Here is a 45,452-nt window from a genome sequence, read left to right on the forward strand (position 1 = left end):
ACCGTGGTGGCCGTGCCCGACCCGAACCCGCCGATCACGGCCCCGGCGACGACGGCCGGGACGGCGGTGGTGAGCGCGGCCCCGCCGTAGCCGACGGCGGCGAGGACGAGGCCCAGCCGGGCGAGGGTCCGGGCCCCGGTCCGCTCGACGCGGGAGGCCAGCAGGAACCCGGCCGTGGCCGAGCTGAGCAGCAGCAGACTGCCGACGGCCCCCGCCTGGGTGGCCGAGAGATCCAGGCCGCGTTCCAGCCGGCCGACGGTGGTCGGCAGCAGATACGGGGCGAGGTACCCGGCCGTGAAAAGGGCGACGAGGGGCCAGGGGGTGGTGCGAGGGGCGTACACGGGCGTTCCCAGGGCGTGCGAAGGGGACGGTGCGACATGCGAGAAAGGAGATGTGGGGGGGCGACGGCCGTCGACGGACGAGAACGCGCGGGCAATTTGTATCAAGCGGGGGCAGCGCAACGGGAGTGAGATCGATGTGATCTAAGTCACTCTTGTGTTTGGGGGTTTCAGGCGTTGGGTAGCAGGGCGATTTTTGCCTGTGCGGGGCCGCCGCGTCCCCGCCCCGGCGCCGTCGAACGGCCGCCCGTCGCACCGTTGACGCCCCTGATCCACCCCTCTAGCCTTCGTTCCCATACATGGATGCCGTCCATATACGGAGATGAGCAACCCGCCCGTCCGCCCGTGACCTCGCCGTCCTCAGGACCCCGCTCGCCGCCGGACCCGACCTCGTAGGAGCTGCCCCGTGACCGCATCCGCCTCCGGCCTGACCGTGACCGAGGTCCGTCTCACCCCGGTCCTGGTCGCCGACCCGCCTCTGCTCAACACGCAGGGCGTGCACCAGCCGTACACCCCCCGGCTGATCGTGGAGGTGGTGACCGCCGACGGGATCACCGGGCTCGGCGAGACGTACGGCGACACCAAGTACCTGGACCTGGCCCGCCCGCTCGCCGACCGGCTGGTCGGCCACCGGGTCGACGACCTGAACCGGCTGTTCGCCGAGGCGGACCAGGTCGCCGTCGACGCCGCCCGGGTCCGCGGGCAGGTGGACGCCGGCGGACTGCGCGGCGTGCAGACCGCCGGCAAGCTGCGGCTGTCCGTGCTCTCCGCCCTCGAGGTCGCCTCCCTCGACGCCCTCGGCAGGAGCCTCGGCCTGCCCGTGCACGCCCTGCTCGGCGGCAAGGTGCGCGACGCCGTCGCGTACAGCGCGTACCTGTTCTACAAGTGGGCCGAGCACCCGGAGGGCGTGGCGGCGGAGAAGGACGACTGGGGCGCGGCCGTCGACCCGGCGGGCGTGGTCGAGCAGGCCCGGCGGTTCAAGGAGCGGTACGGCTTCACGTCGTTCAAGCTCAAGGGCGGCGTCTTCGAGCCGCAGGAGGAGATCGCCGCCGTCCGCGCGCTGGCCGCCGCCTTCCCCGGGCACCCGCTGCGTCTCGACCCCAACGGCGCCTGGTCCGTGGAGACCTCGCTGAAGGTGGCCGAGGAGCTCGGGGACGTCCTGGAGTACCTGGAGGACCCCACCCTCGGCACGTCCGCGATGGCCGAGGTGGCCGCCCGGACCGAGGTGCCCCTCGCGACCAACATGTGCGTGACCACGTTCGCCGAGATCAAGGAGGCGTTCACCCGGGACGCCGTGCAGGTGGTGCTCTCCGACCACCACTACTGGGGCGGACTGCGCAACACCCGGCACCTCGCGGCGATCTGCCGTGCCTTCGGCGTGGGCGTCTCCATGCACTCCAACACGCACCTCGGCATCAGCCTCGCCGCGATGACGCACGTGGCGGCGACCGTGCCCGACCTGCACCACGCCTGCGACTCCCACTACCCCTGGCAGTCGGAGGACGTCCTCACCGAGCGTCTCGCCTTCGAAGGCGGCACGGTCCGCGTCCCCGACGCGCCGGGCCTCGGCGTCGAACTCGACCGCGACCGGCTGGCGTTCCTGCACCGACGGTGGCTGGACGACGACGGCGCGCTGCGCGACCGCGACGACGAGGCCGCCATGCGCATCGCCGACCCGGCCTGGACCCGGCCCGCCGTGCCCCGCTGGTGACGGCGCCCGGGGCGGCTCGGCGTGACGGCGCTCCCGCTGTCGGCGGCGTGGTGCACACTGGCTGAAACCGCACCACGTCAGGGAGCGCACCGTGATGGCGTCCACCGGGAAGAGGAACGGCAGGAGAGCCGGGAAGGAATTCGTCGCGGGACCGTCCTGCCCGACCCAGATCGACCCGCTCGCCGCCCTGCGCGGCCCGGACGACCCGCCCTGGGACGTCTACCTGACCGGCACCGTCTTCCTCGACATCGTCTTCACCGGGCTCGACTGCGCCCCCGTGCGCGGCACCGAGTCCTGGGCGCGCGGCATGGGGTCGAGCCCGGGCGGCGTGGCCAACATGGCCACCGCCCTGGCCCGGCTCGGCCTGCGCACCTCCCTCGCGGCGGCCTTCGGCGACGACCACTACGGCGAGTACTGCTGGGACGCGCTGGAGCAGGGCGAGGGCATCGACCTCTCCCCGTCCCGCACGGTTCCCGGCTGGCACTCCCCGGTCACCGTCTCCATGGCGTACGAGGGCGAGCGCACGATGGTCTCCCACGGCCACGAACCGCCCCCCGAGGAGCCCGCGCCCGACTGTCCGCCGCGTGCGCGTGCCGCCGTCGCCTCCCTCACCCCCGGCCGCAGCGCCCCCTGGGTCGCCCAGGCCGCCCGCACGGGCACCCGGATCTTCGGGGACGTCGGCTGGGACGACACCGGGGCCTGGGACCTGGCGGGCCTGCCCGACCTGCGGCACTGCGAGGCGTTCCTGCCGAACGCGGCGGAGGCCATGCGGTACACCGGCACGGACTGCCCGCGCGCCGCCGCCCACGCCCTGACCGCGTACGTGCCGGTGGCGGTGGTCACCCTGGGCGCGGAGGGCGCGTACGCGGTGGACCGGCGTACGGGGGAGACCGCGTCGGTCCCGGCGATCGAGGTGGAGGCGCTGGACCCGACCGGGGCGGGGGACGTGTTCGTCGCCGGGTTCGTCACCGGCTCCCTGGCGGGCTGGCCGCTGGCCGACCGGCTCGCCTTCGGGGGGCTCACGGCCGCGCTGTCCGTGCAGGAGTTCGGCGGCTCGCTGTCCGCGCCGGGATGGGCGGAGATCGCGGCGTGGTGGCACCGGGTGCAGTCCGTCGAGGGACAGGACCCCTCCGCGCTGCGCCGGTACGGCTTCCTGGCCGGGCTGGTCCCGGAGGAGGCGGTGCGCCCGTGGCCGCTGCGGCGGGCCGTGCCCACGATCGGATTCCGCCGGTCGGCGTGAGACGGGCCCCCGGGAAGCGGGGCGGTGTGAGGAACGGCGCCCGTGGGAGGCGGGGCGGCGTGAGGGAGCGCCCGTGGGGAAGAGGGCGAGCGGGGTCGATCGCTCGGTCGGATAAAAGGCCTACGAGCTTGTCACCCCTCCGTCGTACCCTGGGAGTCGCGAGGCCGCCCTCAGCTGCGCGGCCGTGACGAGGAGGAACCGCAGGCCTCAGAGCCGGCCCATGACTCATACACCCACAGCTCACACCCCCGCGCAGGGGCAGGCGAGAGTGCAGTTCACCGTTCCCGCCCAGCACCCCATGGTGACCGTGCTGGGATCCGGCGACGCCCTCCTGCGTGTGATCGAGAAGGCCTTCCCGGGGGCCGACATCCACGTCCGGGGCAATGAGATCAGCGCGGTCGGCGACGCCACGGAGGTCGCCCTCATTTCGCGCGTGTTCGACGAGATGATGCTGGTGCTCCGCACCGGGCAGCCGATGACGGAGGACGCAGTGGAACGCTCGATCGCCATGCTCAAGGCGAGCGACAGCGGGGAGAGCGACGGCCAGGAGACCCCGGCCCAGGTGCTCACCCAGAACATCCTGTCCTCGCGCGGCCGCACGATCCGCCCCAAGACGCTCAACCAGAAGCGCTACGTGGACGCGATCGACAAGCACACCATCGTCTTCGGCATCGGCCCGGCCGGTACCGGCAAGACCTACCTGGCCATGGCCAAGGCGGTGCAGGCCCTGCAGTCCAAGCAGGTCAACCGCATCATCCTGACCCGGCCCGCGGTCGAGGCGGGCGAGCGGCTGGGCTTCCTGCCGGGCACGCTCTACGAGAAGATCGACCCGTACCTGCGCCCGTTGTACGACGCGCTGCACGACATGCTCGACCCCGACTCGATCCCCCGGCTGATGGCCGCGGGCACCATCGAGGTCGCGCCGCTGGCGTACATGCGCGGCCGCACGCTCAACGACGCCTTCATCATCCTCGACGAGGCCCAGAACACGAGCCCCGAGCAGATGAAGATGTTCCTCACCCGCCTCGGCTTCGACTCGAAGATCGTGATCACGGGTGACGTGACGCAGGTGGACCTGCCCGACGGCACCAAGTCCGGTCTGCGCCAGGTCCAGGACATCCTGGAGGGCCTGGAGGACGTCCACTTCTCCCGGCTGTCGTCGCACGACGTGGTCCGGCACAAGCTGGTGGGCCGTATCGTCGACGCGTACGAAAAGTACGACAGCCAGCACGGCACCGAGAACGGCACCCACAAGGGCGGCCGCGGCCGGTCCGGGCACAAGGGGAAGTAGACCGAGCACCAGATGTCGATCGACGTCAACAACGAGTCCGGAACCGAGGTCGACGAGCAGGCGATCCTCGACATCGCCCGCTACGCACTGGCCCGGATGCGCATCCACCCGCTCTCCGAGCTGTCGGTGATCGTGGTGGACGCGGGCGCCATGGAGCAGCTCCACATCCAGTGGATGGACCTGCCCGGTCCCACGGACGTCATGTCGTTCCCCATGGACGAACTGCGGCCCCCGTCGAAGGACGACGACGAGCCCCCGCAGGGGCTGCTCGGCGACATCGTGCTCTGCCCCGAGGTCGCCGCCAGACAGGGCGCCGAGGCGCCCACGCGGCACACCATGGACGAGGAGCTCCAGCTGCTCACCGTCCACGGTGTGCTGCACCTGCTCGGCTACGACCACGAGGAACCGGACGAGAAGGCCGAGATGTTCGGCCTCCAGGCGGCCATCGTGGACGGCTGGCGCGCGGAGAAGGGTCTCACCGGCCCCTCTCCGGCCCCGACCGTCTCATGAGCGCCCCACTCGTCCTGGGGGCGCTCGCGCTCGTCGTCGTCGCCTGGCTCGCCGCGTGCGCGGAGGCCGGCATCGCGCGCGTCTCCAGCTTCCGCGCCGAGGAGGCCGTACGGTCCGGGCGCCGGGGCAGCGCCAAGCTCGCCCGGATCGCGGCCGACCCCACCCGCTACCTCAACGTGGCGCTGCTGGTCCGCATCATCTGCGAGATGTCCGCCGCCTCGCTGATCACCTACGGCAGCGTGCGCGAGTTCGACGGCACGGCCCAGGCGCTGCTGATCGCCATCGCCGTCATGGTCCTGGTGTCGTACGTCGCCGTCGGGGTCTCCCCGCGCACCATCGGCCGGCAGCACCCGCTGAACACGGCCACGGCCGCCGCGTACGTGCTCGTGCCGCTGGCCCGGATCATGGGCCCGATCCCCTCGCTGCTGATCCTCATCGGCAACGCCCTCACGCCGGGCAAGGGCTTCCGGCACGGCCCCTTCGCCTCCGAGGCGGAGCTGCGCGCGCTGGTGGACCTCGCGGAGGCGGAGTCGCTGATCGAGGACGAGGAGCGCCGCATGGTGCACTCGGTCTTCGAGCTGGGCGACACCCTGGTGCGCGAGGTGATGGTGCCGCGCACCGACCTGGTGGTCATCGAGCGGTACAAGACCATCCGCCAGGCCCTCACCCTCGCCCTGCGCTCCGGCTTCTCCCGCATCCCGGTGACCGGCGAGAGCGAGGACGACATCGTCGGCATCGTGTACCTCAAGGACCTGGCCCGCAGGACGCACGTCAGCCGGGACGCGGAGAGCGACCTGGTGTCCACGGCGATGCGGCCCGTGTTCTTCGTGCCCGACACCAAGAACGCCGGCGACCTGCTGCGCGAGATGCAGAAGGAGCGCAACCACGTCGCCGTCGCGGTCGACGAGTACGGCGGCACCGCGGGCATCGTCACCATCGAGGACATCCTCGAGGAGATCGTCGGCGAGATCACCGACGAGTACGACCGCGAGCTGCCCCCGGTGGAGAAGCTCGGCGAGGGCCGCCACCGGGTCACCGCCCGCCTCGACATCACCGACCTGGGCGAGCTGTACGGGCTGGAGGAGTTCGACGACGAGGACGTGGAGACCGTCGGCGGACTGCTCGCCAAGCGGCTGGGCCGGGTGCCCATCGCGGGCGCGTCGTCCGTGGTGGAGCTGCCGGACGGCCGCGAGCTGCGGCTCACGGCGGAGGCGGCGGCCGGACGCCGGAACAAGATCGTGACGGTGCTGGTGGAGCCGGTGGGCCCGACGGGCCCGGTGGACCCGCCGTCCGGCGAGGAGGCGGGGGAGGAGTGACCCCGGAGCGGCTGCGCGCCCTGTGCCTGTCCTTCAACGCGGCGGTGGAGGAGTTCCCCTTCAATCCGGAGATCTCGGTCTTCAAGGTGCTGGGGAAGATGTTCGCCCTGACGGACCTGGGCGCGCGGCCGCTGAAGGTCAACCTCAAGTGCGACCCGCAGGACGCGATCCGGCTCCGCGCCGAGCACCCGGATCTGATCGTCCCCGGCTGGCACATGAACAAGCGGCACTGGAACACGGTGACGGCGGACGGAGACCTTCCGGACCGCCTGGTCACGGAGCTGGTCGAGGACTCCTACGACCTGGTCGTCGCCGGCCTCCCCCGAGCCGAACGCCTGCGCCTCGACCGCCCGTAGCGCCCCTTTATGCTCGGGTCATGACCGACACCACCGCCCTCGACCCCGAGGACCGCAAGATCGTCACCCTGGCCCGCTCCGTCCGGGCCCGCAACGGCGTGCCCGAGGGCGCGGCCGTACGCGACGAGACCGGCCGCACGTACGTCGCCGGCACCGTCGCCCTGGACTCGCTGAAGCTCAGCGCGCTGCGCACGGCGGTGGCGATGGCGGTGGCGTCCGGCGCGACGTCGCTGGAGGCGGCGGCGGTGGTGACGGAGGCGGAGTCGGCCTCCGCGGAGGACCGCGCGGCGGTACGGGACCTGGGCGGGGCGGACACGCCGGTGCTGGTGGCCGGCCCGGACGGCACGGTCCGCGAGACGCTCACGGCGGGCTGATCCGGCCCGCCCGCACGCGTCGCGCGACGCCTCTCGCGTATCAAGGGACACGTCGGCCCGGCAGGAGGCCGTCGGCCGGCGTGGCCCCGGGCCGGCGACCGTCAACGCCGACTGCGGCAGCTACGGCGGCGGTGCGGAGCGGCAGATCGAGCCCACCACGTCCGCTGCCGAGGTGCGGCTGACGGCAGAGCTGAACGCGCCGCACGCGGAGCGGCAGCGGCTCATCACCGAGGCCGCCCGCGTCAAGGCCGCCAAGAAGTCCTCCGACCGGTGGTGACCATCGGCTCACTCTGTGCCTGCGCCGGCCGCTGGGCAGAACCGGCTGTACGGGCGGCGCGCCGGAGAGCCTCCGCGAGTACCTCCTCTCAACCAGTGACCAGAGTGCGCCACTTGTCCGCATGCATCACAGGTGTCACCACGACCGCCTGGAAAGGCCCCGGGGCGCGGAAAGCGATCACCAGCTCACCCGGCTCGTCGCCGTCCCGCACTTCAGTGATCTGAGCTCGGGAGGTTGCCAGCCGCCGTCCGAGGAGGTGAGTTCCGAGTTCGCTTTGAAGTGCACGTGGTCGTCGTAGACCTCCAAGACGCCCGCCCCCCGGGGGGCTTCGGGTGCCTCATAGGCGGTGGCATCGGCGACCAGAGCCCGCCCCGAGTTCACCGCATCGACGAATCGGTCGATCTGGGCGTTCGCTCTGCGACTGCTCCACCAACTGCGAACTCCCGCCCGGTTCCCCGTTCTCTGCTCACTTGATTCGCCCCGACAGTGTGTCGCCAGGGTGACCAGGCGGTACGCGGGGTCCAGTCCTGGGACGCGGACGCCCCGGTGACGTCGTGTCAGCGGCAAGGGCGTTGACGCCGAGGGGAACCGGTGCGGATGATCCGGGCCATGGTGACGACGCGTCCGATGCCCCGTTTCCCGGCCGGCTTCCTGTGGGGTGTGTCGACCTCGGCGCACCAGATCGAGGGCGCGGTCGACGCGCGTGAGGCGTCCGTGTGGGACGTGTTCACGGCCGAGCCGGGCCGGGTGCGGGACGGGTCCACGGCGGCCGTGGCCTGCGACCACGTGCGCCGCCACCGCGAGGACGTGGCGCTGCTGGCGGACCTGGGCGTGGACGCGTACCGCTTCTCGGTGTCCTGGCCGCGGGTGCGGGCCGAGGGCGGTCTGGACTTCTACGACCGGCTGGTCGACGACCTGCTGGCAGCGGGGGTGCGGCCGGTGCCGACGCTGTTTCACTGGGACCTCCCGGCGGACCTGGACTGGCTGGAGCGGGACACGGCGGAGCGGTTCGCGGAGTACGTGACGGGGGTCGTCGCGCGGCTGGGCGACCGGGTGACGAAGTGGATCACCCTGAACGAGCCCGCCGAGCACACCCTGCTGGGCCATGCGCTGGGCGTGCACGCGCCGGGCCGGACGCTGCTGTTCGACGCGCTGCCGGTGGCCCACCACCAACTGCTGGCGCACGGCCTGGCGGTACAGGCGCTGCGCGCGGCCGGGGCCGGTGACATCGGCGTCGCGAACTCCCACGGCCCGACCTGGGCCGCCTCCGAGGACGCGGCGGACGTGGCGGCCGCGGACTTCTACGACGTCCTGCTCAACCGCCTGTTCGCCGAACCGCTGCTGCTCGGCCGCTACCCGGAGGGCATCAGTGAGCTGATGCCCGGCGACGTCGAGGCGGACCTGGAGGTCATCGCCGAGCCGTTGGACTGGTACGGGATCAACTACTACGCGCCGACGAGGGTGGGCGCACCCCAGGGCGCCGAGGACGCCGAGAGCGCCGAGACCGAATTCGGCGGCGTCCGGATGCCGGCCGGACTGCCCTTCTCCGTACGGGAGATCGACGGGTACCCGGTGACGGACTTCGGCTGGCCGGTGGTCCCGGAGGGGCTGACCGAGCTGCTCACCGGCTTCCGCTCACGCTACGGCGACCGGCTCCCCCCGGTCGTCGTCACGGAGAACGGCTGCGCGTACGAGGGCCTGGACGACACCGACCGCGTCGCCTACCTGGACGGCCACGTCCGCGCCCTGCACCGGGCGGTGGAGGCGGGCGTGGACGTGCGCGGCTACTTCGTGTGGTCGCTGCTGGACAACTTCGAGTGGGCGGAGGGATACGCCCGCCGCTTCGGTCTGGTCCACGTGGACTTCGCGACGCAGCGGCGGACGCCGAAGGCGTCGTACGCCTGGTACCGGGAGCTGCTGCGCGAGCAGCGGGGCCGGCCCGGCCGGTGACGGTCAGAAGCCGAGGCGGCGCAGCTGCTTGGGGTCCCGCTGCCAGTCCTTGGCGACCTTGACATGCAGGTCGAGGAAGACGGGCGTGCCGAGGAGCGCCTCGATCTGCTTGCGGGACTTGATGCCGACGTCCTTCAGGCGCTTGCCCTTGGGGCCGATGACGATGCCCTTCTGGCTGGAGCGCTCGATGTAGAGGTTGGCGTGGATGTCGAGCAGCGGCTTGTCGGCGGGGCGGTCCTCGCGCGGCAACATCTCCTCGACGACCACGGCGATGGAGTGCGGCAGCTCGTCGCGCACGCCCTCCAGGGCGGCCTCGCGGATCAGCTCGGCGACCATGACCTGCTCGGGCTCGTCGGTGAGGTCGCCCTCCGGGTACAGCGCGGGGCCCTCGGGCATCAGCGGGATCAGCAGGTCCGCGAGCAGGTCCACCTGCTTGCCCGCGGTGGCCGACACCGGGACGATCTCCGCCCAGGTGATGCCCAGCTCCTTGCCGAGCTGGTCGACGGCGATCAACTGCTCGGCGAGCGCCTTGCCGTCCACCAGGTCGGTCTTGGTGACGACGGCGATCTTCGGGGTCTTCCTGATCCCGGCCAGTTCCTTGGCGATGAAACGGTCGCCGGGGCCGATCTGCTGGTCGGCGGGCAGACAGAACCCGATCGCGTCCACCTCCGCCCAGGTGGTCCGCACGACGTCGTTCAGCCGCTCGCCGAGCAGGGTGCGCGGCTTGTGCAGCCCGGGGGTGTCCACCAGGATCAGCTGCGCGTCCGGCCGGTGCACGATGCCGCGCACGGTGTGCCGGGTGGTCTGCGGCCGGTTCGAGGTGATCGCCACCTTCTGCCCGACCAGAGCGTTCGTGAGGGTGGACTTGCCCGCGTTGGGACGGCCCACGAAGCAGGCGAAACCGGCCCGGTGGACGGCGTCGGCCGGCTGGTCGGATGACTGGGTACGAACACTCATGCCGACCATTCTCCCTGATCGCCGGACCCGGTCGAACCACCGCGGGCCCCGGCTCCCGCAGGGGAGGCCGGGGCACGTCGGGGGTGTCGCCGCGGTCGTCAGCCGAAGGCCTTGACCGCGTTCCAGTCCACGTTCAGCACGGTCTTCACCGAGGGGCCGGTGCTGGCCCGGGACGGGTGGTAGATCCGGGTCGCGCCGTCGGAGCGCAGCCGCGCCCAGATGTCCGGGATGTCGTCGCCGTTGACGTCGGGGATGCCGAGCGCGGTCGCCACGTTGGCCTCCGACCAGTTGGTGCCGTAGCCCACGTCGCCGTTGAGCGAGTCGGCGGCGTGCTTCAGCGAGACCAGGTCGACGCTGCCGCTGACGGGGCCGGGCCGCCCGTGCCGGACGTACATGTTGCCGTTGTCCAGGTTGCGCCACAGCAGGTCGGGCGTCTTGTCGCCGTTGATGTCGGCGACGTTGACGATCTCGCGCCGGGCCCAGGCGCTGGAGGTCATCAGCGTGGCCTCCCGGAAGGTGCCTCCGGTGTAGCCGGACAGCGTCCAGAACTCGGTGCCGGCCCGCAGGACCAGGTCGGGGTGGCGGTCGCCGGTGATGTCGCCGACCGCCCTGATCTGGGTCCACGTGGAGGGCGCGGGGGCGTTCGACGGCAGCCGGATCGCGATCCGCTCGCCCACGTCGAAGCTGCCGTAGCCGTCACCGGGGTACAGCCACGCCTTGCCGTCCGGGGTCACCGCGAACAGGTCGGTGGTGCCGTCGCCGGGGAAGGCGTCCGCGTAGTGCGTGATCAGCGCGGCCTTGCCGGTGGCCGGGTCGTACCAGTGGTCCGCGGGGTGCAGCGTGGTCTCGCCGGTCCTGGCGTCCTTGGTGTAGGCGGCGCCGAGGCAGCCGTACAGCTCGCCGCCCTCGCTGCCGACGCAGTTCATCAGCTTGCCGGCCGCGTCCACGATGAGCAGGTCGGGGAGGCCGTCACCGCCGGTGTCCCAGGGCGCGTCGGCCTTGTCCCGGGGCGGGACGTAGAAGGCGTAGTCGGTGCGGACGCTCTGGTTGCCGTAGGCGTCGTAGGCGTGGACCAGCAGCCAGTTCGGTCCCGCGTGGGCGGGCGCCAGGCTCACGGTCGCCTTTCCGCCCGTGGCCGGCACCTCGGTCCACCCCAGGCCCTCGATGGTGTAGCGGAACCTCGTCGCGCCGGTCGAGACGAACGTCACCGAGCCGGTCGTGCCGAAGGGGTTCTTCGCCCAGGTCAGGCCGTCGGAGGTGGCCTCTGGGAAGTCCTCGGTCTCGATCTCGGGCTGCGGTGGGGCGGTGGCGTCGACGGTGATCCGGCAGGGTTCGTTGGTGTTCGGCGGGAAGTAGCTGGACGCCGCGTTCTCGGTGTCCACCGCGCGCACGTCCCACGAGTAGGTGGTCTTGTCGGTCAGGGGGAAGGTGACGGGGATCTGCACCGTGGCGGTGCCGCTGGAGTTCGGTTTGGCGATCCTGGCCGCCGGGACCGTCCCGCCGTTCTTCCAGAAGCGGAACTGCAGCTCACGGAGGTTGCCGTCGGCGTCCTTGGCGTTCGCCGACAGGGTGATGTTCGTCTTGCCGATGGTCACGCCCGCGCCGGGGCCGGGCTTGCAGGCGCCGCCGGGCGTGGACTTGCCGCCGGTCGGCTCGCTCGGCTTGCGGTTGTGGGTCACGCTCAGCGACGCGGAGTTCGCCCTGAACTTGCGCCAGGTCTGGGTGTCGGACTCGCTGGTGGCGCGCATGCCGAAGGTGATGGTGGACCAGCCGGCGTTCGCGCCCTTCTGGGCGGCCGCATCCACATCGAACGACTGGTAGGCATCGGGGCAGGAGCTGGAGGACCAGCCGTGCGCGAAGGTCTGATCGTCGACCCTGCTGCTCCAGGACGGCTGCTTGTTCCACGTCGTGCCCGAGGAGATCGCCCCGGTCAGCCAGAACTGGAACTCCCTTTTGGTGCAGGACCAGGAGTGGTTGTTGAGCACCTCGAACTTCGCGTCGGAGACCGTCGTGCCCTTCAGGGTGCTGTCGAACTTCATGCGCCAGAAGGAGCGTGCCGTGCCGTTCGTGTCGTCCTCGTGGCCGACGCGGGCGTCGGAGGTCCCGGAGCTGAAGTTGGTGCCGTTCCAGAAGCTGCTGTTCGGGTACGGCTTGTACGCCACCGTCCAGGCCAGCGACGGGGGGTTGATGGTGGGGTCGACGAACACCGGGAAGCGGGTGTCCGCGTCGGTCAGCAGCCCGGTCCTCCCCAGCCCCAGGTCGATGCGGGCCTCACCGGTGCCGTCACCCAGGAGCCGTATCGGCATGCGCGCCTGGCGTGCGCCGGGCTCGATGCCGCTGAGGCCGGACAGCCTCAGCACGTCGGCCGGCGTGGCCACGGAGGTGCGGGGTGCCGCGCCGGGCTCCGCCTCGGGGTCACGGCCCGAGGAGTCCCAGCCGAACGGCGTGGGGACGGCGCCGATCTCCCGGCCCGCCGCGTCGAGGATCGAGACGTGGCTGGAGTCGTCGGTGTAGTGGAACGTGGCCGTCTCGGAGCGCAGCCCGTACGCGACCTCGGCGAGCGCCTCGCTCCGGGCGGCCTCGCGGTCCTTGACGATCAGCAGCTGGGCGAATCCGCCCTCCTCGCGGGCGACCAGCAGCAGGTCGACGCCCGGGAGCACCTCCGGGTACAGCGCCCGGGGTCCGTCGAGCACCGGCTCGGGCAGCTCGCCCGGCCAGGTGTAGGAGACGGTGTGCCCGTTGAGATCCGTCTCGGCCAGCACCGTTTCCCCGGCGCCGGGTCCGCCGGCCAGCGGGAAAGGTCCCCTGTCCTGGCCGTGGCGCGTCCGCCCGGCCTCGACGGAGTCACAACGACGGCGTCGCCGGCAGGGCCGAGCGGCGACCGTCCTGTTGTTGTCCTCGACGCTGATGGTCACCAGCCTGAGCGCGGAGGCGTGGGCCGTCCCCGGTCCGGGCATGAGCCGTGAGTCGTCGCTCGACCTGCCCGAACTTCCCGAGGCCACCCCGGTCGACGGTGACGAGGAGGCCGAGAAGAACCTCACCACCGCGCCCGAGGTCCCCGTCGACCCCTACGCGCCGACCGCCGTCACCCCCTGGAAGGGGGACACCGGCAAGGCGATCCTGGCCGAGGACGCCGAGCCGGGCACCACCGTCGCGGTCACCAACGGCCTGCCCGTCGCGCTCGGGGTGCCCGAGGGCACCGACCCCGCCGCGATCGCCGGTGAGTGGACGGTCGACCTGGCGGGACCGTCCGTGTCCCAGGAGGCCGGCGTCGCGGGCCTCATCATGGAGGTCACCCCGCCGGCCACGGCGGACCCGGAGGCGCAGGTCGCGATCGCCGTCGACACGACCTCCTTCGCGGACCTCTACGGCCCCCAGGCGGCCGACCGCTTCGGCCTGGTGCTCCTGCCCGACTGCGTCCTCACCCCGAGCGAGGGCGAGTGCGCCGACGACGCGGGGACGCGGACCATGTCGGTCCAGGCCGGCACGGCGGCCCCCGAGCAGCTGCGCAGCACGGTGGAGGAGGTGCCGGCGAAGGAGGCGCCCACCGACGCGCAGGCGCCGAAGAACGCCACCACCCACACCGTCGTGACCGGCTCCGTGCCGGTCGCCGACCTGCTGGACGGTGCGACGGGCGCCCCCGCCGGCCCGTCCGGCGTCTCGGCCCGCACCGCGTCCGCCCGCACCGGCGCCGTCCAGGCCGCCGACTCCTCCGGCGCCCGGGTCATCGGCGCCATGGACACGGGCGCCTCGGCCGCCGGCGACTTCACGGCGACCCCGCTGCTGTCCGCGGGCTCCTGGTCGGCGGGCGCCTCGTCCGGCGCCTTCACCTACGCCTACCAGGTGCAGGTCCCGGAGACCGCGGGCGGCCCCATGCCGAAGATCGCCCTCGGCTACTCCTCGCAGACCGTCGACGGACGCACCTCCGCCACCAACAACCAGGCGTCCTGGATCGGCGACGGCTGGGACTACAACCCCGGCTCCATCACCCGCACCTACGCCAACTGCCGCCAGGACTCCAAGAAGGCCGGCGCCAACAACGCCACCCACCGCACCGCGGACCTGTGCTGGGGCTCCGACAACGCCACCCTCTCGCTCGGCGGCATGACCACCGAGCTGGTGTGGGACGAGGACCAGAAGCAGTGGTTCACCGCCAACGGCGACGGGTCGAAGATCCAGCGGATCAGGGACGGCAAGAGCGGCAACGGCGCGAAGGACGGCGAGTACTGGATCGTCACCACCCGCGACGGCACCCGCTACCACTTCGGGCTGAACCAGCTGCCGGGTCACACGCAGGGCAAGCCAGTCACCGACTCGGTGCTGACCGTCCCGGTGTACGGCAACCACCCGGGTGAGGACTGCTACAAGGCCGGTGACTGGGCCGGTTCCTGGTGCACGCAGGCGTGGCGCTGGAACCTCGACTACGTCGAGGACGTCCACGGCAACGCCATGTCCCTGTGGTGGAAGAGCGACCAGAACTACTACGCCCGCAACTTCAACTTCAAGTCCCCCGTCGTCTACGACCGCGACGGGTACTTGACCCGCATCGACTACGGCCAGCGCAAGGACAACATCTTCTCCGCGCCCGCCCCGGCCCGCGTCGACTTCCATGTCGACGGCCGGTGTTTCGCCGAGGGCTCGCTGACCTGCTCCGAGGAGAACTTCACCGACAAGGACCCGGGCAAGTACCGCATCTGGTACGACACCCCGGCCGACCTGCGGTGCGATGCCAGGAAGAAGTGCTGGAACGCCGGACCCACGTTCTGGTCCAACAAGCGCCTCACCGAGATCGAGACCTCCGCCCAGCGGCGCACCGACACCGAGGCCCGTCAGGTGGTGGACCGGTACACGCTGCAGCAGAGCTTCCCCGTCCTGCGCACCGGCCCCAACACCGCCCTGTGGCTGGAGTCGATCCAGCGCACCGGTTTCGGCCGCAGCGGGTCCACGAACGACAGCATCGCCCTGAACGCGGTGCGGTTCGAGCCGAACATGGACGACATGCCCAACCGGGTCATGCGTCCCGACGACCCGCGTCCCGGCTTCTCCCGCCTGCGCGTCGCGCGCGTCATCAACGAGTACGGCGGCGAGACCGTCGTCACCTACAAGGCCCCCACCGGCGACTGCGCCACCGGCACCGGACTGCCCGGCAAGAAGGACACCGCCGCGCTGAAGTCCAACACCCGGCTGTGCTATCCCCAGTTCTGGCACCCCGACCCCGAGGTCGAGGACATCGACTGGTTCCACAAGTACGTCGTGGAGTCCATCGAGGAACTCCCCAACGTCGACGGCGCGTTCGGCGCCCGCACCGCGTACGCGTACAAGAACGCCGGCTGGAAGCTCGCCGAGTCGGAGTTCACCAAGAAGTCCACCCGCACCTGGTCGCGGTTCGCGGGCTTCGAGCAGACCACCGTCATCACCGGCACGGACGAGCCGGCCGTCGGCAGCAAGCGCTCCAAGGCCGTCACCCGCTACTTCCGGGGCATGGGCGACGACGTGCCGGTGAAGGACATCACCGGCACGGAGATCGCCAAGGACCGTGAGGCGTTCGCCGGACGCATCGCCGAGGAGCTGACCTACACCAGCGCCACCGACGCCGACACCGACTGGCTGTCCCGCAGCGTCACCGTGCCCGCCGCCACCGAGCTGGGCCGGCGGGACCGCGGCGACGGGCTGAGCCCGCTGATCGCCTGGCGGGTCACCGAGCCCGAGGAGATCGCGTACACCAAGTCCTCCGGCACCGGCGACGACACCCGCACCCAGCGCGTCGTCCGGACGAGGACCACCTTCGAGGCGACGCACGGCCTGCCCACCCTGGTGGAGTCACTGGGCGACACCGGCAGGTCCGGCGACGAGTCCTGCACCCGGCTGGAGTACCTGCACCACACCGGCAAGAACCTCATCGGCCTCACCAAGCAGGCCCTGGTCTCGCCCACCACCTGCGCCGACGCCGACTTCGGCGACCTGTCCACGCTGAGCGGCGGCACCCGCACGGCGTACGACCACACCGCCTACGGCACGGCGCTCGGTGACGCCACCCGCGGCCTGGCCACCCGGACCTGGTCGCTCAACGGCACCGGCACCGGCTTCCAGGTCGACGGCGGCAGCAAGTTCGACGCGATCGGCCGCGTGGTCGAGCAGACCGACGCCGACGGCAACCCCGGCACCATCGAGTACTTCCCGCCCACCGGCCAGGTCTTCAGGGTCACCGAGACCAACGCCGAGGGCCACCAGCAGACGCAGGAACTGGAGCCCGGCCGCTCGACGGCGCTGAAGACGACCGACGCCAACGGCCACGTCAGCCAGGCGAAGTACGACCCGCTGGGCCGGCTCGTCGAGGCGTGGGGCCCCGGCCGCACCCCGTCCGCCTCCGCCGTCCCGGACTTCCGGGCCGTCTACACCATCCCCGCGTACGACCCGGACGACCCCGACCGCAAGCCCCCCTACGTCACCACCCACAGCCGCGGCAAGGACGACCGCGTCGAGACGTCCGTCGTCCTCTACGACGGCCTCGGCCGTGAGCGGCAGACGCAGGAGGAGGCCGACGGCGGCGGACACCTGATCACCGACACGCTGTACAACAGCTCGGGCGAGGTCTGGCAGACCAACAACGCCTACCTCACGCACGAGGCGAAGACCGGCGAGCTGTTCACCCCGCTCGCCGACACGTCGGTCCCCAACATCACCCGGTACAGCTACGACGGCCTCGGCCGCGTGGTGCAGGAGATGCCGTACCTGAAGGTCGAGGACCCGGCGACCGGCGAGTCCAGCTCCGAGCCGGTCCCCGCCCGCGCCGTCCGCTACGAGTACGGCGCCGACTGGTCGAAGGTGATCCAGCCCTCCGGCGCCTCCTCCTACCGCGTCTACACGGACGCGCTCGGCCGCACCGCCCGGGTCGACACCTTCCACACCGAGGCGCCCGGCGGCTTCACGTCGATGCGCTACACCTACGACGGACACGGCCGGCTCGTGAAGGCGGTCAACTCCGCCGACACCGCCCACCCGTGGACGTGGACGTACGACCACCGCGGCCGGCAGGTGACCGCCACCGACCCGGACACGGGCACGACGCGCACCACGTACGACCACCACGACCGCGTCCTGACCAGCAGGAACGCCCGCGGCATCACCGTCTGGAACCGCTACGACGTCCTGTCGCGCCCGATCGAGCAGCGCCTGGACGGGGCCGACGGCCAACTGCTGGCCACCTTCGGCTACGACTCGTCCCCGGGCGGCACGGGCATGCCCGCCACCGCCACCCGCTACACCGACGGCGCCGCCTACACGCAGACCGTCGACGGTTACACGCAGGACTACCAGCCGACCTCCACCACGCTGACCCTGCCGCAGTCCCTGGCCGACACCTGGGGGTTCAAGACCTCCTACACCTACGCCTACTCCTACGACGACACCGGCGCCCTGAAGGAGGCATCTCTCCCGGCGGTCGGCCGCCTCGACGCCGAGAAGCTCGTCGTCCGCTACAACAAGGACGGCAAGCCCCTGTCGGTCTCCGGCAAGGACTGGTACGGCGCCGACACGGTCTACGACGCCTACGGCCAGGTGCTGCGCTCCGCGCTGGGCGCCCACCCGTACCGGGTCTGGACGACGGCCTCGTTCGACGAGGGCAGCGGCGAGCTCAAGAGCCACTCGGTCCACCGCGAGCAGGCCGGTGACAAGAGCGTCGTCGGCGGACACCTCGTCTCCGAGCGGTCGTACACCTACGACCCGGCCGGCAACGTCACGTCCATCCGCGAGCACGCGGACGGCATCGCCGAGCGGCAGTGCTTCACCTACGACCCGCTCGGCCAGCTCAGGACGGCCTGGACCGCCAAGGAGCAGACCTCCTGCGCCGGGCCGGAGAACGGCGACGGCACGCTGAACGTGGCGGCCGGCAAGGACGACTCCGGCTACTGGCAGGAGTACGAGTACGACCTGCTCGGCAACCGCACCAAGCTGACCGAGAAGGACCTCGGCGGCACCACCGCCAAGGACGCCGTCACCACCTACGCCTACGGCAAGGCCGACGGCACCCAGCCGCACACGCTGACCAAGGTGGCGAAGACCTACACCACCCCGCAGGGCGCCCAGGTCAAGGCCGAGGCCGAGCGGCTCTACGAGCTGACCGGCGAGACCAGGTCCGTCACCTCCGTCGAGAACGGCGACAAGCAGGAGCTGACCTGGACCTACGACGGCAAGGTCGACCGCATCAAGGGCCAGGGCACGGGCGGCAGGACCCCGTACGTGGGACTGGCCGACAAGTGCCTGGACCTGAAGAGCGGCCACGCGGTCGCCGGTCAGCCGATCCAGCTCTACAGCTGCAACACGTCCGTGGCCCAGAGCTGGCGCTTCGCCGTCGCTCCGGGGGCGGCGCAGACCGACCCCGACCGGGGCACGCTCACCGTCTACGACGACTGGTGCGTGCAGCCCTCGGGCAACACCGCCGGCGCCGCGGTCCAGCTGCAGAAGTGCGACGGCTCGTCGGGGCAGGAGCTGAAGCGGAACGCCTCCGCCCAGCTCGTCCACGTCGCCTCCGGCCTGTGCCTCACGGTCCAGGGCGGCAACTCCGCCAACGCCGCCCCGGTGGTGCTCGCCACCTGTGACGCGAGCAAGGCCGAGCAGCAGTGGTCGCCGCAGAACGACACCCGTTATGTCTACGGCCCCGACGGCGTGCAGCTGCTGACCATCAAGGGCAAGCAGGCCACGCTGCACCTGGGCGAGGCCGAGGTCACCGTCCAGCGCGGCGGCGTCCTGGTCAACACCCAGCGGACCTACTCCGCCCCGGGTGGCGCGGTCATGCGTTACGCGTACGGCAACGGCGTCGAGCGGCTGGTGGCCCTCACCGGTGATCATCAGGGCAGCACGTACGCGGAGGTGGTGCTCGACGATCCCATGTCGGTGCGGATCCGCAAGCAGGACCCGTTCGGCAACCAGCGCGGTGCGGACGCGATCGGCGTCAACTTCCAGGCCCACACGGGCTTCCTGGGCGCCACCCGGGACGACTCCTCCGGCTACCAGCCGCTGGGGGCCCGCCTGTACGACCCGGTGGTGGGACGGTTCCTGTCCGCCGACCCGGTGCTGGACCTGAACGACCTGCTGCAGTCCAACGGCTACGCCTACGCGCACAACAACCCGGTGACGATGTCCGACCCGACGGGTCTGGCCATCAGCCTGACCGCCTCCGAGCGGGCCGCGGCCCTGGCGGGCGCGGGCCTGTCCGCGGCCCAGGTCGCCCAGGCGCAGGCCACCATGGGCAAGTCGCTCACCTCGGTGATCATGGGTGCGGCGTGGAGCACGCTGAAGGACTTCATCGGCATCAGCGACGCGATGGCCTGCTTCGGCGGTGACATGTGGTCGTGCGGCAGCCTGATCATCGGGGCGATCCCCTGGACCAAGCTGGGCAAGATCCCCTCGGTGCTCAAGGCCGTGGACCGCACGATCGACGCGATCCAGGCCTTCCGCAAGGCGAAGAAGGCGGCCGAGGCGGTGCTGAGGGCCGCCAAGGCGGCCGAGGCGGCGGCGCTGAAGGCCAAGAAGGCCGCGATCGAGAAGGCGAAGAAGGAAGCCGCGCAACGCGCCAAGAAGAAGGCGGCGGAGCAGGCCAAGAGAACCTCCGACAAGGCGGTCGCGCAGACCAAGAAGACCGGTAACCCCGTCCAGAAGCAGGCCCAGGCCAAGGCCGCCCCGAAGGCCTCCTCGGTGAGCAACGGCTCCGCAGGCGGCAAGAGCGGCGGCTCCAAACCCGGCGGCAACTCCGGCGGCTCCTCCCGCAACAAGGGCGGCAGCAGCGGAAGCGGCGACTCCGGCAAGGCCGACGGCGAAAGCGGCGGCTCCTGCCCGACCGACAACAGCTTCGTGCCCGGCACCAAGGTCCTGATGGCCGACGGCACGACGAAGCCGATCGAGGAGGTCGAGGCCGGCGACAAGGTCGTCGCCACCGACCCCGAGACCGGCGAGACCCGCATCGAGACGGTCACCGCCGAGATCAAGGGCGAAGGCCTCAAACACCTGGTCAAGGTCGTCATCGACACCGACGGCGACAAGGGCGAGAAGACCGCCGAGGTCACCGCGACCGACGGCCACCCCTTCTGGGTCCCCGAACTCGGCGCATGGCTCGACGCCACCGACCTCCAGCCCGGCCAGTGGCTGCGCACCAGCGCCGGCACACACGTCCAGATCACCGCAGTCGAACGCTGGGCCAGTCTTGGCGCAACGGTCCACAACCTCACCGTCGGCGACACCCACACGTACTACGTACTGGCTGAGGACACGCCGGTCCTCGTCCACAACTGTGGCGGTAGCCAGGCGAATCATTCCGCCACTTGTACATGTGGATCCGGAGGCCAGCCGCGGCTCGCCAACGGGACGATGGGCAGCAATCCCAATACTTCTGCCAATCGCCTCGACCGCAGTAACCAGTACCCGAGTGGTTATCGTGCCACCACTCATCAGGCAATGAGGGCTAAGTATCACTACAACGGCAGTTGGCACGATCAGTACGGTAGTGTCATTCCGGACAATGAGCTGACCTACGAGCACCTGACTGCCGTGGTCGATCATTGGAACACTGTCGGCTACAACACGAGCCGAGCGGAAAGGAATGACTTTTACAACGATGTGGCTAACCTTGTCCCTATGCGCAGGAGCCTCAACTCCAGTCTTGGCGGCGGCATGACTGCCCGCTACAGGCAGGACACGGGCCCCAATTACTCTGGGTAGGGGAACCCGCAATCCCGGGGGAGTTGTGTCGCGTGCGGTAGTGTTCTAGCCGGGTCGGCGTGGGTGCGGTACAAATACCGTACCCACGCCGACCCGGCTTGGTGTGGCCCGTCAGGAGCAGAAGGAAGGAAGAATTCTGTGGGTATCGAGGAGGCTGTGTCGAGGATCGACGGGATCGAAGAATTCCCTGGCCTTGATCGAGCTTGGAGGTGGTCGCCCACGCCGAGCTTTGTTTTTTCGCTCGCACTGGACGAGGAGGGGGACCGACTTTATCAGGTGAATACGCTCGATTCATTCAATGAGGAGCTGGTCAGGGAAGTGCTGCTTTTCTCGCGGAATCACCCCATGGATCCGAGCGGGAGCGGGGAGGCGGTGACGGTGACTCCCGGATTTTCTTGCGAAGGGTACAGGTTCGACGTCATCGCTGCTGTCCCCTCGGCGGTGCACGGATACTATGCCGGGAGGGATGAGAGGCTGAACGAGGCTGTCACAGCAGTCTTTCCGGCCTACCGGTGTGAATTTTCGGGCAGCGAGAGCATCAAGGAAATCATGTACAGGTTCCATAGAATGCTCCGCGCATCAATAATGACACGCCCCCCTGTTCCCTTCTTGCGTATGAAACATGAGAACAGCAAAACTGGCGGGGGTAGCGTAGGATCTTCCCGGGGATTTACTACGCCAGATGTCCTACTCAATGAACTCAAGCTCCTCGAAGGGGCTCCAGGTAGCTTCGTGGAGTATGAAAACTTTCAGGGCGATATCTGGCGCATTGAGTGGGATGGTTCCTGGGTTGTGAACGGAATCAGTCGGCATGACCCGTTGTCGGACGAATGGGTCATGTCCTCGTTGGGTTGCCCCCCAGTTCGCTGAAAGGTTTATTCGGCAGGACGCGTTCAGCGGAATTTACTCCCGTTCCTGATGATTGGCCGGGTCGCGTCACCGGCCCCAGCGGACCGAGGAGTGGTCTGCCGTGCACAACGGGTGTTCCCGGAGGGTGATGGCCCTCCGGGAACACCCGTTGTGCACGGCACTCGCCGCAGGTGAGTGGGGATCAGTCGAAGGCGAACGGGCCCGGGGTTGTGGGGCCGTTGTCGTAACTTCGCTTCAGTCCGGGGAGCACGTCACGCGCCCTCCTTCAGCACCCTCCTGATCAGCACGCGCTGCTCCTCCGTCAGCCCCGGGTCCGCGCAGTGCACCGTTCTGCCGTCCACCGTGATCCGGTAGCTGAAACCGTCCGGGACGCCGGCCGGCGGAGTGGGTCCGCCGGCCGCCACCGCCTGTTCGGCCAAGGCGTGCCACTCCGCCGCGTCGGCCCGCCCAGAGGTGTCCACCTCGGCCTGCCGCTCGATGCCCGCGAAGCCGCCTGTGCGCCGTACCTGAATACGCATGGTCCGTGTCTAGTACGGAACTACAGCGTGCGCACCCCCACCCGCTCCCACGCCTTGGTCACCGCCACGAGCTCATCGCCCTCCCCGTACCGGGCGCGCGCCGCCTTCACGGTCAGCGTCGCGAAGTCGGTGAACTCGGCGTCCTGGGCCAGCTCCCCGCCGGTCAGCACGTCGTACCAGACCTGCCCGGCGCGCTCCCAGGCGTGTCCGCCGAGGGTGGTGGCCGCCAGGTAGAACGCGTGGTTGGGGATGCCGGAGTTGATGTGCACGCCGCCGTTGTCCCGGCCGGTGTGCACGTAGTCGTCCATCGTCGCCGGCTGCGGGTCCTTGCCGAGGACGTCGTCGTCGTACGCGGTGCCGGGCTCCTTCATCGAGCGCAGGGCCGTGCCGGTGACGCGCGGGGCGAGCAGGCCGGCGCCGATCAGCCAGTCGGCCTCCCCGGCGGTCTGGCCCAGCGTGTACTGCTTGATGAGCGCGCCGAAGACGTCCGACACCGACTCGTTGAGCGCGCCGGACTGGCCGAAGTAGTCGAGGTTCGCCGTGTACTGCGTGACGCCGTGGGCGAGTTCGTGGCCGATGACGTCGACGGCGAGGGTGAAGTCGAGGAAGATCTCCCCGTCCCCGTCGCCGAAGACCATCTGCTCGCCGTTCCAGAACGCGTTGTTGTAGTCGCGGTCGTAGTGGACCGTGGCGTCCAGCGGGAGCCCGCTGCCGTCGATGGAGTCCCGGCCGAACTCCTTCAGGAGCAGCTCGAAGGTGGCGCCGAGACCGGCGTAGGCGCGGTTGACGGTGGCGTCCTGGCCGGGGTCCTCGCCCTCGCCGCGCGCCTTCTCACCGGGCAGGTCGGTGCCGTGCCCGGCGTCGTACACGGTGCGCTGCGGCTTGCCCGGCTCCGCTCCGGCGCGCGTGGGGACGGCCGGTGCGCCGACCACCGTGGTCAGCCGGCGCTGGGTGCGCTCGTAGGCGTCGCGGCGCAGGGTGCGGCGGGCGGGTCCGTGGATCAGGGGGTCCTCGGACTGGGACAGCCGGTCGAGGACGTGCGGCGGGATGATGGTGCAGAAGACGGGCTCGTGGCCCCCGTTCGCGGTCATGTCAGCACCATCGCACCGTGTGACGGGGCTGTCACTGGCTGCTACCAACCTGCGACCGTGACGGATGAAATCCGTCCTCGTTCCGTCTCCGGACCCCGCGGGGAGTGGTATACGGCACTCTTTGTCCTGTTGGTCCGTCCGGTCCCGCATACTGATACGGACCTCCGCACGGTGGGCGACTCGGTTAAGCTCCGGAACATCATGGACTTCGGGCTGCTTCTCCTTAGCTGCCGCGGTGAGGGTCTGCGTTAGAGGCCGACCCCCTCCCCGCGGAGTTTGGCGCTGCGCCGTCGGCCGTCCCCCAGGACACCCCGCGGACCATCGAGGAGCCCCGCATCATGGCGAACCGCCAGCAGCCCAGCCCCATGCCGATCCACAAGTACGGCCGGTACGAGCAGGTCGACATCCCCGACCGCACCTGGCCCGACCGGCGGATCACCACCGCGCCCCGCTGGCTCTCCACCGACCTGCGCGACGGCAACCAGGCCCTGATCGACCCCATGTCGCCCGTGCGCAAGCGCGCGATGTTCGACCTGCTGGTACGGATGGGCTACAAGGAGATCGAGGTCGGTTTCCCCGCCTCCGGCCAGACCGACTACGACTTCGTCCGCTCCATCGTCGAGGACCCGGACGCCATCCCGGACGACGTCACCATCTCCGTGCTGACCCAGGCCCGCGAGGACCTGATCGAGCGCACGGTGGAGTCTCTGAAGGGCGCCAAGCGGGCGACAGTCCACCTGTACAACGCCACCGCCCCGGTCTTCCGCCGCGTGGTCTTCCGCGGCTCCAAGGACGACATCAAGCAGATCGCCGTCGACGGCACCCGCCTGGTGATGGAGTACGCGGAGAAACTGCTGGGCGACGAAACCGACTTCGGCTACCAGTACTCGCCGGAGATCTTCACCGACACCGAGCTGGACTTCGCGCTGGAGGTCTGCGAGGCGGTGATGGACGTCTACCAGCCCGGCCCGGGCCGCGAGATCATCCTCAACCTGCCCGCCACCGTGGAGCGTTCGACGCCGTCCACGCACGCCGACCGCTTCGAGTGGATGCACCGCCACCTCTCCCGGCGCGCGTACGTCTGCCTGTCCGCCCACCCGCACAACGACCGCGGCACCGCCGTCGCCGCCGCCGAGCTGGCCGTGATGGCCGGCGCCGACCGCGTCGAGGGCTGCCTGTTCGGCCAGGGCGAGCGCACCGGCAACGTCGACCTGGTCACCCTGGGCATGAACCTGTTCTCGCAGGGCGTCGACCCGCAGATCGACTTCTCCGACATCGACGAGATCCGCCGTACGTGGGAGTACTGCAACCAGATGGAGGTCCACCCGCGCCACCCGTACGTGGGTGACCTGGTCTACACGTCCTTCTCCGGCTCCCACCAGGACGCCATCAAGAAGGGCTTCGACGCCATGGAGGCCGACGCCAGGGCCAAGGGCGTCACCGTCGACGACCTCGAGTGGGCGGTCCCGTACCTGCCGATCGACCCCAAGGACGTCGGCCGCTCCTACGAGGCCGTCATCCGGGTCAACTCGCAGTCCGGCAAGGGCGGTGTGGCGTACGTCCTGAAGAACGACCACAAGCTGGAACTGCCGCGCCGGATGCAGATCGAGTTCTCGAAGATCATCCAGGCGAAGACGGACGCCGAGGGCGGCGAGATCACCCCGGCCGACATCTGGGCGGTCTTCCGGGACGAGTACCTGCCCAACCCGGACAACCCCTGGGGCCGCATCCAGGTCGCCGGCGGCCAGAGCACCACCGACCACGACGGCGTGGACACCCTCACCGTCCAGGCCACGGTCGACGGCGTGGAGACCACCCTGACCGGCACCGGCAACGGCCCGATCTCGGCCTTCTTCGACGCCCTGCAGGGCCTCGGCATCGACGTGCGTCTGCTGGACTACCAGGAGCACACGATGAGCGAGGGCGCCTCCGCGCAGGCCGCCTCGTACATCGAGTGCGCCGTCGGCGACAAGGTGCTGTGGGGCATCGGCATCGACGCGAACACCACCCGCGCCTCGCTGAAGGCGGTCGTCTCCGCGGTCAACCGCGCGGCCCGCTGATCAGCCGGTCGGGGTGAATCCCGGGCCCCGTCCGCCGTCACCGGCGGGCGGGGCCCGGCGTCGTTTACCGGCCAATCGCCGGGGAGGTCACGGAAAGGTCTCGCCCCGGGTACTGACTCCGCCTCTCGATGTGGCTAACATCACGCAAGCGCGGCGACGGTGCTGTGTGGCGTTGATGGAGGTGCGACGTGCTGCCAGAACGGGAACCCGACGGCCGTGCCGCTGCCACCCGGCGTGCGCGCCGTCTGTTCGGCACCCGCACCGCGTGGACCGCTGTCGGCGACGGGGAGTTCTTCTGCCCCGGCTGCGGCGGCGACCGCAACTACCAGCGGCTCACCGGACGCCGCCGGTTCACCGTGCTGGGCGTGCCCGTGCTGCCGCGCGGGGTGTGCGCGCCGACCGTGGAGTGCGCCGCCTGCCGCGGCCACTTCGGCACCGACGTGCTGGACCACCCCACGACCACCCGCTTCTCCGCGATGCTGCGGGACGCCGTCCACACCGTCGCCCTCGCCGTGCTCGCCGCGGGCGGCGCCTGCTCCCGCGCCTCCCTGGAGACCGCCGCGTCCGGGGTGCGCGCGGCCGGCATCGAGGACTGCACGGAGGAGCAGCTGGCCGCGCTGGTCGAGGCGCTGGAGGCGGACACCGGCCGCTTCACCGGCGAGCCCTGCGCGGCGGGGCTGTCCATCGAGCTGCACGAGGCGCTGGACCCGCTGGCCCCGCACCTCGCCGGCCCCGGACGCGAGGCCATCCTGCTCCAGGGCGCCCGGATCGCGCTGGCCGACGGTCCGTACACCCCCGCGGAACGGGACGTCCTCGCCACGGTGGGCGCGGCCCTCACCATCTGCTCCGACGACGTCGGCCGCCTGCTGGCCGCGGCGCGGACGCCGTCCTGACCGTCTCCGCGAGGAGCGGACGCTTCAGTGAGGCTCCGGGTGACCTCCGCGAGATGCGGACGTCCCGGCGGAGGTGTCCCGACGGCCTTCACGAGGAGCGGGACGTCTCGGCGAGAGCGTCCTGACCGTCTCCGCGAGGAGCGGACGCTTCAGTGAGGCTCCGGGCGGCCTCCGCGAGGAGCGGGACGTCTCGGCGGAGGTGCCTCGACGGTCTTCACGAGGAGCGGGACGTCTCGGCGAGAGCGTCCTGACCGTCTCCACGGGAAGCGGACGCCTCAGTGAAGCTCCAGGCGCATGATCCGCCGGTGCTCGCCCGGGCCGAAGTAGTCCCGGCGCAGGCCCCCGTCCGGCTCCTCCGGGACGAAGCCCAGGGAGCGGTAGAGCAGGATCGCGGCCCGGTTGGCCGGCTCCACCGTCAGCCGCACCGTCTCGGTCCCGTCCCGGCGCAGCAGCTCCAGGATCTCCGTCATCAGCTCCCGGCCCAGTCCGTGCCGGCGGTCCCCCTCGGTCACGCACAGGCCGAGGATCCAGCTGTCCCGGCTGAACGCCGTGGTCGCGGCCAGGACGTAGCCGCGCAGCCCGCCCGTGCCGTCGTCCAGCACCAGGAAGTGCTCGGCGTACACGTCGAACAGCTGGCGGAGCAGGAAGGCGGGATAGGCCACCTCCTGGAACACTTCCTCGTCGAGCCGGCGCAGCTCGGGCAGATCGGACTCCCGGGCCCCCCGCAGGACCAGTCGCCCGGGCTCGGGGAACCCGTCGGGTTCCCCGAGGCGCCCGGGCCGGTCCAGGGTGCGCTCCAGCGGTTCGGCGGTCATGCCACCCCCCAGTCGGGACGTGCGGATGTCGTCAACGCGAAGACACCGGCGTTCACCCGGAAGGGAATGCTGCTTCCGGTGGCGGCCGGTGGCGTCTTCTGGCTAGAGTGGGCCGTCAACTCAACGCGTGCAAGGGCGAGTTGAGGGGTGCACGGATCAGTGGCGTGCGCCCGCCGTGCGCCCGTCGACGAGGAACGGCGTGTTCCTGGCTGTCTCCGCGTGCCGCTTCGGCCTACCGTGCGAGAACCGGAGATGCTGCTTCACCTGCCGACGTTCATCGGGACGGCGCAGACAGGGCACACGGTCTCGTCCGACACTGAATGGAACGCGGCAGGGTGATGATGGACCGCAATGCCGACGCCCCGTGGTCGAAGTTCGATCCCGAGGCCTACGTCGACGCCAACTACCGCAACCCCCTCGAGGTCGATCTGCTGATCGTGCGGCTGATGCGCGACTACTTCGGCAAGTGCTTCGCGGACGGCGCCCAGCACGCGGGACGCGGCGTCGACGTGGGCGCCGGCGCCAACCTCTATCCGGCGCTGTCCATGCTGCCCTGGTGCGAGAAGATCCTGCTCCTGGAGTACGCACAGCCCAATGTGGAGTACCTGGAGAAGCAGGCGTCCCCCACCGGGTTCGACACGGTCTGGGACCCCTTCTGGGAGCAGCTGGCCGAGCACCCCGCCTACGCGGGCGTCGAGCCCCGTTCGCGGTTCGGCGAGATCGTCCGCGTCGAGCGGGCCAACCTCCTCGACCTCGACGGCCAGCGCCGCTGGGACATCGGGACCATGTTCTTCGTCGCCGACTCCATGTCCGAGTGCCCCGACGAGTTCCGCCGCGGCGTCACCTGCTTCATGGACGCGCTCAACGAGGGCGCGCCGTTCGCCACCGCCTTCATGAAGGAGTCCGTCGGCTACCAGGTCGGCGACCATCGCTATCCGGCCTACCGGGTGAACGAGGAGCGGGTCCGCGAGAGCCTGAGCGACTGGGCGGACGACCTGGAGATCCACGATCTGCACCACATGGTGCGGCCGGGACACGAGGGCATCATCCTCGCCCTGGGACGGCGGAATCCGGCGATTGCGGGCACGTAGGAACGGGGACCATGTCTGCACACGGTCTGTACGAGGGGTAGGGGGATGCAGATCAAGCCACGCCAGCATCTGCTGGACATCTGGCGGGCCGCGGCCCGTCACTCGTTCGACGACGGCAAGCTCGTCTGGGGGGACACCGACGGGCTGAGCAGTGTCGCGGACGCCGAGCGGCTGCTCTGCCTGCTGTACCCCGCCACCGAGATCCCCGCGTTCCGCCTGGACCAGCCCGACACCACCGAACGGGACGTGCTCCAGGCGCTGGAGGGCGTCGGCAGCCGGCTGGAGATCCCGCCGAACCTGATCACCGCGATGACCCAGTTCATGCGCACCCACACCGGACCCGACGACGCGCCCACCTTCGCCGGCGGACCGTACTTCAAGCCCGTCGACCCGAGCGAGGAACTCACCTACGAGCAGGGCAAGTTAGGCGTCGTCGACTCCTACTCGATGTCCGTCACGCTCTGCCTGGCGACCCTCGGCTTCCTCAAGGTCTACGAGACCAGCACCACCCGCCCCGAAGTGCGCCGGGCGCTCGGCGAACTCCGCGAGGCCACCAGCGTGCGCCTCACCGCCGCCATGGTCAGCCTGCTGCGCTCCTTCGCCGTCAACGTCTTCGACGCCGAGTCCGAGCAGGGCCGGCGGCTGATCCAGGTCATCGGCCAGAACCGGCACTCCGACCGGGCCGTCCTCCAGCAGTTCGCCCGCCGCTTCCGGCCGCTGCGCGCCACCATCATCGAGAGCCTCAGCCGCGGCATCGAGGTCGACGAGTCCATCCGCGACGAGAGCCAGCTCTTCGAGTGCGGCTGGGCCTGGGGCGTGGTCAAGGACGCCCCCAAGATCACCGACCTGGACACCCAGGTGCCGGGCCAGCCCGACGGCATCGCCGACCGGCTGCCCTACGTGTACTTCACCGTCGTCGCCCTCGACGGCATCCAGGACCTGTTCTCCGAGCGCACCCTCACCCTCGGACTGCTCGACACCGACCAGCAGAAACTCGCCGAGGCGCTGCGGCTGCGCTGGGAGCTGAGCCAGCAGTACTGGTCGGCCGTCGCCCGCTTCGGGACCGAGCGCTGGCCCCTGGAGGACCTGCCCTGGCAGACCACCGGACTGCGCCTGGAGTCGGAGTACTTCTCCCTCACCGTCGCGGCCATCCTCGTCCACGACCTGGTGCGCCGCAGGGCCACCGACGACGACCTCACCCGCACCGTCTCCATCATGGAGCGGCTCGCCGACCGCGGCCGCGTCACCAGCCGCATGACCAGGAACGACCCGGTCGTCCGGCTGCACGACCCGGGCGTGCTGATGCCGCTCGCCGGGTCCGAGCGCTCCGGGTCGCTGCTCCAGTGGCGGATGACCGACTTCTCCGCCCAGCTGCTCAAACGGACCGTGCAGCTCGCCGAGCTGTCCCGGAACATCGAGGCCCAGGACCGGCTGCTGCGCCTCGCCGAGCAGACCTTCGAACACCTGTGGAGCCGCAGGATCGGGGACGGCCACGGCGCCGGCCTCTGGGACGACGTACGCGCCGTTTACCCGGACGCCAAGGGGGTCACCCGCCGGCTGTCCTGGAGCGTCACCGAGCGCGTCACCGAGTGCCTGGTGGCCGCCCGCAACCTCTACGAGCAGCAGCCCATCCGCAGTTCCGAACTCGCCGATCTGGCCCGGGACCTGCTCAGCGAGGCCACGCACCTGTTCGGCAGGGAGCAGCTGGAGGCGTCCACCGGCGTCGACGGCAGCCGCGCCCGCGCGATGCGGAGCATGGAGAGCCGGCTGGACCACGCCCGCAGCCTGGTCGACGACCGGCCCGCCACCGCCTTCGCGCTCGCCCTGCCCGTGCTCCAGGAACTCGACACCCTGGCCCAGGCCCGGGACGCCGCCGCGCAGGAGGGCTGAGCCGTGCTCGTCTTCGCGGCCTCCGACAAGGGGGGCACGGGCCGCTCGGTCACCAGCGCCAACCTGGCCTACCAGCGCGCCCTCATCGGCGACCACGTCGCCTACGTGGACTTCGACTTCGGCTCGCCCACCGCGGCCGCCGTGTTCGACGTGCCCAGCGCCCTGCGCGGCACCGAGGAGCGGGGCCTGCACTCCTACCTGGAGGGCGAGGTCACCGAACCGGCCAGCATCGACATCTGGCGGCAGACCGAGCACCCGGTGCTGCGCTCCCGGCAGAACCAGTCCGGGCGGCTGGTCCTCTACCCCGGCGACGCGGGCGGCGGCGAGTTCGCCACCGGCGAGGAGGCCCTGGAGCGCTGCATCGACCTGCTGCTGCGGCTCAACAGCGAGTTCGACCTGGTCATGGTGGACCTCAGCGCCGGCCGCAGCTACGCCGTCGACCTGGTCCTCGCGGCCACCGCCCACCCCCGGATGCGCCACGTCGGCTACCGCTGGCTGGTCTTCCACCGCTGGACCCGGCAGCACGTCATCGCCGCCGCCGGACTGGTCCACAAGGAGAACGGCATCCTCCGCAGCGGCGTCGACCGCGGCCACGACGAGACGGCCCTCCAGGGCAACATCCGCTTCGTGCGGGCCGCCGTGCCCGACCCGGAGTCGGCCATGTGGGCGCAGGGCTCGCCCGCCCAGGCGGCCTGGATGCAGTCCTGCAACAGGGCGCTCCGCCGGCTCGCCTCCGACCAGCAGATCGGCGACAGCGTGGTGCTCGGCACCGTGCCGCTGGAGCCGATCCTGCAGTGGCGGGAGCAGCTGATCACCGAGGAGGACGTCCTCGCCACCCAGATCGCCAACAAGGAGACGCTGGAGGCGCTCGAGGAGATCGCCCGGCGGCTCACCGACGACGCGCACTGGGGGCTGCCATGACCGACGCGGTGTTCCGCGAGACCACCGCCGAACCCCGCACCCAGGCGGTGCCGCTGTCCCACCTCTCCCTGGAGCTGGGGCACCTGTACATGGAGGACTTCGAGGCGGGGCCGGAGCACCTGCGCCGGCACTTCGCGCGGGTCCGCCCCTGGGCGGAGGCCGCCCGCGCCTTCGCCGCCGACCGGGCCGGCGGCCGTCGCGCCCGCGTCAGCACCTGCTTCCTCGTCGACGACTACTTCACCCGCTTCGCCGGCCCCGCCGAGGTCGTGCCCATGCTGCTGGCGGAGGCCGAGCGCGCCGGGCTGACCGTCGACTACCTGGCCCGCGAGTCCGGCTGCGCCGTCAGCGGGAAGGTGCCCGTCGCGGAGGCGGTGGCCGGGCGCATCGTCGAGGAGCCCCCGCCCGGCAGCTACGGCCACCGGCCGCCGGCCGCGCAGACCGGCTGGCTCGCCAACGGGGTGCGCAGCCCCACCGCCCGCACCCCGCAGGCGATGCGGAAGGCCGCCGCCTGGGAGCCGCCCCGCGAGACCGCCGCCCGCCGCCACTCCGTCTTCCTGGACGTCGAGCTGTGGAGCGAGACGCCCGACGGGGAGCGCCTGTGGTCCTGCCCCTTCCTGGCCGCCGTCTGGCAGCTCGCCCGTCTCGGGCTGCTGCGCCACCAGGGCGAGGCCGTCTTCGACCCGCAGCCGCACACCGGCGCGTTCCCCGACGACTGGGAGGACCTGCCGCCGCTGGTGCGGCTCAACCCCCGGGCGGACCCGTTCGCCGCCTACCGCACCTGCTCGGTGCTGCCCAGCCGCTTCCTGCCCGTCGAGCACGCCGTGCGGGTCATCCTGGACCAGACCGACGTGGACCAGGACGCCCTGCGCCAGGCCGCCGAGCGGTCCGGCAAGGAGGGCGTGCCCGTCCCCGGCCCGGTCATCGACCGCGTCTCCTACGTCTATTGCGAGGAGACCTGAGATGCCGGCCACGACGAGGGCGGCCCCCGGCGCCCGGTCCGACACCACCGCGCCGCGCACCGTGCTCGCCTGCGGCGAGGTCCGCACCTGCCTGCTGCCCGCCGGGCAGGCCCTCGACAGCCGCGCCGCCGCCCGACTGCTGCGGCTGCGGGCCGACGAGCGGGTCCTGGTGTCCGAGCGGCCCAACCTCTACGCGCGCTCCCCGGACACCCTCACCGGCGTCGACTGCCCGCTGCCCAGCGCCAACGGCGCCCGGGTCCGCGCCGTCGGCACGGTCGCCGCACGGGCCGCGCTCACCGAGGGGCGCGTGCTGCAGACCTCGGCGTACTTCCGCCTCCCCGGCTCCGGGCCCGACCACCGCCGCCCCTGGGGCGACTACCTGGTGCGGCCCGGCCTGGTCGAGCCGCTGGGGAAACTGCCGTGCGACGCGGTCGCCGACGGCCTGCTCGACGGCGGACGCCACGGCGACCTCGACGTGGGACTGATCGCCGGGGGACTGCTCACCCGGCTGCTGCGGCACCCGCTGCTCGACCAGCGGCCGCCGCTCAGGTCCCGGCCCACCCGGCTGCGCTGGGTGGCGCTGACCACGCCGCCGGGCGAGACGCCGGCCCTGGAGCGGTTCACCCTCGCCGAGGACGAACTGCGCACCGTACGGCTGCGGGTCCCCGAGGACCTCCCCGCCGCCGACCTGGCCGGGCTCTGCGCCGACCTGGCGCTGCACGACTGGCTGCTCACCACCCTGGTCCGCGTCCTCGACGGCATCCGCCTCGGCCCCGCCGCGCCGGGGCCCTGGCCCCGGACCATCCCGGACGGCGAACTTCCGCCGGCGGTACGGGCGTTGCGGCCCGCCGTCGATCATCTGCTGCACCTGTGGATGCCGCGGGCCCGGGTGTCCGCCGAGCTGGCCGCGCTGTGGGAGGCGCTGGAGGAGCGGCCCGGGTTCACCCGGCAGTGGCTCGCCCTGGTGCAGCGCGTCCGTGACCAGCTCACCCTGCACGCGATCCCGCCCGTGCACCGGGAGGTGGAGCCCGCGCCCTGAGCGCACCCGACGACTCCCGGACACCAGCCCGCGAGACGCCCACCAGCCGTGAGCGGCCTCGTCCGGACCCCCACGCACATTCCGCACCCCGAACCGACGTGTTTCCCAACGGGGGGAGAAGCGAGATGAGCACGGCACAGACACCTCAGCCCGACGACACGGCCGGCCCGCCGGGCACGGTGAGCACACCCGAACACCCCGCGGACCGCGCGCCGGAACCGCCCGGCGCCCCGGACACCCCCCAGCCCGGGGGACCGGCCGAGCAGCCCGACCCCGTCCCGTGGCGGCGCAGACTGCTGGTGGGCCTGGTCGCCGGACTGCTCGCCTGGGGCGTCGCCGCGCTGCTCAGCCCGGAGGACGGCGCGGCACGGCAGCTCGGAGCCGCCGCGCTGTGCGCCGTGGCCGCCGTCGCCGTCCAGCACCTCGTGCTGGTCCCCGACCGGGCGGCCGAGGAGCGGGCCCGGCGGGCGGAGAGCCTGCTGGCCGAGACCGCCGCCACCGTGCGCGGCGGCTTACGGCGCTACGACGAACTGCAGCACGGGCTGACCCGGCACACCGAGGACATGAAGCAGCTCGTCGAGACGCGCCTGGTGCCCCCGCCCCGCCCGGCCGAGCCCGAACCGCAGACGCCGCCCCTGGTGCGCGTCGAGTCGGTGTCCGACCTGGCGGCCAACTTCGCCGAGGTCCTCTCGCCGGGCCTGCCGATCCTCTCCACCTTCGTACGGCTGGAGATGCACCGGGTGATCGGGCACCTCAGCGACCTCACCACCCTCACCGCGGAGTGCCCGGGCGAGAACCACGACTGGATGCTGACCCTCACCCGGGCCGCGGAGAAGTCGATCTGCGCCACCAGCACCTCCGTCGACCGGACGTTCTGGAACAGCGAACCCGCCAGCCGCTATCTGCACGCCCAGGCGGAGGCGATCGAGCAGGGCGTGCCGGTGCGCCGGCTGTTCCTGCTGGAGAGCGCACGGGAGCTGGACGACCGGCTGCTGCGGCTGTGCGAGGAGCAGGAGGTGCTGCGCATCGAGGTGCGCGTGGCCGTCCTGCCGGAACTGCCGCCGCACCTGCTGCGCGGCACCACCAACGACTTCATCGTCTACGACGAGGCGGTGTCCTTCGAGATCGACCAGGACCTGCGCGACGTCAACATCAGGACCCGGCTGATCGCCCGCCAGGACCATGTGCACGACCGGATGAAGCGCTTCCGCGAGCTGTGGGAGGCCGGCATGAGCCTGCGCGAGCTGGAGGTGCGGGTCGACGACGAGGAGGACGGCACCTGGATGGTCGACCGCGGCTGACCGCCCGCCGCGACGCGGTTCACAGGGTGTGGTGCAGCCAGCGCTGGATGGTGGTGTTGACGCCGGGGGACAGGGCGCTGAGGCTCTCGATGGCCTCGCGGTCCTCGGGGCGCGGCGGGATGCCGGCGGCGGTCAGCGCGGCGTGCAGTTCGAGGCGGCGGCGGTCGCGCGGGTCGATGGGGGAGCCGACGCGGGTGGCCGGGTCGGGCGGGGCCAGCAGGCAGTCGCTGCCCGACTGTCCGGCGGCGGCGGGCCACTGCGGGGCGTCCGCGCCGGCAGCGACGGTGGAGGGGCCGCCGAGGGCATGGTTCGGGCCGTGCGGGAAAGCGGTCGCGGTCATGTCGGTCTCCTCACCCACGGGTGTCGGTTCTGCTCACAGGGAGCACGACCGCGGGAGGGCCGGTTGCGCGGGAGCCGAAACGTCACGCCAACGGCGTCATCGGCAGATTGTCGGCCTGCGAGGGCGGGACGTCCCCTGGAACCCGGCCGCCCCCGGCCCGCGCGGCACACCCGGGCGGACCAGGGGCGCGCGTCAGTGCGTGACCGTACGGACGAACTCCGTCCAGGCGGCCGCCCCGACGACGATCACCGGTCCGTCGGCGTCCAGCTTGCTGTCCCGGACGGGGACGACGCCGGGGATGCCGGTGGCGACTTCGAGGCAGTCGCCGCCGTTTCCGTCGCTGTAGGTGCTCTTGTGCCAGCTGACTCCGCTCAGGTCGTACTCGCGCATCGTCCGTAACCCTCCGCCGCCGACTCGATCAGGTCCAGGGACGCTTCCGACGCGAGTGCGTCCGCCCTGAGCAGATCGTATGCCGACCGTGCTCGCTTCACTACGGCTGGATCGTCCAAGAGGTTCCCCGAATACACCGCTTCTGTATAGGCGGTGGGCGGGGCGTCCTCGAACTGCATGAGCTTGAGCGGTCCGGTCATGGTGGGATACGCCCCGGCCGTGTAGGGCAGCACCTGGACCAGCACGGCCCGTCGGTGGGCGAGTGCGGCCACATGCGCCAGTTGCTCAGCCATCACGGCGGCTCCACCGACCGGGATGCGCAAGACGTTCTCATGAAGGACCACCCAGTACACGGGTCGTTCGGCGGCGGTGAGGATCCGCGCCCGTTCCATGCGGGCGGCGACCTTCTCCTCGATGTGCTCGTCCGGTGCGAACCGGTTCATGGCAAGGGTCACCGCCCTTGCGTAATCCGGGGTTTGCAGCAGCCCCGGGACCAGAGCCGGCGCGAACTCGCAGATTTCTGTCGCCAGCGCCTCGAGCTCCGCCGCTGCGGCGAAATATTCCGCGTACCGGCGGTCGTCGATCAGCTTCCTGCACAGCCGCTCGAAAATACCGTCGGTTTGCAGGGCCGCGTCGATCCGCTGGGCCACGTCCACTTGCGGCTTGCGGATCGCCTGTTCGAACTGTCCGATATAGCCGCCCGAGACGAACACCCGTGTCCCCAGCTCGGCCTGCGTGAACCCGGCGTCCTCCCGGCGTCGCTTCAGTTCCGCCCCGAAGAACTCCCATGCCGCCTGCCGCGAACCATTGGCCATGCTTAACCCCTTTGTGCAGCCCCGCACTTGTAGGACGTGGCCCCCTCCCGAGTTTAAGCGCGCAGTGTCACTCTTGGATCGCGAAGAGTGAAGTACGAAAGGGAAGGGCATCAGCGTGACGGCACGACACGCGGCGCACTGCGTCGAGGAAGCGGAGGAAGTGGTGAAGGAATTGCGGGCGGCTTTCGCGAAGGCCGGAATTTCCCTGCCGTCACTGGGACTGGACCCGGTGAGTCTCGCGCGGGAGGCGCCCTGTCCGCTCATCGAACTGGGACGGTGTTCGGTGGAGACCGCGCGGCGGATCGCGGCGGCGGTGATGCGGTGAAGCCGCCCGTCGGCGCGTACGTCGTGGACATCCGCGCCGGGCGGCTCGGCGTCGTCATGGGGTACGAGGGGCCCTACGTCCAGCTGAGACCCTACGGCGGTGGCCGGGAGTGGGACGCCGACCCCCTGGTCGTGCGGCACGCGACCCCCGAGGAGCGGCTGCGCGCGGCCACCGCGTACGCCAACGCCAGGAGCCGCGGCGAGGTGCCGTGAACGTGCGCGACAATGGCTGTCATGAGTCTGTTCCGCGACGACGGCATCGTGCTGCGCACCCAGAAACTGGGTGAGGCGGACCGGATCATCACCCTGCTCACCCGCGGTCACGGGCGGGTGCGCGCCGTGGCGAGGGGCGTGCGCCGGACCAAGTCCAAGTTCGGCGCCCGCCTGGAACCGTTCTCGCACGTGGACGTGCAGTTCTTCGCCAAGGGCAGCGAGCTGGTCGGACGCGGGCTGCCGCTGTGCACGCAGAGCGAGACGATCGCGCCGTACGGCGGCGGCATCGTCACCGACTACGCGCGCTACACCGCCGGCACGGCCATGCTGGAGACCGCCGAGCGGTTCACCGACCACGAGGGCGAGCCGGCCGTGCAGCAGTACCTGCTGCTGGTCGGCGGACTGCGCACCCTCGCCCGGGGGGAACACGCCCCGCACCTGGTGCTCGACGCGTTCCTGCTGCGCTCCCTCGCGGTCAACGGGTACGCGCCCAGCTTCACGGACTGCGCGAGGTGCGGCATGCCCGGACCGAACCGGTTCTTCTCGGTCGCGTCGGGCGGAACCGTCTGCGCCGACTGCCGCGTCCCCGGGAGCGTCGTACCCTCCCCGCAGGCCCTGGAACTCCTGGGTGCGCTGCTTACGGGAGACTGGGACACGGCGGACGCGTGCGAGGCACGCCACGTCCGGGAGGCGAGCGGGCTGGTGTCCGCCTACCTCCACTGGCACCTGGAGCGCGGGCTGCGCTCGCTCCGGTACGTCGAGAAGCAGTGACCACCCAGCACGAGGAGACGAGAGACACATGGCCGTACGCGGATTCCTGGGGCGGCAGCGCCGGGAGTACAGGACCCCGGAACCGCACCCCTCCGGCGCGCGGCCCCCGAGGCTTCCCGGGGAACTGGTCCCCCACCATGTGGCGATCGTCATGGACGGCAACGGACGCTGGGCGAAGCAGCGGGGCCTGCCGCGCACCGAGGGGCACAAGGTGGGCGCCGAGCGGGTGCTCGACGTGCTCCAGGGCGGCATCGAGATGGGCGTGGGCGCCATCTCGCTGTACGCCTTCTCCACCGAGAACTGGAAGCGGTCGCCGGACGAGGTGCGCTTCCTGATGAACTTCAACCGGGACTTCATCCGCAAGAGCCGGGACCAGCTCGACGAACTGGGCGTGCGGGTCCGCTGGGTGGGCCGCATGCCCAAGCTGTGGAAGTCCGTCGCCAAGGAGCTCCAGGTCGCCCAGGAGCAGACCAAGGACAACGACCGGCTGACGCTGTACTTCTGCATGAACTACGGCGGCCGGGCCGAGATCGCCGACGCCGCGCAGGCGCTCGCCGAGGACGTGAAGGCCGGCCGGCTCGACCCGTCCAAGGTCAACGAGAAGACGCTCCAGCGGTACCTGTACTACCCGGACATGCCGGACGTGGACCTGTTCCTGCGGCCGAGCGGCGAGCAGCGCACCTCCAACTACCTGCTGTGGCAGAGCGCCTACGCGGAGTTGGTGTTCCAGGACGTGCTGTGGCCGGACTTCGACCGGCGTGATCTGTGGCGGGCGTGCGTGGAGTTCGCGTCCCGCGACCGGCGGTTCGGCGGGGCCATCCCCAACGAGGAGCTGCAGGCCATGGAGGGCCGCCAGTCCTGAGCCGGCGTGCGCCGGGCGGTCCCCGGCCGCGTGTCGCACGGCTGCTGCCCGTGCCGCGCGGCCGGTCCGGCGGGATGCCCGACATGGCCCCGTCCGAGGTGCGGCGCACCGCCGCGGCCTCACGGCGTTCGTGGCGGGCGCTGGTCCTGATCGGCGCGGTGGTGCCGCTGTGCGCCGCCGTGTGCCGCGTCGCCCTGCCGCGGCAGGACGACGGGGCGGCGGAACCTGGGCGCGCCCAGGACCGGGCCTCAGGCGGCCGCGCAGTCGGCGCAGGTGCCGAAGATCTCCACCGTGTGCGCCACGTTGACGTAGCCGTGCTCGGCGGCGATGGCCTCCGCCCACTTCTCCACGGCCGGACCCTCGACCTCGACGGCCTTGCCGCAGGTGCGGCAGACCAGGTGGTGGTGATGGTCGTCGGTGGAGCAACGGCGGTAGACGGACTCGCCGTCGGCGGTGCGCAGGACGTCGACCTCACCGGCGTCGGCGAGGGACTGCAGCGTGCGGTAGACCGTGGTGAGTCCGACCGAGTCGCCCTTGTGCTTGAGCATGTCGTGCAGTTCCTGCGCGCTGCGGAACTCGTCGACCTCCTGTAGGCAAGCCGCCACGGCGGCACGCTGCCGGGTGGCGCGGCCCTTCACGGGCGGTCCTGCGGTCGTCACCGGAATGCCTCCTCACGTCTGGCTGCTGCCGGGGCCATTGTGCCAGTCCGGTCGCGGAGAGTCAGGCGCCGACCTTCCCGTCCGCCGGACGGCTGGCGGGGATCGCGCACTCCGCGGGGTCGGCGCCGGGCTGTACGGCGGCCCGGGCCCGGGCGCGGCGCCGGGCCAGCGGGGCGGCCAGCGCGGTCAGCAGCATGAAGGCGCCGATGGTCAGCAGCACGATCGTCGCGCCGGGCGGCACGTCCTGGTAGTACGAGGTGACGGTGCCGCCGACGGCCACGCTGACGCCGATCGCGACGGCGACGGCGAACGTGGCGGCGAAGCTCCGGGTGAGCTGCTGGGCCGCCGCGACCGGCACCACCATGAGCGCGCTCACCAGCAGCAGGCCCACCACCCGCATCGCCACCGACACCGTGACCGCGGCGGTGACCGCCGTGAGGAGGTTCAGGAACCGCACCGGCAGGCCCGTCACCCGCGCGAACTCCTCGTCCTGGCTGACCGCGAACAGCTGCCGCCGCAGGCCCACGGTGACCAGCACCACGAACGCGGCCAGCACGCAGATCGCGGTCACGTCGGACGGGGAGACCGTGGACAGCGAGCCGAACAGGAACGACGAGAGGTTCGAGGTGGAGCCGCCGGGCGCGAGGTTGATGAACATCACGCCGCCGGCCATGCCGCCGTAGAAGAGCATCGCGAGGGCGATGTCGCCGCGGGTCCGGGCGTACCAGCGGACCAGTTCCATGAAGACGGCGCCGAGGACGGACACCACGGCCGCCATCCACACCGGGGACCAGGACAGCAGGAAGCCGAGGCCCACGCCGGTCATCGCCACGTGGCCGATGCCGTCGCCCATGAGCGCCTGGCGGCGCTGGACGAGGTAGACGCCGACCGCGGGGGCGGTGACGCCGACCAGGACGGCGGCGAGCAGCGCCCGCTGCATGAAGGCGTAGTCGAGGATCTCCATCAGCTCAGCAGTCCCGTGCGGATCGGTCCGGCGTCCGCCGGTGCGTGCGGGTGTACGTGATCGTGGCCGGGCAGGGCGTGCTGGCCGACCGCCTTGGGCGGCGGGCCGTCGTGCAGCACGCAGCCGTCGCGGAGCACGACCGCCCGGTCGATCAGGGGTTCCAGCGGGCCCAGTTCGTGCAGGACGAGGAGGACCGTGGCGCCCCGGCCGACCTGCGTGCGCAGCGTCTCGGCGAGGACCTCCTGGCTGGCCAGGTCCACCCCCGCCATCGGCTCGTCCATGATCAGCAGTTCCGGTTCGGCGGCGAGGGCGCGGGCGATCAGGACCCGCTGGTGCTGGCCGCCGGACAGGGCGTCGACGGAGTCCTTGGCGCGGTCCGCCATGCCGACCAGCTCCAGGGCCCGGCGGACGGCCTCGCGGTCGCCCTTGCGGAACAGCCCGAAGCGGGTGCGGGCGAGCCGCCCCGAGGAGACGACCTCGGTGACCGTGGCGGGCACTCCGCCGGCGGCCGTGGTGCGCTGCGGGACGTAGCCCACCCGCGCCCAGTCGCGGAACCGGCGCCGCGGGGTGCCGAACAGCTCGATCTCGCCGGCGGTGACCGGCACCTGGCCGATGACCGTGCGCACGGCGGTGGACTTGCCGGAGCCGTTGGCGCCGAGCAGGGCGACGACCTCACCGTGGCGCACGGTGAGGTCGATGCCGCGCAGCACGGGGCGCGAGCCCAGCTCGGCGCGCACCCCCCGCAGGGTGATGACGGGCTCGGCGGTCATGCCGTGTCCTCCGGTGTCGCGTCGTCGGAGGTCACCGGGCGCCCAGCGCGGTGCGCAGGGCGGTGAGGTTGGCCTCCATGATCTGGAAGTAGTCCTCGCCGCGGGAGTCGTCGGTGATGCCCTCGACCGGGTCGAGGACATCGGTCCTGAGGCCGGTGTCGGCGGCGAGGGTCCTGGCGGCCCGGTCGCTGACCAGGGTCTCGTAGAAGACGGTGGTGACGCCGTCCTCCTTGGCGATCTTCTGCAGCTCCTTCACGCGCGCCCCGCTGGGCTCGGAGTCCGGGTCCAGGCCGCTGATGGCCTGCTCGGTCAGTCCGTAGCGCTCGGCGAGGTGGCCGAAGGCGGCGTGGGTGGTGACGAAGACGTCGGTCTTCCGGTTCGCGAGGCCGGTGCGGAACTTCTCGTCGAGCGCCTTGAGGTCCTTGACCAGGGCCGCGGTGTTCGCCCGGTAGTCGGCGGCGTGGTCCGGGTCGGCCTTCTGGAAGGCCTCGCCGACGCCCTCGGCGACCTCGGCGTACTTCACCGGGTCGAGCCAGATGTGGGGGTCGCCGCCCTCGTGGTCGTGGGCGTGCTCGTGGCCGTGCTCGTCGCCGTGGGCGTGCTCGTCCTCGTGGGCGTGTTCGTCCTCGTGCTCCTCGTCGTGGCCCGCGTCGTGCTCCTCCAGCGAGGTCAGCTCGGCCGCGTCGATCTTCGTGGCGATGGGGGACTGGTCGATGGCCTCGTCGACGGAGGGCTGGAGGCCCTTGATGTAGAGGGCCGCGTCCGACTCCTCGAGCTGCGCGGTCTGCCGGGCGCTGATCTCCAGGTCGTGCGGCTCCTGGCCGGGCTGGGTGAGACTGGTGACGTGGACGTGTTCGCCGCCGATCCGCTCGGCGAGGAAGGCCATCGGATAGAACGACGCGACGACGTCGAACTGACCGGCGCCGCCCGCGGCGGCGCTGTCGGAGGAGCAGGCGGTCAGGGCACCGGACCCGAGGGCGGCGACCGCGGCGAGCGCGACCGCGGATATGTGGCGTCGTCGTACGTTCATGACAGTCATTTTCAACCAAAATGGAAACCGTTGTCAACAAGCCTTCCGAAGTCCGCATGAGGGGACCGATTTGGTCGAGGGGCCGTCCCCGCCGGTAACCTGAGGCATTCGCTGGAAGCATCTCCGCTTCGTCGCCCGTCGTCGTAATGAAGAGAGCACCGTGGCCGCCGACAAGATCGACACCATCGTCAGCCTGAGCAAGCGCCGTGGCTTCGTATTCCCCTGCAGTGAGATCTACGGCGGCCAGCGGGCCGCCTGGGACTACGGGCCGCTGGGTGTCGAGCTCAAGGAGAACCTGAAGCGCCAGTGGTGGCGCTACATGGTGACGTCGCGTGAGGACGTGGTCGGCATCGACTCGTCCGTCATCCTGGCCCCCGAGGTGTGGGTCGCCTCCGGCCACGTCGCCACCTTCACCGATCCGCTCACCGAGTGCACCTCCTGCCACAAGCGGTTCCGCGCGGACCACCTGGAGGAGGCGTACGAGGAGAAGAAGGGGAAGGCCCCGGAGAACGGCCTGGCCGACCTCAACTGCCCCAACTGCGGCAACAAGGGCACCTTCACCGAGCCCAAGCAGTTCTCGGGCCTGCTCTCCACCCACCTCGGCCCGACGCAGGACTCCGGCTCCGTCGCCTACCTGCGCCCCGAGACGGCCCAGGGCATCTTCACCAACTTCGCCCAGGTGCAGACCACGTCGCGCCGCAAGCCGCCGTTCGGCATCGCCCAGATGGGCAAGTCCTTCCGCAACGAGATCACGCCCGGCAACTTCATCTTCCGGACCCGCGAGTTCGAGCAGATGGAGATGGAGTTCTTCGTCAAGCCGGGCGAGGACGAGAAGTGGCAGGAGTACTGGATGGAGCAGCGCTGGAACTGGTACACCGGTCTCGGCCTGCGCGAGGAGAACATGCGGTGGTACGAGCACCCGAAGGAGAAGCTCTCCCACTACTCCAAGCGCACCGCTGACATCGAGTACCGCTTCCAGTTCGGCGGCAGCGAGTGGGGCGAGCTGGAGGGCGTCGCCAACCGCACCGACTACGACCTCGGCGCGCACTCCAAGGCGTCCGGCCAGGACCTCTCCTACTTCGACCAGGAGGCCGGCGAGCGCTGGACGCCGTACGTCATCGAGCCGGCGGCCGGTGTCGGCCGGGCGATGCTCGCCTTCCTGCTCGACGCCTACGTCGAGGACGAGGCGCCCAACGCCAAGGGCAAGCTGGAGAAGCGCACGGTGCTGCGGCTCGACCACCGCCTGGCCCCGGTGAAGGTCGCGGTGCTCCCGCTGTCCCGCAACCCGGAGCTGTCCCCGAAGGCCAAGGGCCTCGCCCAGACGCTGCGGCAGAACTGGAACATCGAGTTCGACGACGCCGGCGCCATCGGCCGCCGCTACCGCCGCCAGGACGAGATCGGCACGCCGTTCTGCGTGACCGTCGACTTCGACACCCTGGACGACAACGCGGTGACCGTGCGCGAGCGCGACACCATGAAGCAGGAGCGGGTCTCCCTCGACCAGATCGAGGGCTACCTGGCCGCCCGCCTGGTCGGCTGCTGACCCCTCGTCAGACCGGTGCGACGCCGGGTCCCGGATCTCCGGGGCCCGGCGTTCGGCGTTCTCGGGAGCCGTCGCCGGGCTCGCCCGAGGGGCGGGGCGCCGGGTGGCGGAGGCCGGGGGCGGATGCCCGGCGACGGGCAAACGAATGACAGATATTGAAATCTGTCATTCGTCATGTCAGAGTGGACGCATGACGATGCACACACGACCTCTCGGAACGACCGGCCCCCGGGTGTCCGCCCTGGGACTCGGCTGCATGGGCATGTCCGCGCTGTACGGCACGGCGGACCGGACCGAGGCGATCGCCACGATCCACGCCGCCCTGGACGCCGGCGTCACCCTGCTCGACACCGGCGACTTCTACGGCATGGGCCACAACGAGCTGCTGATCGGCGAGGCGCTGCGCACCGCCCCCGCCGGCCTGCGCGAACAGGCCCTCACCAGCGTCAAGTTCGGCACCCTGCGCGACCCGGACGGCGGCTGGGGCCCGATGGACGGCCGCCCGGCCGCGGTGCGGAACTTCGCCGCGTACTCGCTCCAGCGCCTGGGCGTCGACCACATCGACGTCTACCGCATCTCCCGCGCCGACCCCGACGTGCCGATCGAGGAGACCGTCGGCGCCATCGCGGAACTCGTCGAGAAGGGCCACGTACGGCACATCGGGCTCAGCGAGGTCGGCGCCGACGCCGTCCGCCGGGCCGCCGCCACCGCGCCGATCACGGACCTCCAGATCGAGTACTCGCTGATCTCCCGCGCCGTGGAGGACCAGATCCTGCCCACCACCCGCGAACTGGGCATCTCCGTCACGGCGTACGGGGTGCTCTCGCGCGGTCTGATCTCCGGCCACTTCACCGCCGACCGGCAGCTCTCCGCGGACGACTTCCGGGCCCGCTCGCCCCGCTTCCAGGGCGACAACCTCCGGCACAACCTGGGCCTCGTCGACGCGCTGCGCGAGATCGCCGCCCGCAAGGGCGTCACGGTCGCGCAGATCGCCATCGCCTGGGTGCTGTCGCGCGGCGAGGACATCGTGCCGCTGGTCGGCGCCCGCACCCGGGAGCGGCTGACGGAGTCGCTGGGCGCGCTGGACGTCACGCTCGACGCGGACGACCTCGCGGCGATCGAGCGGGCGGTGCCGCCCGGCGCCGCGGCGGGCGCCCGCTACCCGGAGCCGCAGATGGCACACCTCGGCACCGAGGAGTGATCCCGGCGCCGGGTACGGTCTAGTGCATGGCAGCGACCGAGACCCTGACCGCCGAGCGCATCCTGGAGGCGACCGAGGAGGTGCTGCGCCGGCACGGCCCGGCGAAGGCCACCGTGGTGGACGTGGCCCGCGCCCTCGGCGTCAGCCACGGCAGCGTCTACCGGCACTTCCGCACCAAGGCGGCGCTGCGCGAGGCGGTCACCAAGCGGTGGCTGGACCGTACGTCCGAGGCGCTGGGCGGGATAGCCGGCGACGGCTCCCGCGACCCCGAGTCCCGGCTGCGGGACTGGCTCGCCGCCCTCTTCGCCGCCAAGCGCCGCAAGGCGGGCGACGATCCGGAGCTGTTCGCCACCTACAGCGTGCTGGCCGGCGAGCAGGTCGGGGCGGTCGCCGAGCACATCGACGAGCTGACCGGGCAGCTGGCGCGGATCGTCGCCGACGGGGTGGCCGCAGGCGTCTTCCACAGCGAGGACCCCGCGGCCAGCGCCCGCGCCGTCTTCCAGACCACCGGCCGCTTCCACGACCCGGCCCACGCGGGGGAGTGGGACACCCCGGAGGCGGACGCCGACTTCGAGGCGGCCGTGAACCTGCTGGTGCGGGGACTGCGCGCCTGACCGCGCGGGCCGGTCAGGCCGCGGTCGGGTCCACGGTCGCCTGGTGCGCCCGCAGCAGGTGCTCCTGCGCCTTCAGCCAGGGCAGGAACGGTGCGCCCCGGCGCCACCCGCACGTGTCGCACCTGAGGGTGCGCTGCACCCCGGTGCGGTGGACGCGCACGGTGTGCTCACGGCCGTGCAGGTCCCAGCGGCTGACCTTGCTCGAGTCGGTCTGGGGCATGGACGCCTCCGGCGGTCGGCGGATCGTTGTCGCCGTGCTTCTGCCCCCGTCCGGGGACGGCAAGGAGTGTGCGGCGGACCCCGCATCGGCAGGCGGGGCTCCGCCGGCCTCGTCGCGCCCCCGGGGCCCCCCGCCCCCGGGCGCGCCCCCCCCCAAAACCCCCCCCCCCCCCCCGTAACGGCCCGGTGAACACTCGTCCACCCCCCCCCAACCCTGGGAGCCCCCCTGTACCCCCCACCCCCCCCAAACCCCCCG

At 71.3% G+C, this 45,452-nt stretch carries 39 protein-coding genes (1 of these 39 cut by a window edge); 25 read left to right on the plus strand and 14 right to left on the minus strand.

The features are described from left to right. Positions 1–341 carry the start of an MFS transporter gene (locus tag ACIQ8B_RS28230; RefSeq protein ID WP_403550653.1) on the minus strand. 1,003 nt of this gene lie to the left of the window's left edge, so only the first 341 of its 1,344 coding nucleotides appear in the window; it begins with the start codon at positions 339–341; its stop codon lies off the left edge, out of view. A 403-nt stretch (positions 342–744) separates the two neighbouring features. Between ACIQ8B_RS28230 and ACIQ8B_RS28235 the strand changes: the two genes are divergently transcribed. From ACIQ8B_RS28235 to ACIQ8B_RS28270, 8 genes are all read left to right on the plus strand, one after another. Further along, positions 745–2,049 (plus strand): glucarate dehydratase family protein, encoded by a 1,305-nt coding sequence (locus ACIQ8B_RS28235; RefSeq protein WP_403550655.1) that lies wholly within the window; start codon positions 745–747, stop codon positions 2,047–2,049. A gap of 94 nt (positions 2,050–2,143) precedes the next feature. Continuing rightward, on the plus strand, positions 2,144–3,289 hold the full coding sequence (locus tag ACIQ8B_RS28240; RefSeq protein WP_290010636.1) for a carbohydrate kinase family protein: 1,146 nt from the start codon (positions 2,144–2,146) through the stop codon (positions 3,287–3,289). Positions 3,290–3,509: 220 nt separating this feature from the next. Continuing rightward, the gene (locus ACIQ8B_RS28245; RefSeq protein WP_106414288.1) at positions 3,510–4,580 is read left to right on the plus strand and encodes a PhoH family protein; all 1,071 of its coding nucleotides are present in this window, start codon (positions 3,510–3,512) and stop codon (positions 4,578–4,580) included. 12 nt (positions 4,581–4,592) lie between these two features. Then, positions 4,593–5,090 carry an rRNA maturation RNase YbeY gene (ybeY, locus tag ACIQ8B_RS28250; RefSeq protein WP_106414289.1) on the plus strand — a complete coding sequence of 166 codons (498 nt, stop codon included), beginning with the start codon at positions 4,593–4,595 and terminating at the stop codon, positions 5,088–5,090. Continuing rightward, entirely contained in the window at positions 5,087–6,406 is a 1,320-nt protein-coding gene (locus ACIQ8B_RS28255) for a hemolysin family protein (RefSeq protein WP_403550658.1), read from the plus strand. Before ybeY ends, ACIQ8B_RS28255 begins: the two co-directional genes overlap by 4 nt. Next, complete coding sequence (locus ACIQ8B_RS28260) at positions 6,403–6,762, plus strand: MmcQ/YjbR family DNA-binding protein (RefSeq protein WP_106414291.1); 360 nt, start codon at positions 6,403–6,405, stop codon at positions 6,760–6,762. Before ACIQ8B_RS28255 ends, ACIQ8B_RS28260 begins: the two co-directional genes overlap by 4 nt. Before the next feature lie 20 nt (positions 6,763–6,782). Then, positions 6,783–7,136 carry a cytidine deaminase gene (locus tag ACIQ8B_RS28265; protein WP_403550660.1) on the plus strand — a complete coding sequence of 118 codons (354 nt, stop codon included), beginning with the start codon at positions 6,783–6,785 and terminating at the stop codon, positions 7,134–7,136. Positions 7,137–8,022: 886 nt separating this feature from the next. Continuing rightward, positions 8,023–9,363 (plus strand): GH1 family beta-glucosidase, encoded by a 1,341-nt coding sequence (locus ACIQ8B_RS28270; RefSeq protein ID WP_403550662.1) that lies wholly within the window; start codon positions 8,023–8,025, stop codon positions 9,361–9,363. 3 nt (positions 9,364–9,366) lie between these two features. Here ACIQ8B_RS28270 and era read toward each other — a convergent pair whose 3' ends face one another. After that, positions 9,367–10,320, minus strand: a complete 954-nt coding sequence (era, locus tag ACIQ8B_RS28275; protein WP_403550664.1) for a GTPase Era — start codon at positions 10,318–10,320, stop codon at positions 9,367–9,369. 98 nt (positions 10,321–10,418) lie between these two features. Beyond that, entirely contained in the window at positions 10,419–13,277 is a 2,859-nt protein-coding gene (locus ACIQ8B_RS28280; RefSeq protein WP_403550666.1) for an FG-GAP-like repeat-containing protein, read from the minus strand. Here ACIQ8B_RS28280 and ACIQ8B_RS28285 point away from each other — a divergent pair. Then, entirely contained in the window at positions 13,228–21,033 is a 7,806-nt protein-coding gene (locus ACIQ8B_RS28285; RefSeq protein WP_403550703.1) for a ricin-type beta-trefoil lectin domain protein, read from the plus strand. The two genes, ACIQ8B_RS28280 and ACIQ8B_RS28285, sit on opposite strands and share 50 nt — an antisense overlap. Before the next feature lie 138 nt (positions 21,034–21,171). Continuing rightward, positions 21,172–21,903, plus strand: coding sequence for a hypothetical protein (locus tag ACIQ8B_RS28290; RefSeq protein WP_403550668.1), 732 nt, complete (start codon positions 21,172–21,174; stop codon positions 21,901–21,903). A gap of 251 nt (positions 21,904–22,154) precedes the next feature. On the opposite strand, the gene ACIQ8B_RS28295 is transcribed toward ACIQ8B_RS28290, so the two are convergent. Together ACIQ8B_RS28295 and ACIQ8B_RS28300 are read right to left on the minus strand one after the other, a co-directional pair. After that, a complete protein-coding gene (locus ACIQ8B_RS28295; RefSeq protein WP_403550670.1) occupies positions 22,155–22,421 on the minus strand; it encodes a protealysin inhibitor emfourin in 267 nt (88 codons plus the stop codon). A gap of 20 nt (positions 22,422–22,441) precedes the next feature. Then, a complete protein-coding gene (locus tag ACIQ8B_RS28300) occupies positions 22,442–23,512 on the minus strand; it encodes a M4 family metallopeptidase (protein WP_403550672.1) in 1,071 nt (356 codons plus the stop codon). 338 nt (positions 23,513–23,850) lie between these two features. Here ACIQ8B_RS28300 and leuA point away from each other — a divergent pair, with 338 nt between their 5' ends. Together leuA and ACIQ8B_RS28310 are read left to right on the plus strand one after the other, a co-directional pair. Beyond that, a complete protein-coding gene (gene leuA / locus ACIQ8B_RS28305; protein WP_403550674.1) occupies positions 23,851–25,572 on the plus strand; it encodes a 2-isopropylmalate synthase in 1,722 nt (573 codons plus the stop codon). A 188-nt stretch (positions 25,573–25,760) separates the two neighbouring features. Beyond that, a complete protein-coding gene (locus tag ACIQ8B_RS28310) occupies positions 25,761–26,465 on the plus strand; it encodes a TerB family tellurite resistance protein (protein ID WP_290011751.1) in 705 nt (234 codons plus the stop codon). A gap of 275 nt (positions 26,466–26,740) precedes the next feature. Here ACIQ8B_RS28310 and ACIQ8B_RS28315 read toward each other — a convergent pair whose 3' ends face one another. Next, positions 26,741–27,280: a GNAT family N-acetyltransferase gene (locus ACIQ8B_RS28315; RefSeq protein ID WP_403550677.1), complete on the minus strand. Its 540-nt coding sequence runs from the start codon at positions 27,278–27,280 to the stop codon at positions 26,741–26,743. Positions 27,281–27,600: 320 nt separating this feature from the next. Between ACIQ8B_RS28315 and ACIQ8B_RS28320 the strand changes: the two genes are divergently transcribed. The 6 genes from ACIQ8B_RS28320 (at position 27,601) to ACIQ8B_RS28345 (ending at position 34,481) form a co-directional block, all read left to right on the plus strand. After that, positions 27,601–28,371: an SCO2525 family SAM-dependent methyltransferase gene (locus ACIQ8B_RS28320; RefSeq protein WP_403550679.1), complete on the plus strand. Its 771-nt coding sequence runs from the start codon at positions 27,601–27,603 to the stop codon at positions 28,369–28,371. A gap of 45 nt (positions 28,372–28,416) precedes the next feature. Further along, complete coding sequence (locus ACIQ8B_RS28325) at positions 28,417–30,261, plus strand: SCO2524 family protein (RefSeq protein WP_403550680.1); 1,845 nt, start codon at positions 28,417–28,419, stop codon at positions 30,259–30,261. A gap of 3 nt (positions 30,262–30,264) precedes the next feature. Continuing rightward, positions 30,265–31,182 carry an SCO2523 family variant P-loop protein gene (locus tag ACIQ8B_RS28330; RefSeq protein ID WP_106414303.1) on the plus strand — a complete coding sequence of 306 codons (918 nt, stop codon included), beginning with the start codon at positions 30,265–30,267 and terminating at the stop codon, positions 31,180–31,182. After that, positions 31,179–32,141 carry an SCO2522 family protein gene (locus ACIQ8B_RS28335; RefSeq protein WP_290011643.1) on the plus strand — a complete coding sequence of 321 codons (963 nt, stop codon included), beginning with the start codon at positions 31,179–31,181 and terminating at the stop codon, positions 32,139–32,141. The genes ACIQ8B_RS28330 and ACIQ8B_RS28335 overlap by 4 nt, the downstream gene beginning before the upstream one ends. Before the next feature lies 1 nt (position 32,142). Next, positions 32,143–33,180 (plus strand): SCO2521 family protein, encoded by a 1,038-nt coding sequence (locus tag ACIQ8B_RS28340; RefSeq protein ID WP_290011644.1) that lies wholly within the window; start codon positions 32,143–32,145, stop codon positions 33,178–33,180. A 125-nt stretch (positions 33,181–33,305) separates the two neighbouring features. Further along, positions 33,306–34,481, plus strand: a complete 1,176-nt coding sequence (locus ACIQ8B_RS28345; protein ID WP_290011645.1) for a hypothetical protein — start codon at positions 33,306–33,308, stop codon at positions 34,479–34,481. 19 nt (positions 34,482–34,500) lie between these two features. Here ACIQ8B_RS28345 and ACIQ8B_RS28350 read toward each other — a convergent pair whose 3' ends face one another. The 3 genes from ACIQ8B_RS28350 to ACIQ8B_RS28360 form a co-directional block, all read right to left on the minus strand. Further along, complete coding sequence (locus ACIQ8B_RS28350; RefSeq protein ID WP_106414307.1) at positions 34,501–34,821, minus strand: hypothetical protein; 321 nt, start codon at positions 34,819–34,821, stop codon at positions 34,501–34,503. Positions 34,822–35,013: 192 nt separating this feature from the next. Continuing rightward, a complete protein-coding gene (locus ACIQ8B_RS28355) occupies positions 35,014–35,211 on the minus strand; it encodes a DUF397 domain-containing protein (RefSeq protein ID WP_403550684.1) in 198 nt (65 codons plus the stop codon). After that, on the minus strand, positions 35,193–36,026 hold the full coding sequence (locus ACIQ8B_RS28360) for a helix-turn-helix domain-containing protein (RefSeq protein ID WP_403550686.1): 834 nt from the start codon (positions 36,024–36,026) through the stop codon (positions 35,193–35,195). Before ACIQ8B_RS28360 ends, ACIQ8B_RS28355 begins: the two co-directional genes overlap by 19 nt. 115 nt (positions 36,027–36,141) lie before the next feature. On the opposite strand from ACIQ8B_RS28360, the gene ACIQ8B_RS28365 reads away from it, so the two are divergent. From ACIQ8B_RS28365 to ACIQ8B_RS28380, 4 genes are read left to right on the plus strand one after another with little or no spacing between them, the layout of a single operon-like run. After that, the gene (locus ACIQ8B_RS28365; protein WP_106414310.1) at positions 36,142–36,351 is read left to right on the plus strand and encodes a hypothetical protein; all 210 of its coding nucleotides are present in this window, start codon (positions 36,142–36,144) and stop codon (positions 36,349–36,351) included. After that, entirely contained in the window at positions 36,348–36,563 is a 216-nt protein-coding gene (locus ACIQ8B_RS28370; RefSeq protein WP_290011648.1) for a hypothetical protein, read from the plus strand. The genes ACIQ8B_RS28365 and ACIQ8B_RS28370 overlap by 4 nt, the downstream gene beginning before the upstream one ends. Before the next feature lie 21 nt (positions 36,564–36,584). Beyond that, a complete protein-coding gene (recO, locus tag ACIQ8B_RS28375) occupies positions 36,585–37,334 on the plus strand; it encodes a DNA repair protein RecO (protein WP_106416425.1) in 750 nt (249 codons plus the stop codon). Between the two features lie 28 nt (positions 37,335–37,362). After that, positions 37,363–38,196, plus strand: a complete 834-nt coding sequence (locus ACIQ8B_RS28380; protein WP_290011649.1) for an isoprenyl transferase — start codon at positions 37,363–37,365, stop codon at positions 38,194–38,196. A gap of 248 nt (positions 38,197–38,444) precedes the next feature. Here the strand turns inward: ACIQ8B_RS28380 and ACIQ8B_RS28385 are convergent, their stop codons facing one another. The 4 genes from ACIQ8B_RS28385 to ACIQ8B_RS28400 all read right to left on the minus strand — a co-directional run bounded on the left by ACIQ8B_RS28385 (position 38,445) and on the right by ACIQ8B_RS28400 (position 41,619). Further along, positions 38,445–38,855: a Fur family transcriptional regulator gene (locus ACIQ8B_RS28385; protein ID WP_106414313.1), complete on the minus strand. Its 411-nt coding sequence runs from the start codon at positions 38,853–38,855 to the stop codon at positions 38,445–38,447. A gap of 61 nt (positions 38,856–38,916) precedes the next feature. Further along, complete coding sequence (locus ACIQ8B_RS28390; RefSeq protein ID WP_403550689.1) at positions 38,917–39,819, minus strand: metal ABC transporter permease; 903 nt, start codon at positions 39,817–39,819, stop codon at positions 38,917–38,919. Further along, positions 39,819–40,589: a metal ABC transporter ATP-binding protein gene (locus ACIQ8B_RS28395; protein ID WP_403550691.1), complete on the minus strand. Its 771-nt coding sequence runs from the start codon at positions 40,587–40,589 to the stop codon at positions 39,819–39,821. Before ACIQ8B_RS28395 ends, ACIQ8B_RS28390 begins: the two co-directional genes overlap by 1 nt. Positions 40,590–40,620: 31 nt before the next feature. Next, positions 40,621–41,619: a metal ABC transporter substrate-binding protein gene (locus ACIQ8B_RS28400; RefSeq protein WP_403550693.1), complete on the minus strand. Its 999-nt coding sequence runs from the start codon at positions 41,617–41,619 to the stop codon at positions 40,621–40,623. Positions 41,620–41,779: 160 nt separating this feature from the next. Here ACIQ8B_RS28400 and ACIQ8B_RS28405 point away from each other — a divergent pair, with 160 nt between their 5' ends. The 3 genes from ACIQ8B_RS28405 (at position 41,780) to ACIQ8B_RS28415 (ending at position 44,977) form a co-directional block, all read left to right on the plus strand. Then, positions 41,780–43,162 carry a glycine--tRNA ligase gene (locus ACIQ8B_RS28405; RefSeq protein WP_106414316.1) on the plus strand — a complete coding sequence of 461 codons (1,383 nt, stop codon included), beginning with the start codon at positions 41,780–41,782 and terminating at the stop codon, positions 43,160–43,162. Between the two features lie 190 nt (positions 43,163–43,352). Continuing rightward, positions 43,353–44,363, plus strand: a complete 1,011-nt coding sequence (locus tag ACIQ8B_RS28410; protein ID WP_403550696.1) for an aldo/keto reductase — start codon at positions 43,353–43,355, stop codon at positions 44,361–44,363. 26 nt (positions 44,364–44,389) lie between these two features. Next, a complete protein-coding gene (locus ACIQ8B_RS28415; protein WP_290011656.1) occupies positions 44,390–44,977 on the plus strand; it encodes a TetR family transcriptional regulator in 588 nt (195 codons plus the stop codon). Positions 44,978–44,990: 13 nt separating this feature from the next. Here ACIQ8B_RS28415 and ACIQ8B_RS28420 read toward each other — a convergent pair whose 3' ends face one another. Then, complete coding sequence (locus ACIQ8B_RS28420; RefSeq protein WP_290011658.1) at positions 44,991–45,197, minus strand: hypothetical protein; 207 nt, start codon at positions 45,195–45,197, stop codon at positions 44,991–44,993. Positions 45,198–45,452 lie beyond the last annotated feature (255 nt).

Origin of the sequence: Streptomyces sp. NPDC096105, from assembly GCF_044763335.1 — a bacterium.
Lineage (GTDB): Bacteria > Actinomycetota > Actinomycetes > Streptomycetales > Streptomycetaceae > Streptomyces.

What these genes read in the sequence shown, in the direction of transcription:
- ACIQ8B_RS28420 (WP_290011658.1), bottom strand. Translation starts at nt 45,197, where the DNA reads ATGCCCCAGACCGACTCGAGCAAGGTCAGCCGCTGGGACCTGCACGGC.
- ACIQ8B_RS28325 (WP_403550680.1), top strand. Translation starts at nt 28,417, where the DNA reads ATGCAGATCAAGCCACGCCAGCATCTGCTGGACATCTGGCGGGCCGCG.
- ACIQ8B_RS28360 (WP_403550686.1), bottom strand. Translation starts at nt 36,026, where the DNA reads ATGGCCAATGGTTCGCGGCAGGCGGCATGGGAGTTCTTCGGGGCGGAA.
- ACIQ8B_RS28345 (WP_290011645.1), top strand. Translation starts at nt 33,306, where the DNA reads ATGAGCACGGCACAGACACCTCAGCCCGACGACACGGCCGGCCCGCCG.
- ACIQ8B_RS28390 (WP_403550689.1), bottom strand. Translation starts at nt 39,819, where the DNA reads ATGGAGATCCTCGACTACGCCTTCATGCAGCGGGCGCTGCTCGCCGCC.
- ACIQ8B_RS28380 (WP_290011649.1), top strand. Translation starts at nt 37,363, where the DNA reads ATGGCCGTACGCGGATTCCTGGGGCGGCAGCGCCGGGAGTACAGGACC.
- era (WP_403550664.1), bottom strand. Translation starts at nt 10,320, where the DNA reads ATGAGTGTTCGTACCCAGTCATCCGACCAGCCGGCCGACGCCGTCCAC.
- ACIQ8B_RS28295 (WP_403550670.1), bottom strand. Translation starts at nt 22,421, where the DNA reads ATGCGTATTCAGGTACGGCGCACAGGCGGCTTCGCGGGCATCGAGCGG.
- ACIQ8B_RS28395 (WP_403550691.1), bottom strand. Translation starts at nt 40,589, where the DNA reads ATGACCGCCGAGCCCGTCATCACCCTGCGGGGGGTGCGCGCCGAGCTG.
- ACIQ8B_RS28300 (WP_403550672.1), bottom strand. Translation starts at nt 23,512, where the DNA reads ATGACCGCGAACGGGGGCCACGAGCCCGTCTTCTGCACCATCATCCCG.
- ACIQ8B_RS28335 (WP_290011643.1), top strand. Translation starts at nt 31,179, where the DNA reads ATGACCGACGCGGTGTTCCGCGAGACCACCGCCGAACCCCGCACCCAG.
- ACIQ8B_RS28340 (WP_290011644.1), top strand. Translation starts at nt 32,143, where the DNA reads ATGCCGGCCACGACGAGGGCGGCCCCCGGCGCCCGGTCCGACACCACC.
- ACIQ8B_RS28270 (WP_403550662.1), top strand. Translation starts at nt 8,023, where the DNA reads ATGGTGACGACGCGTCCGATGCCCCGTTTCCCGGCCGGCTTCCTGTGG.
- ACIQ8B_RS28320 (WP_403550679.1), top strand. Translation starts at nt 27,601, where the DNA reads ATGGAACGCGGCAGGGTGATGATGGACCGCAATGCCGACGCCCCGTGG.
- recO (WP_106416425.1), top strand. Translation starts at nt 36,585, where the DNA reads ATGAGTCTGTTCCGCGACGACGGCATCGTGCTGCGCACCCAGAAACTG.
- ACIQ8B_RS28415 (WP_290011656.1), top strand. Translation starts at nt 44,390, where the DNA reads ATGGCAGCGACCGAGACCCTGACCGCCGAGCGCATCCTGGAGGCGACC.
- ACIQ8B_RS28355 (WP_403550684.1), bottom strand. Translation starts at nt 35,211, where the DNA reads ATGCGCGAGTACGACCTGAGCGGAGTCAGCTGGCACAAGAGCACCTAC.
- ybeY (WP_106414289.1), top strand. Translation starts at nt 4,593, where the DNA reads ATGTCGATCGACGTCAACAACGAGTCCGGAACCGAGGTCGACGAGCAG.
- ACIQ8B_RS28315 (WP_403550677.1), bottom strand. Translation starts at nt 27,280, where the DNA reads ATGACCGCCGAACCGCTGGAGCGCACCCTGGACCGGCCCGGGCGCCTC.
- ACIQ8B_RS28245 (WP_106414288.1), top strand. Translation starts at nt 3,510, where the DNA reads ATGACTCATACACCCACAGCTCACACCCCCGCGCAGGGGCAGGCGAGA.
- ACIQ8B_RS28285 (WP_403550703.1), top strand. Translation starts at nt 13,228, where the DNA reads ATGGTCACCAGCCTGAGCGCGGAGGCGTGGGCCGTCCCCGGTCCGGGC.
- leuA (WP_403550674.1), top strand. Translation starts at nt 23,851, where the DNA reads ATGGCGAACCGCCAGCAGCCCAGCCCCATGCCGATCCACAAGTACGGC.
- ACIQ8B_RS28350 (WP_106414307.1), bottom strand. Translation starts at nt 34,821, where the DNA reads ATGACCGCGACCGCTTTCCCGCACGGCCCGAACCATGCCCTCGGCGGC.
- ACIQ8B_RS28240 (WP_290010636.1), top strand. Translation starts at nt 2,144, where the DNA reads ATGGCGTCCACCGGGAAGAGGAACGGCAGGAGAGCCGGGAAGGAATTC.
- ACIQ8B_RS28255 (WP_403550658.1), top strand. Translation starts at nt 5,087, where the DNA reads ATGAGCGCCCCACTCGTCCTGGGGGCGCTCGCGCTCGTCGTCGTCGCC.
- ACIQ8B_RS28400 (WP_403550693.1), bottom strand. Translation starts at nt 41,619, where the DNA reads ATGAACGTACGACGACGCCACATATCCGCGGTCGCGCTCGCCGCGGTC.
- ACIQ8B_RS28265 (WP_403550660.1), top strand. Translation starts at nt 6,783, where the DNA reads ATGACCGACACCACCGCCCTCGACCCCGAGGACCGCAAGATCGTCACC.
- ACIQ8B_RS28280 (WP_403550666.1), bottom strand. Translation starts at nt 13,277, where the DNA reads ATGCCCGGACCGGGGACGGCCCACGCCTCCGCGCTCAGGCTGGTGACC.
- ACIQ8B_RS28410 (WP_403550696.1), top strand. Translation starts at nt 43,353, where the DNA reads ATGACGATGCACACACGACCTCTCGGAACGACCGGCCCCCGGGTGTCC.